The organism is Paenibacillus sp. FSL R5-0527, assembly GCF_038008055.1.
GTDB classification, from domain to species: Bacteria; Bacillota; Bacilli; order Paenibacillales; family Paenibacillaceae; genus Fontibacillus; species Fontibacillus macerans.
This window is the reverse complement of sequence record NZ_JBBOYI010000001.1, coordinates 2560143-2617813: the sequence shown is the minus strand read 5'-3', so window position 1 is coordinate 2617813 and position 57671 is coordinate 2560143. Positions and strand designations below refer to the sequence as shown.

Genomic DNA, 57671 nt, shown 5'->3' with positions numbered 1-57671 from the left:
TGAACGGATCGTTTTATTGGTTTAAACGTTACTCCGGCCGGCATAATTTCGGGTTTTAGGAGAAACGAGGGCTGTTCGGCCAGCAAGCGCCGCAACTTTTGTTTTCTCGTAGAATCGCTTAAGAAGGAGGATGGAATCTAGCAAATGGGCAAAAGGATCAGGAAAGGTGGTATGCTGTCATTTAGCCTCATGATAGCGCTTACAGGTTATTCGGGATGGGGCGCTTTCTCTCCTGCAGCAAACGCGGCGGCATCCGATTATAACTACGCCGAAGCGCTGCAAAAATCGATGTATTTCTATGAAGCCCAGCGGTCGGGCAAGCTCCCGGAAAACAACCGCGTGGAGTGGCGCGGCGATTCGGGGCTTCAGGACGGTGCGGACGTCGGCCACGACCTGACGGGAGGATGGTACGATGCCGGAGACCACGTCAAATTCGGGTTTCCCATGGCCTCTACCGCAACTATGCTTGCATGGTCGGTTTATGAGTACCGGGAAGGATACGAACAGTCCGGGCAGCTTGATGAAATTTTGGATAATATCCGCTGGGCGACGGATTATTTCATGAAAGCCCACACGGCCCCGAACGAACTGTGGGGCCAGATTGGCGACGGCAACGCGGACCACAAATGGTGGGGACCGGCGGAAGTGATGCCGATGGCGCGGCCCGCCTACAAAATCGACGCCGCTCATCCCGGCTCCGATCTGGCCGGGGAAACGGCCGCGGCGCTCGCCGCAAGTTCGATTGTTTTTCGGGACAGCGACCCGGCTTACGCGGACAAGCTGCTTGGTCACGCCAAGGAGTTATACGACTTCGCCGACCGGTACCGGGGCAAATATTCCGACAGCATTACCGGTGTCAAGGAGTTCTACAATTCCTGGAGCGGATATGCCGACGAACTGAGCTGGGGCGCGGTGTGGCTGTATTTGGCCACCAATGATCAAACGTATCTCGATAAGGCGATCGCCGCCAGCAAGGAATGGGGCACCAACCAGCAGGGCGATTGGGACTATAAATGGACGCATGGCTGGGACGACAAGCATTACGGCGCGCAGCTGCTGCTGGCCCGGATCACCGGCGATCCCAAGTTCGTCCGCTCGACGGAAAAGAACATGGAATTCTGGACGACCGGCGTTGCGGGAACCGGTGAACGCGTCGCGTATACACCGGGAGGACTGGCCCATCTCGATCAATGGGGAGCCCTGCGTTATTCGGCTAACCAGGCTTTTCTCGCCTTTGTTTACTCCGACTGGGTGAGCGATCCCGCGAAGAAAATAAACGCGCGTTCATTCGCCGAACGGCAAATTCTTTACATGCTTGGCGACAATCCGCGCCAAAGCAGCTATGTCGTCGGTTACGGCAACAATCCGCCGGAGCATCCGCATCACCGCACCGCCCACGGCTCCTGGGCCGACAATCTGAGCGTGCCGGAGAACCATCGCCATACTCTATACGGCGCACTCGTCGGGGGACCTAACAAAGACGATACCTACAAGGATTCGGTCAACGATTATGTCTCCAATGAAGTGGCCACCGATTATAACGCAGGCTTCACCGGCGCTTTGGCGAAAATGATGATCCTTCACGGCCAAGGTCAGCAGCCGCTTCCCTCCTTTCCCGCTCCGGAAGAGCGCGAGGACGAAATGTTCGTCGAGGCTTCGGTTAATGTCAGCGGCAGCAACTTCGTGGAAATCCGCGCGCTGCTGAACAACCGCTCGGCCTGGCCGGCACGCGCCAGCGAGGACATGTCTTTCCGCTACTACGTCGACCTCAGCGAGGCCATCGAGGCCGGATACGGTCCGGAGGACATCAAGGTTACGGTGGGAGGCTACAATCAGGGAGCGACGGTATCCCAGCTTCAGCCGTATGACGAGAACAATCATATTTACTACACGACGGTCGATTTCTCGGGAACCCGCATTTATCCCGGCGGTCAGTCGGATTTCCGGAAGGAAGTGCAGTTCCGCATCGCCGCGCCGGAGAATACGAATTTTTGGGACAATACCAATGACTTCTCGTTCCAGGGAATCGCGACGGGCGCAGCTTCTCCGGTCAAAACGCCGTACATTCCCGTGTTTGACGCCGGCCGCCACGTGTTCGGCGAGCTGCCCGCCGGAGGCGGAAATCCGGGAGAACCGACGGCACCGGCCGCCCCGCGCAATGTTCGCGCCGTTCCGGGCGACGGTTTCGTCCAATTGTCCTGGAACGCCGTAAACGGCGCCGAAGCGTATTTGGTGAAAAGATCGCTGGCCAGCGGCGGTCCTTACGAGACGGTAGGAACGGTGACCGCGGCCGCGTATACCGATTCCGCGGTGATCAACGATACGACCTATTATTACGTCATCACCGCGACAAACGCCGCCGGAGAGAGCCTCCCTTCAGCCCAGGTCAGCGCCAAGCCGCGCGAAGCGCAGACGCCGGCGGAAGGGGATTTGAAGGTTCAATACCGCAACAATGACGCAAATGCCGGAGACAACCAGCTGCGGCCGCACTTCCGCATCGTCAACACCGGCGATGAGGCCGTTCCGCTCAGCGAGCTTACTCTGCGCTACTATTACACGATCGACGGGGACAAGTCCCAGCAGTTCAACTGCGACTATGCCTTCATCGGCAGCGGCAACGTGAGCGGCCGGTTCGTGAAATCGGATAGCGCAGCGGACGGCAGCGATTACTACCTGGAGGTCTCCTTTACTCCCGGAGCGGGCAATCTGGCTCCCGGCGCGGACAGCGGAGAAATCCAAACCCGCGTCAACAAAACCGACTGGAGCAATTATAACGAATCCGACGATTATTCCTACAGCGGATCTCAGCAGCAGTTTGCCGACTGGGACAAAGTGACGCTTTACCGGAACGGAACGCTCGTCTGGGGCGTCGAGCCTTAAGCCCGCTATTTTGCGGAAATCTTATAGCGGCACCAAAACCAATATCCATGAAAGGATGATATAAAGATGACGCATTGGAATCGATGCAGGAAACCTGCTTCAATCCTGATGACCGTGGTGTTATCTCTAAGCGTGGGAACCGGCTTGTTCGGTTCCGGTTCGGGGCGAGCCGCTGCCGAAGCCGCTGCTGAAACTGCAGCAAAAAACGCGGCGGCAACAGTCTCTGCTCAAACCGGGGCCGCTTCCACGGAAAGAACCCGCTTCCTGCAGCTTTACGACCAGATCAAGGACCCGGCTAACGGTTATTTCTCGGCCGAAGGCATTCCCTACCACTCCGTGGAAACACTGATGAGCGAAGCGCCCAATTACGGGCATATGACGACCTCGGAGGCCTACAGCTACTGGATGTGGCTCGAAGTGCTGTACGGATACTATACGGAAGATTGGAGCAAGCTTGAAGAGGCCTGGGACAACATGGAAAAGTATATTATCCCGGTCAATGAAGGCGACGGCAAGGAAGAACAGCCGACGATGAACTATTACAACCCGAACAGCCCGGCTACCTACGCGGCGGAATATCCGCAGCCCGACCGTTATCCTTCGGAGCTCACCGGCCAATACGCAGGCGGTAAAGACCCGTTGGACGCCGAGCTGAAGAAAACTTACGGGAACAACCAGACTTACCTAATGCACTGGCTGCTCGACGTAGACAACTGGTACGGCTTCGGAAATCTGCTGAATCCAAACCATACGGCCGCCTATGTGAACACCTTCCAACGCGGCGAGCAGGAATCGGTGTGGGAAGCGATTCCCCATCCTTCACAGGACGACAAGTCGTTCGGCAAAGCCGGCGAAGGCTTCATGTCCCTGTTCACGAAGGAGAACCAAGCTCCGGCGGCGCAATGGCGCTACACCAACGCCACGGATGCCGACGCCCGGGCCGTTCAGGCCATGTACTGGGCAAAAGAGCTGGGCTATGACAACGAAGAGTATTTGGACAAAGCCAGAAAAATGGGCGACTATCTCCGCTACGGCATGTACGATAAATACTTCCAGGAAATCGGCAGCGCCGCGGACGGCAGCCCGACTCCCGGCAACGGCAAAAATGCCAGCCATTATCTGATGGCCTGGTATACGTCCTGGGGCGGCGGTCTCGGAAACAACGCCAACTGGGCTTGGCGGATCGGCGCCAGCCACGCCCACCAAGGGTATCAAAACGTGGTCGCGGCTTACGCTCTCTCCAACCCGGACGGCGGCCTGATTCCCGAATCACCGACAGCCGGACAGGATTGGGATACTTCGCTGAAGCGCCAGCTGGAATTCTACACCTGGCTGCAATCCGCCGAAGGAGCGATCGCCGGCGGCGCGACGAACAGCTGGGACGGCGCCTACAAAGCGTATCCGGCCGGAACGAGCACGTTCTACGGAATGGCTTACGACGGCGCGCCCGTCTACCACGACCCGCCGTCCAACAACTGGTTCGGCATGCAGGCATGGCCGGTGGAACGGATCGCGGAATTGTATTATATTCTCGCCGCGAACGGGGACACTTCGTCGGAAAACTTCCAAATGGCCAAACAAGTCCTCGATAAATGGATCGATTGGTCGATGGATTACGTGTTTGTGGACAGCCGTCCGGCTTCCGACGCGGACGGGTATTATCTCGATGAGCAAGGACACCGGGTGCTCGGCGGACAGGATCCGCAAATCGCTGCCGTCGAAGCGCCGGGCGAACTCTGGATTCCGGGCAATCTGGAATGGCAAGGCCAGCCGGAAACCTGGAACGGGTTCGATAATTATGACGGCAATCCAAACCTGCACGTTGTAACGAAAGACCCTGGCCAGGACTTCGGCGTAATCGGCAGCTACGTTAAGGCTTTGACTTTCTACGCAGCCGGTACGAAGGCTGAAAACGGCAAATACACCGAGCTTGGCGAACAAGCCGAAAAATTGGCCAAAAACTTGCTGGATGCTTCTTGGAACTATAATGACGGCGTCGGCATTACGAAGCCGGAGCCGCGTAAAGATTATTACCGTTACTTCACGAAGGAGATCTACTTCCCGGCGGGCTGGAGCGGCAAATACGGGCAAGGCAACACGATCCCGGGGACGAATTCGGTTCCGTCCGACCCGTCCAAAGGCGGCAACGGCGTATATATCAGTTATTCCGATCTTCTTCCGGAGATCAAAAACGATCCCGATTGGAAATTCCTTGAGGATAAATACAATACGTCCTGGAATGCGCAAACCGGAAAATGGGAAAACGGCGCGCCGGAATTCACTTACCACCGCTTCTGGTCGCAAGTCGACATGGCCACGGCTTATGCCGAATACGACCGCTTGATCAACGGCGGCGGCGGTCCGGGCGAACCGACCGCCCCGAAAGCGCCGACGAAGCTGAAGGCCGAAGCGGGCGACACCCAAGTATCGTTGTCCTGGAGCAAACCGGCCGGAGCGGACAACTTTACGGTGAAGCGCGCGACGGTAAGCGGCGGACCTTACACGGAAATCGCCACGGTCACGAATGCAGTTTACTTGGATCTTGATGTCATCAATGACCAAACGTATTATTATGTCGTCAGCGCATCCAATGAAATCGGCGTGAGCCCGGATTCCGCCGAAGTCAGCGCTACCCCGACGGAAAAGCCAAAACCGGTGGAAGGCGATCTGAAGCTGAAGTACCAAACGAACGACTCGAATCCGAACGACAATCATATCCGGGCGCAATTTAAGATCGTCAACAATGGAAAGGAAACCGTCAACCTCAGTGATGTGAAGTTCCGTTACTACTTTACGATTGACGGAGACAAACCGCAGGAGTTCCACTGCGACTACGCGGTAGTCGGCAGCGGGAACGTGAGGGGCACCTTTGTGAAGCTGAACGAAAGCGCTGAGGGCGCGGACTACTATCTGGAAGTTTCCTTCGGCCCCGGCGCGGGAACCCTTGCGCCCGGCGCGGACAGCGGCGAAATCCAGGTCCGCTTCAACAAAACGGACTGGTCCAACTACAGCGAAACGGATGACTTCTCCTACGATGCGACGAAAACATCCTATACCGAGTGGGAGCGCGTTCCGCTCTATCTCAACGGCACTCTCGTGTGGGGGCTTGAGCCGTAAGGCGTACCTCCGCACACTGTAACGATTTGCTTTCTCCTTCTCCCCCTTTGGCGCGGTCCGGACATATTGTCCGGCCGCGCCTTGTTTTTATTTACTCGGCCGGCACCGGGGGCGCAGCGTCTGCCGCGGCCAGCCGTTTCTCCGCCAAACGCCGCATAACAAAGGTTAAGAAAATCATGGCGGATACGAATACGGAACCGGCACAGACGAAAAACAAAACCTCGTATCCGGTATATTGGGAAACCCAGCCGAGAATGATCGAGCCAAGCCCGATCCCCAGATCAAACGCCGTCATAAATGACGCGCTGGCAACGCCTCTTTTATCGGGGGGAGCCAGCCTTAGATTCGCGGCTTGAAGAGCGGGCTGGGCGGAACCGAATCCGATCCCGTAAAGCGCGGCAGCGGCGATCACGCCGAACAGATTTTCGGAGAAGCCAAGCACCACAAGCGACAACACGGTAACCCCAAGCCCGGGGATGATGACGTAAGCCTCTCCGAGCCGGTCGGACAACTTGCCCGCAATCGGCCTTGCCAAAGTCAGCGCCAAAGCGTAGACCAAAAAGAAGGTGCCGGAGTTCACCTGAATGGAAGCCCCGTACAATGGCAAAAACGTCGTGATGCCGCCGTAGGCGACGGACAAAAAGAAAAGCGCCACAGTCAATGGCAGTACGGACTTTTCGAATAACACGATTTTCCTCGAAGCCGATTTCTGCGGTTCTGGAATGCGGGTTGTCAAAACAAGCAGGAACGCCCCAACCGAAAGCATCGTTGCCAGCCAAAACAAGCTGTGATACTTCCCGTCAGCCAAAACCCACAATCCGAGCGTCGGTCCGATCGCCATCGCGACCGTCATCGCCATGCCGAACCATCCCATGCCCTCGCCGCGGCGGGGTGCCGGAATAATGTCCGTGATCGAAGTACTGACGGCGGTCGTCGAAAAAGCCCAGCCGACGCCGTGCAGAACGCGCAAAACCAGCAACATGGCAATGACGCTGACCCAATTGTAAAGGCACATCGCTAGGATAAACAACAGAAGCCCCCAGATCATAAACGGCCTTCTGCCGTAACGGTCAAGCAAACCTCCAACGATCGGACGAAATACCACCGCGGTTAACGTAAACGTCCCAGCGGCAAGCCCTACCTGCGTTTCGGTACCGCCCATGTTTTTAATGAACAGCGGTAAAGTCGGCAGCAGCAAATAGAATCCCGTAAATAAAACCAACATCGCCAACGTCATCGAAATAAAGGACTTCGTCCACAATCGTTCCATACGATCCTCCCCACGCGGTATATGTCGTTAATCTTTGGCATTAGTCCTGCTCCGCAGAAACACGCTCGATCTCTTCTTTGACCCACTGAATTTCGACCTCGCCCAGCCGTTTGCGGTGATCGAACACGCGCAGCAGCTGAACGCGCTGTTTCTCGGGCTCCGGTTTTAGCGCGATCAGGCGGGACTCGAATTGCAATACGTGGTAAAGATTTTGTTCAAGAATATGCAAATATTGATTCAGGCAGGCCAGCCGTACTTCTTTACCGACGTATCGAAAATAAACCATCTTAAAACGAAACGTGCTCTGTGTATCGGAGTCCGTTGCCGGATCAAGCGGCTCCGCCATTAACTGTTGGAAACGCTCAACCCCTGAAGAGGTGATTTCGTAAATTTTTTTCGTTCGCCCTCCCTTCGTCTCCTCTTCTTCCCGCAGGTGAATCCATCCGTGCTCCATCATACGGGAGAGCAGCGGGTACAATGTTCCCGAACTGATCTTCCTGCCCATGCCAACCGCATTTTTAAGCACGTCCTGCAGCATGTAGCCGTGTTTTTCGCCGGTCATCAGCTCTCCCAAAACAAACAATTCGTACAATGTCCAAACCTCGATTCCCTAAACTATATATGTCGATTCGATACAAATTATATGTCGATTCGATATAAAATGCAAGAGGGTTAAGCGTGTAGGGCTCGATCTGCAAAAATGAAAGCCATACTCATACGAGCATGGCTTCCTTGAACCGTTGCTTATTGCACTTCCCCAGCGGATGACCCCTTTATCACGGGTTGCCGGCAGACAGCTCTTCGGCCGGAATCCACGGCAGCGGATTAGGGAAAGCGGCCCAATCCAGCGCCATTTCCTCATCGCTTAGCAGGCAGGCGTCAAGTTCCCGTTCAATCGTACTCCGGTCCATCTCAATGCCGATGAATACGAGCTCATTTATAATCGTAATTATTACGATTTAACTTTTCATAATATATCTTCTCCTGCGCCCTTTTGTCAACCGGGAGAATTGAATTTTTTGAGATTGCACACAAGTTCGGTTCTGAAATCCGGCGCTAATTAATAGTAATGATTATGATTTAGCCAAGCCGTTATCAGACATTAAATTTGAACCTGTTCGTTGAAGGAGATCGACATGAACAAAATCGCCCGGCCCCGCCGCCTGCTGCCGCTTCTGGTTCCGCTTGCTTTTGCGCTGGCCTGCCTGACGGTCCTTGGGCCGGCTCTCTTAAAGCAGGTCCCGCTGAACGAGGTCCAAACGTTCAAAACGAGCTTTATCGGCATTTTACTGGAGGCGCTGCCCTTCGTGCTGATCGGAGCGCTGCTCTCCTCGCTGCTCCATCTGTTCGTGTCCGAGGAGACCCTCAGCCGTTTTATGCCCAAAAACCCGGCGCTCGGCATCCTTTGCGCCTGCCTGCTCGGCCTGATCTTCCCCGTGTGCGAATGCGGGATGATTCCGCTCATTCGCCGGTTAATCCAGAAGGGGATGCCCGTTTATATGGCGGTCGTGTTTATCTTGTCGGGACCTATCCTGAATCCGGTCGTGTTCAGCGCCACATACATGGCTTTTCGCTTATATCCCGAAATGGTGTACGCTCGGATGGGACTGGCTTTTGCCGTGTCCGCGGCGATCGGCGCCATCGTCTATCTCACTTGGAAAGACGGCCCGCTGAAGCTCAGCTTTGCCCGCGGGACGGTTGAACATGGAGGGCATACGCCCGGGCATGGCGGGGGGAAGCTGACGGCCGTGCTCGTGCACGCCGCGGACGAAGTGTTCGAAATGGGCAAATATTTGCTGGTCGGCTGCATGTTGACGGCGGGCATCCAGGCTTTTGTCGCCAAGGAAAACCTCGCGGAAATCGGCGGCGGGCCGGTCAGCGCCTATGTATTTATGATGGGGCTTGCATTTCTGCTGTCTTTGTGCTCCACGTCCGACGCTTTTGTGGCCGCCACTTTTCTGCAGACGTTTTCCGGGGGTTCGCTGCTCGCTTTTCTCGTGTTCGGGCCGATGCTTGATTTGAAAAACGGGTTGATGCTGCTCTCCGTCTTTAAAACCAAATTCGTCCTCTACCTGGCCTTTCTCATCTGTACGATCGTGTTTACGGGGGCCGTGCTGACGGAGGCTCTGTGGCTAAGCCCCTAACAGAAAAAACAAGGAGGTATCGAGCCGCATGAACCACCCCCGCGTGATTCGGGCCCATTATTTCGCCAGATCGCTGATCCTGCTCGGGTTCGCCCTGTTCATCGCTCATCTGTCCAAAGCGGGAGCGCTGAAATATTATATCGCCCCGACCATGGAGCCATATATCCGCTACTGCCCGATCGCGTTGGTTTTGATGGCCGTCAGCCTTGCTTATCAGGCATTGTTTCAAAAAGCCGCCGTCCTCTGCGACTGCGAGCGCCCGCTGTCCGCGTCAAGCTGGAAAAACGCCGCGGTCTACGGCCTGTTCCTGCTCCCGCTGCTGCTGGGGGCACTGCTTCCCGATCAGGCGCTCGGCAGCTCCGCCGCCGCCAAAAGAGGGATGAGCCTGACCTCCCCCCTCTCTGCCGCAGAGCAACTGGAGACGACGTTTAAAGCGCCCGACCCGTATAACGCCGAATTCGCCGAACTGGCCAAGCGGCTGTACCCGGAGGAGATCATCGAGATCCGGCCGGAGATTTTCTCGGAAACGGTGGGGGCGATCGAGCTGTTCCAGGATCAATTTCGCGGAAAAAAAGTCAAACTGAGCGGGTTTGTGTACCAAGCGCCGAACGCCCATGAATTTATTCTCGGCCGCTTCCTGGTGATGTGCTGCACGGCGGACGCGGCTCCGTTCGGCGTTGTCGTGACCTCGGCCGAGCCGCTGAGGAATATTCGGGCGGATGCCTGGCTGGAAGTGGAAGGAACGATCGAGCCGCAGATTCGCCAGGGGAAAAACATCATCACCGTCGCCGCCGAACAGGTCAAGGAAATCCCCAGGCCGGACACGCCTTATGTGTACCCGAGCGGGGATTCGGTGAAGGTTTGGGAGAGCGGGCAAGACGAATAAAGGAGGAGCCGGCTAGGAGCGCTGCCTTACATTAGCGTCGGCGATCGGACGTTGGGGCTACCTTACGTAAGCGTCGATTCCGTCATCATCAGGTTCCCCGCCTCCGGTGCTCACGATCTCCACGTACACCCGGTTGGGAACGCATATGATCGTTTCGCCCGGGCGGGAGATGAAACCCATCTGCATGGAAATTTTTTTCGGGCAATCGGTGTAAACCATTTGAATTCCCTGGTTAAACACCTTTAATGTATTGTGGCCGTATTCCGTCCGGATATCGAGCGTTTGCTCCGGACCGTCCAGAGGTACGGTCGCATATGGTTTTCCATCCACCGTTATAACCGCGTCCAGCGCGGACGGATCAAAGGTTTGCCGGTTTTCCGCAGCGGCCCGGAGCAGCAGCCAAACGGAACCGACCAGCACCAGAAACGCCATCAGCAGCACGTCGCCGCGTTTGAGTTTTAACATAAGCTCATTCCATTCTCGTGGTTTAAACGTAATTGTTACGAATAAACATATATTAGAAGCACGTCTCCCATTTGTCAATGACATGTCCCGAAAGGAGCTTGCAGGTATGCACCCTAACAGTAACACGCCAGGCACGCCGGTCATCATTTTAAGCGGATTTTTGGGCAGCGGCAAAACGACGCTGCTGCTGAAATTGCTTGAGGAAGCGGGCAAACGCGGGCTTCGGCCCGGTGTATTAATGAATGAACTCGGGCGGCTCGATATCGACGGCGATCTCGTGTCCCGCGCAACCGGCACGGCCTTTCCTCTGGAAAAGCTGCTGGACGGCTGCATCTGCTGCACGAAAAAAGATGAAATCCAAGGAGCCATCGCCAGCCTGCTGCGGCAATCGCCCGACTTGCTGCTGCTGGAGCTCACCGGCGTGGCCAATCCGGAAGAAATCGTGGAGCAGCTTACCGAGCCGGAGTTGGTCCGCCGGGTCTATCTCCACCGCGTCATTACGATCGTAGATGCCGAGCATGCGCTTGAATACAACAGCATATTCGCCTCCGACAAACAGCTCGTGCGAACGCTGCGCGGTCAGATCGCCGCGGCCGATGACCTGATCATCAACAAAACCGATCTTGCCTCCTCCTCCCATTGCGCCAAAGTGGCGGAAATGGCCCGCAAGCACAATGCCGCGGCGCGGATGCATTATGCCGTCAACGCCGCCGTGCCGCTGGGCCCTTTCTTTGAGGGCGTGCAGCCGGTCCCCGGCAAAACGGCCGTTCCGTTGAAGCGCTCCCCTTTCCGGGTGATCGTGCCGGATCACGCTCATTCTCCCGGAGCTCTCCGAAGCGGGCCGGGGAGCGAACTGCGGAGCACATCCGGGAATCCTGCCGGCAACGTATCTTCGGGCGGGCTTAAGGGTGATCCCCCCGTTTCCTTCAGCAGAATCCGCACCGTCGTTCTGCCTTTGCCCGAGCCTGTAAGCCTGCCGGCAAGTAAGCTGGAACGTTTCATCAAACAATGGGGCAGCGGCGTGCTGCGGGCTAAAGGCTATCTCCGGTTTTCCCGGCAGGAGCAAACGTATCTCCTCCAATTCGCCGGCAAGCGGTTCCGTTGGGAGTCCATTGCCCACAGCGGTCCGCATTACCTCGTACTGATCGGTTATGGGCTGGAGGAAACAGCGATCCGCAAGGAATGGGCTCTGCTCGTTTAACGGTCGCCCGCGGCGCGGGCCGGAGTTCGTTAAACATCTGGCGTGGGTCCTGCATCCGTTGTCCATCGAGATAGGAAGACAGCATCCCGCAGCATCCTAACAACATCCTGCAACATCCCGCAACATCCTGCGCAGCATCCGGCATCCTCCGGTTTCCTCCGCCATCCTTACCGCACACCAAAAAACCGCTCCCATCAGTCCAAGCGACTGAAGGAGCGGCTTTTTTATGCAAGCAAACGCTCGCGGTTATTTCTGATTTTGGTTTACGACCAAATTGACGAGAATATCCAGCTGTTTCTCCAGGTTCAGCCCGTCAACCATCCAAAACTCTTTGTTGTCCAGCTTATACACATGATTGTTTTTGACCGCCGGGAGGTTTTTCCAGATCGAACCGTTCATGACCTCTTGCGCGCGTTCCGCCCCGCCGTCCGGCTCATAAACCGTTACGAACATGTGGTCCGCCGCATACTCGGGCAGCACCTCCAGCGAAATGTCCGCCCCTGTCGTCGGGAACACTTCTTTTTCGATTTTGTCAAGCGGCTTCAAGCCGAACATCTCGTACAGGTTGTAGCCGGCATCCCGCGTTTTCGGCCATACCCAGAAATTTTTCGCCCAAATCGAATACGTTCCGACGGTTTCGTCCGGGCCAATGACTTCCTGCAGCTTAGCCTTGGCTTCTTCCGCTTTTTGCTTGTAGCGGGCAATGAACGCTTCCGCCTCTTTCTCCCGGCCAATCAAGGCGCCAACCGTCTTCACCTCTTCGAGCGGATCGACGCCCTCCCAGCCTGTCGTGGCCAGAGTAACGACCGGTGCGATTTTTTTGAGCTGTTCCACAGTCTCGGCCGGCAGATAAGTAGGCACGATAATGAGGTCGGGCTGAAGCTCCAGCACCTTCTCCACGGATACATCGCCGACATTCTCGACACCTTCCAGCTCCTTCTGCAGCAAAACCGAATTTTCCAGCGCCACCGAGCCGGCGCCAACCGGATTCACTCCCAAGGCCGCCAGGTCGCCCAAATGCGTGATCGACACGATCCGCTGCGGATTCGTTGGGATTTCCACTTGCTCCCCTTTATAGTCCGTGTAGATTTTCGTCCCGGCTTGTCCTTCCGATGCTCCGGCGTTACCGCCCTGCGCATTCCCCGCGGCTCCGCCGTTCGCCCCCCCATTTGCGGGAGCTCCGCCAGCCCCATTCGTCCCGGCGTTTCCGCCTTGACCGCCGCAGGCGGCAAGCACGACAGTCATCAGCACAATTGCAGCCAAAGTAAGAAAACGATATTTAAAAGCGTGCATATTTCTAATTAATCCCCCATTCATATCTCCACTGATAATGATTATCATTATATAAAGAAACAGGGATTTAAGCAATAGGAGCCGGGGATAAACGTAACGGATACGGGCTACGCCGGATCCTGCGAGATGTAAAAATACAGTTCGTTCGCGCCCAATCCCCTGACAATGGCCCGTCAAATGCAAAAGTGCACTTCATTTCCGGTCAAAAGGCTCTTTTTTATCGAAAAGTTCCTTAGCAAATGTACTTTTGCATTTCGATAGACTATTTCGAGGAAATTTGACAAATATCGCCTGCACTTTTGCATTTGGGGACTAAAAAAAAATCATCCCCGCCACCCAAAGTGACAGGGACAATCCCACGCCTAAGTTAAAGCTTCAACTAAACGTTAAGACTAAGCGTTAACAAAACGTTAACTAAGCGGCAACTTACTTCCGTTCCACAGTAATCCAGCCTTCGGGGTCGACCTCAACCGTCGCTCCCAGCGCTTCCGCCAGGAAGCGCAGCGGCACGTAGGTCGATCCGTCCTTGTGCACGAACACCGGCCCGCTCAACTGAACGGTCTTGCCGCCCACCACCGCTTGTTTGGAGCCGATCGTCAGGACGATTTCCTCCCCGGTGAGATCGTTGACAACAACGATCCGTTTCGAGCCTTCCGTCCATTTCACTTCGGCGTCGAACTGCTCCGACAAGTAGCGAAGCGGCACGAAAGCAGTGCCCTTTTTATTGATGACTCCGTAATAATCGTTTTTCGAATCGATCACCGCATATTTATGGCCGATCTTCATTTGATCCTTAAGCAGCTTATAGAGCGGCGTCACTTCTTGGAAATTGCGCAAAATTTGCCCCGGCGTTACCTTTCCGTCCGTCGTGTCAAGCACGCCCGCGGAGGTATCCACCTGATCGATGGCCACCTGGCCGCCAATGTTCCAGACTTCGTTTTCGCTGTGAACCTTGATCGCCGAAATCGGGAGATCTTCCGAGCTGGGGAGCGCTATGTTCAGATCCATCGTTTGCTTGCGGATGTTCAGATTGCTGTCGAAATACAGGTCCAGCTTAAGCACCGTATCTTTGCCAAGCACGGTGGACAATTCCGGCGTATCGTTCAGCAGGACGGCAATATCTTTATCAAAGTTTTTGATGAACTCTTCCAGTTCTTTTTTGATTTCCGGGTAAAGTTCTTCTACAACTTGCGCTTTGGACTGCTGGTCCATCGTTGTTCCCATGTCCCCGGCACCAAACTCGTTAACGGCGTTAACAACAGGAAGTACCATATCATAAAACTCGCCGATCAGCTCTTTCAAACCTTGCTCATCCGTGGACAAGCTGACAAGGAACGGCTTGATCATGCCGACCAGCTCATCGCCGCGGATCTCGGCGTGCAGATTGGTCAGGTTTAACGATTCGCCGTTAACCTGTTCCTGCGTTTGTTTCACGGTGAGGACCGACGGATTCGGAAAATGCTTGAAAATAAGCTCCGCTGTCTTCAATGTTAAATTTTGCACGCCTTCTTCATTCATGCCCATTTCTTTGGACAGCGCGTTATCCAGCGATATGTACAGTGGCTGCTTAGCTCCTTCGATCTGGAACGCAATCCCTTTAGCGGCATCCATCGACATCAGAAACGGGATGTTTCCTCCCTGGAATCCGACCGAGCCTTTGATGGACGCATGATTTTTATCCTGCACCTTGGCGCTGTCAATATTGATAGATAAAGAATTGATCAGTTCGATAGCTGCTTTGTCCTCGGCAGACAAGTTTCCGGAAGTCGGCACCAGTTCCACCTTAAGCGTCTGCCTGGATTCGCTGGATGTCGGGTTCAGGCTGCCGGCCAGCGCCTTGCTGACATCAAAGCCGCCCACGGCCTGGCATCCGGTCAGCACCGCCAATAGCAAAATGACGGGAATGGCCAGCCATTTCATTTTTTTCATCGTTCACCCTCCTCTATATTGATCTATAAATGATCTACTCCATTATCGACGATATCCCCGGTTTTGTGAACAGCTAAATAACATATCGCTTCCAAAGAACTACCTGCGTCCGAATCGCATCAGCCCCTTTCCCGCATTAAAAATTATGTTATAATGAACTTTGTGCCTAATGCCTATGTATGAAAGCACCCAATTGAAGAAGAATCCATGCTGGCCGGATCCGGCTTACGGCATGGGAGAGGTTCGAGAACTCCCTCTATAAAAAACTATAAAACGTCCTGTCTTATGGAGGGGTTGATTTTGGCGTTCCGTTCATCAGCGCTGCAAGCGCGGAAGGGGCAGCCGAAACACCCGCCGGAACCGGGCTTGTTTTTTTGCGACCAGTTCAAGAACTCTCTTTCTTCTGCCGGCGGCCAAGGCTTGCCGCTTTCAAATCCCAAAGAAGATGGAGGGTTTTTTTATGCTTAAAAACGAAAAAGCGGTCGTCGTCTTCAGCGGCGGCCAAGACAGCACCACCTGCCTGTTCTGGGCGAAAAAGCAGTTCGGCGAAGTGGAGGCCGTGACGTTCGATTACGGCCAGCGCCACGCTCGCGAAATCGAATGCGCCAAGGACATCGCCCAAGAGCTTGACATCAAACACACGATTCTCGACATGAGCCTGCTCGGCCAGTTGACGCAAAACGCGCTGACCCGCAGCGACATCGCCATCGCGCAAAAGGACGGGGAGCTCCCCAGCACGTTCGTGGACGGGCGCAATCACCTGTTCCTCAGCTTTGCGGCCGTCCTGGCCAAAGGGATCGGCGCCAAGCATATCGTGACCGGCGTCTGCGAGACCGATTTCAGCGGGTATCCCGACTGCCGCGACGTGTTCGTCAAATCGCTGAACGTGACGCTCAATTTGGCGATGGATTACGAATTCGTGATCCACACGCCGCTGATGTGGATCGACAAGGCCGAGACGTGGAAGCTGGCCGACGAGCTAGGGGCCTTCGATTTTGTGCGCGAACGGACGCTCACCTGCTATAACGGCGTCATCGGCGACGGCTGCGGCGAATGCCCGGCCTGCAAGCTGCGCAAAGCCGGCCTGGACAAATACCTGCTGGAGCGTCAGGAGGCGGGCAAACAATGAGCCGGATGCCGGGCGAATTTCGGATCGTTGAATCGCTGCAGAAGCTGGGTCGCGACATCGGCAAGGAGCAGCTGCGCTACCACCGGCGCCGCGTTCTCGTCAGCAAGGAATTTACTTTCGACGCCGCCCACCATCTGCATGCCTATGAAGGCAAATGCAAAAATCTGCACGGCCACACGTATAAAGCCGTGTTTGGCATCAGCGCCCTGCCTAACGAGATCGGCATTACCGTTGATTTCGGCACGATTAAGGAGATCTGGAAAAACGAGATCGAAGTTTATCTCGATCACCGTTATTTGAACGAAACGCTGCCGCCGATGAATACGACGGCGGAAAACATGGTCGTATGGCTGTTCGAGAAAATGGAAGCCGCGCTTGGGTCGGAGACCTACCGGAATGTCGTGCTGGAAGGCCGGACGGAGTTCGTCCGTCTGTACGAGACGCCGACCAGCTATGCCGAAGTCAGACGGGAGTGGATGCTGGATGAATAACCCGCCGATTCCCGTGCTGGAAGTGTTCGGCCCAACCGTTCAGGGCGAGGGCATGGTCATCGGGCAAAAAACGATGTTCGTCCGCACCGCCGGCTGCGATTACCGCTGCGCCTGGTGCGACTCGGCCTTCACCTGGGACGGCAGCGCCAAAGACGCGATCCGCTTCATGACGCCGGCGGAGATCTGGGAAGAGCTGCGGGAGATCGGCGGCGATCGTTTCTCGCACGTCACGCTATCGGGCGGCAACCCCGCCCTACTGCCGCAGCTCGCCGGCCTGGTGGCACTGCTGCACGCCAAGGGCGTTGCCATCGCCGTCGAGACGCAAGGCTCGCGCTGGCAGGACTGGCTGGCCGAGATCGAGCAGGTCACGCTGTCGCCCAAGCCGCCGAGCTCGGGAATGGAGACCGATTGGGCTATTCTGGACGATATTGTGACCAAGCTGTCCCATCGCCCCCATCCCTTGGCCGTCAGCCTGAAGGTCGTCGTGTTTGACGAGGCCGATCTCGCCTACGCCAAACAAGTGCACGCCCGCTACCCGGATACGGCGATGTATGTGCAGGTCGGCAATCCCGACGTACGGCGGATGGATATCCGGGAGCATGCCGCCGATCTGCTGCGGCGCTACGAAGCGTTGATCGACAAGGTCGTCGCCTCGTCCGAATTGAATAACGTGCGCGTTCTGCCGCAGCTGCATGCCCTCGTATGGGGGAACAAACGCGGCGTATAGTTTTGGCAATTATTTTTTCTATATTGATAAAATCACTTTGCAAAGGAGGGCCATCCATGGCCGGAAGAAAACCTGAAGAAATGCAAGAAGTCACGCTGCTGGGCAACCAGGGCGTAAAATATCCGTTTGATTACGCGCCGGAAGTGCTCGAATCGTTTGACAATAAACACCCTTACCGCGACTATTTTGTAAAATTCAACTGTCCCGAATTTACGAGCCTTTGTCCGATTACCGGGCAGCCGGATTTCGCCACCATCTACATCAGCTACATTCCCGACGTGAAAATGGTGGAGAGCAAATCGCTGAAACTCTACCTGTTCAGCTTCCGCAATCACGGCGATTTCCACGAGGATTGCGTCAACATCATCATGAACGACCTGATCAAGCTGATGGATCCGAAGTACATCGAGGTATGGGGTAAATTTACCCCGCGCGGCGGCATTTCCATCGATCCGTACTGCAACTACGGACGCCCCGGCACCAAATACGAGGCGATGGCCGAACACCGCCTGCTCAATCACGACATGTACCCGGAAAAGATTGACAATCGCTAACGCCTCCCCCTCTCTTTTCTGGTATGATAAAGGTAAGTTTAAGTGTTTGTACGATTCCATAGAAAAGGGAGAGGAGAACCGTGAAGCCACACGTATTTATCGCCAGACCCGTGCCTCCGGAGGTTGAGGCCTATCTCGCCGAACACTGCCTTTTCAGCAAGTGGGACGGCGACGGACCGATTCCCCGCGAGCGGCTGCTCGCAAGCCTAGCCGAAGCGGACGGCCTGCTGACGTCCGGCACCCGGATCGACGCGGAGCTGCTGGAGCATGCTCCCCGCCTGAAGGCCGTCAGCAATATCAGCGTCGGCTATAACAACTTTGACCTGGAGGCGATGAAAGCCCGCGGCGTGATCGGAACGAACACGCCGGCGGTGCTGAACGACACGGTCGCGGACCTGATTTTTGCCTTGATGCTGGCGGTCGCCCGCCGCGTGCCGGAACTGGACCAGTACGTCAAGCAAGGGAAATGGAAACGCGGCGACGACGAAATTTTGTTCGGGCTTGATGTGCACCACAAGACGCTTGGCGTCATCGGCATGGGGGAAATCGGGGAAGCCGTCGCCCGCCGGGGCCGCTTCGGCTTCGGCATGGACGTGCTGTACCATAACCGCAGCCGCAAGCCCGGGACCGAAGCCGAACTGGACGCCGTGTACTGCTCTATGGAAGAGCTGCTGCAAACATCCGACTTCGTCGTCCTGATGACGCCGCTGACCCCGGAAACGCGGGGGCTGATCGGCGAACGCGAGCTTGCCTGGATGAAGCCCACGGCCGTGTTCGTCAACGCCTCGAGGGGGGCGACGGTCGACGAAGCCGCGCTGACCGAAGCGCTGCGGCAAAAACGCATCTACGGCGCCGGGCTCGACGTTTTCGAGCGCGAGCCGATTGCCCCGGACCATCCGCTGCTCGGCTTGCCGAACGTCGTCACCCTGCCGCATATCGGCTCCTCCACCGCGCAGACCCGCCGTCAAATGGCGTTGCTGGCCGCGGAGAACCTGGCCACGGCGCTGGCCGGCGGCACACCGCCGAACGTGGTCAAGGAGCTGCGTTCCTAAAGCCGGTGTGACGGCGTGACTACATTGCGTGCCTACGTGCTGTGACTACGCGGCGTGCTTAACACGGCGTGACTACGCGGTTTGCCTACAGCCTACACGCTGTGACTACACGGCGTGCCTACACACTATGCCTACGCGGCGTGCCTAACACGGCGTGACTTACGCGGTTTGACTACACGGCGTGCCTACACACTATGCCTACGCGGCGTGCCTAACACGGCGTGACTTACGCGGTTTGACTACACGGCGTGACTATAGGTGTGACTATAGGCACGCTTATCATGGAAAGAAGCCGCTCCCTGGCCTGGACTTGAACGTCCATGTTTCGGGAGCGGCTTTTTCTTTGGGCCAGGATGGCCGGAAGAACACCAGTGAAAAAATAAGGACAAAAAGCGCCGTTATTCCGCCGATCTCCGCCCGTTTGAGAGAGATAGCGGCAATTTATGCCGCTAATTTCCCCGGCCGCTATCGAAATGCCCGTATTTTGGGCCACCCGCAGGAAGATAAGGACAAAAAATGCCGCTAATGAGGATAAACATGCTTGGCTCCGGATAATAAGTACATAAAGTGCCGCTATTTTGAAGGCCATTTCGTCTAAACCCAGCCTACGGTTCGTTGTTCCAACAGCCAGTTGCCCGCTGGCAAGGTTCGTCGTTCCACAGCCAGCTCAGCCAGCTGCCAGCTCTCAAGCGCCGATTTCTAGTTGCCAGAGCGCAACCGCATGGTGCTTTTCTCTCCATCCTGATCATCGTATACTTTGTATCAAACCATTCAGCCCTGCTGCTTGGACGGGTTGGACGGCCTGGCCGCCGCGCCGCGGACAATCCGGTCCTTGGGCATGGCGATGACGACCAGGACGGAACAAACGGCCGGAATCAAAGCCCACATGAAGGTGTGCGCGATCGAACCGGATAAGGCGTCCGTAATTTTATCCAAAATTTCCGGCGGGATCATGGCCCGCTTGTCCGAACTCAGCGCCTCCTGGGCATTGCCGAAGGTGGCCTCTGCTTGTCCCGTTCCGGCAAAAGCCGCCGACATCTTGTCCGCCAGCAGATTGCGCTGCACGATGCCGAAGATCGTAATCCCGAGCGTCATGCCAAGCGAGCGCAGGAAGGAGTTGGTCGACGTCGCCGCGCCGCGCTGCCGCATATCGAAATGATGGACGGAGGCCATGCTGAGCACCGAAAAGGAGAAGCCGACGCCAAAGCCCGTCAAAATGCTGAAGACGGTAAGCACCAGGCGCGAGGTGTCGTTCGTCAGCGTGCTTAAGGCGAAAACGCCGCAGACGAAGCAGACGACCGAGATCGCCATAACCGCGCGGTACGACAGCCGGGAAATCAGCATTCCCCCCATCATGCTGCCGACGACCGAACCGACCATCATCGGCATCAAAATAATGCCTGAGTTCGTGGCCGAGCCGCCGAATACGCCCTGCACGAAAATCGGGATGTACACCGTCGCCACGATAAACACGCTGCCGTACAGCAAGGCGAGCAAACAGCTTGTCGCGTAAAGCCGTACTTTGAACATGCCGAACGAAATGATCGGCTCCCGCGCTTTTGTTTCCGCCAGCAAAAAGGCGACAAACAGCACGGCGAAGCCGGCAAACAAAGCGATGATCACCGCCGAGTTCCAAGCGTATTTTTCGCCGCCGAGCTCCAGCGCGAACATCAGGCAAATCACCGCGCCGACCAGGGTAACCGCCCCGCTCCAATCGATTTGCTGCTTCGTGTGCGCAAGCGATTCCCGGTAATATGCGGTGATCAGCAGCAGGGAGACGATCCCGATCGGCACATTGATGTAAAAGACCCAGTGCCATCCCAGCGAATCGGTGATAAACGCGCCGAGCAGCGGGCCGAAAATGCTGGAGGTGCCGAATACCGCCCCAAGCAGGCCGGTCATTTTGCCGCGCTGCTCCACAGGGAAAATGTCATAGATGATCGTAAATGCGATCGGCATCAGCGCCCCGCCGCCGATCCCCTGAATCGCCCGGAAGATGCTGAGCTGCATGATGCTGCCGGCCAGCCCGCACAGGATCGATCCGAGCAAAAACGTGATGATCCCGAACAGGAAAAAGCGTTTTCGCCCGTACATATCGGACAGTTTGCCGAAAATCGGCGTTCCCGCCATCACCGCCACCATATAGGCGGAGGTTACCCAGACGAACTGCTCCATGCCGCCGAGATCGGCGACGATCGTCCCCATCGCCGTCGTCACGATCGTGTTGTCCATGGCCGACATCAGGATCGCCAGCATCAGGCCGATCAGGATGAGTGGGGTTTGATTCTTTTTTTCCGCTGTCAACGTCGTCTCTCCTTTTAGCCAATTGATTCAAATTTTACATAACATAGCTTCTTCCCATTCTATTGAAATTTCCGCAAATGTAAACCATTATTCCGTTAAATTTTGCGCCTGCTCCTAACTATCCCTTTTCCATTTATTAGCCTATAATGATATTTGAAACTGCTTGCGAAAGGAAGTATTTTTTAATGAATATGAAATGGGCTGAGCTTGACCGAAAAATGCGCGAATCCGGGATCAGCACCCTGCTGATTACCGATCCGAAACATGTATACTATCTGACCGGATTCCTGAGCAATCCTCATGAACGCTTTCTTGGCGCCGTCCTTCAAGCGGGAAGCGAACCGTTTCTCATGGTGCCCGCGCTGGACGAGGAAGCGGCCCGGGCGGCGGCGGACGTCGCAGAAATCATCACCCACCAGGACACGGACGATCCATATCTCCTGCTGAAACAGCGTTTGAAGGGGACGATCGGCACGATCGGGTTCGAAAAAGAGCAGGTCTCCGTGGCCAGGTTCGAACAAATGCAGGAAACGCTCGGTTTTTCCCGGTATCTGGATGCCGGCCCGTGGCTGCGTGAGCTTCGCTTCCGCAAAAGTTCGGACGAAGTCGCTAAAATCAAGCGCGCCGTAAACCTGATCGAGCAGGTGCTGACGGAATCGGTGCGCCAGGTCAAAGAAGGGGTCAGCGAAAACGAGCTGGTTGCCGAAGTGGAGTATCAAATCCGCAAGCTCGGCGCGGACGGCCCTTCTTTCGACTCCATGGTGCTGTCCGGGGAAAAGACGGCTTTGCCGCACGGCGTTCCCGGAACGCGGCAAATTCGCCGCGGCGATCTTGTCATGTTTGACATCGGGGTTTACGCGGACGGATACGCTTCCGACATCACCCGCACGTTTGCCGTAGGGGAGTTGTCCGATGAACTGGTCAAAATATACGAAACCGTGCTGGCTGCCAACATGGCCGCCATCGAAGCCATCAAACCGGGAGTCAGCTTCGCCTCGATCGACAAAGCCGCCCGCGACGTGATCGAAGCCGCCGGTTACGGCCGCTATTTTATTCACCGGTTAGGCCACGGGCTGGGCATTGACGTCCATGAATTCCCTTCCGTCCACGGCAAAAACGAACAATTGCTGACGGAAGGCAACGTATTTACGGTAGAGCCCGGGATTTATGTGCCTGGAGTCGGCGGCGTCCGCATCGAGGACGACGTGCTCGTGACCGCCTCCGGCGTGGAAGTGTTGACCGCCTATCCGAAACAGTTGACTTATATCTGACGCTAAATGTAAGAAATCAGAGCCTTCTTCCCCTTCAAAAGGGCGAAAGCTCTGATTTTTTTCTTTTTTGCAAACATTCAGCGGATATTTTCATTTTCAAAGGGCATTTTTTCCTATAAAATAATACTTATGAACCAGTGGTTAAAAAAAGGGAATCCACGGTTCGGGCATAGGACTATAGACATAAAACACTTATTTTATGGGAGAGATTGGGGAGATTTCCGTGTTTAAAATCAACAGCTCCATCAGCCGCAAATTCATGCTTACGTTTGCAGCGCTTATCGTAGTATCTTCGCTTTTGTTTAGTGTAAGCTTTTATTACATTTCTATGGGAATCATCAGCCAAAACGTGCTGCCGCAATTTGACAAAGTGCTCCTGACCAGTACGCAGGACATTTACAAAAGGCTGGACACGAATCAGGCGATGCAACTGATGAGCGGCAAGGAAAATTCCCGGTTTGCGGTTGAATCCTATTTGACGAAAAGCGCCAAGGAGTTTCATTTAAACAACGCCTACCTGATCCAGCTTCAGGAAAACGGAGCTGCCGTCATCGCCGCCAACGAAAATTCCGGAATGAAAGCCGGCGACCCGTTGGAGATTCAAGCCGCGATGGCCGAAACCTCCGATGGCGAAATACATATCAGCGAGCTGTATTCGGACCGGTTCGGTTCGCACAAGACGGCGTTTATCGCGATCCCCGGAAGCAAAGCGGTGCTGGCCATCGGGCTGGACGCCACTTTTATCGATCAGAAGCGGGCGGAAATTTTGCAGATCTGCATCGGTATAACCGCCCTCGTGATTGGAGCCGGGCTGTTGGTCGCATATTTTGTTAGCCGGCGCATCACCAAATCGATCAAAAAGCTGGTTGCCGTTACGGAAAAAATGGCCGGCGGCGATTTCCGGCAGGCGATCGAGGTGGCTGGCCATGATGAAGTCGCTCAGCTTGCCGCAAGCTTCCGGACGATGACGAACCAGCTCAAAGAGATGTTCGCCAAAGTGCTGGACACATCGCAAACCGTCGTGAGCGGATCGGAACATTTATCCCGGTCGGTGGACACGTTTGGGGAGCTGATCACCCGCTCCAACGCAGCGACGCGGGAAATCGAATCCGGCAGTCTGACGATCGCCACGGCCGCCGCCGAGAACGCCCGGGCGATGGAAGAAATTTCGCAGGGCATCCAGCATATCGCCTCCTCTTCCGCCGAGGTCACCGAACGGATCGGACAAGCCGCCGAGGAAGCCGGCGCCGGCAATGCGTTAGCACAAACGGCCGTCGAGCAGATGCAGCTCGTCGAGGAAGCGGCCGGACGCACGCTGGAGCACATCCGCATCCTGAACGAACGGTCCGAATCGATCGCCACCGTCGTCGGCACGATTACCGAAATCACGAAACAGATTAATATTCTGGCGTTAAACGCGGCCATCGAAGCTTCGCGCGCCGGGGAGAACGGCAAAGGCTTCGCCGTCGTCGCCGAGGAAGTGCGCAAGCTGGCGGAGCAGTCCCGGGGGGCCATGGACGAAATCGGCGAATATTTGCTGAGCATCCGCGAGGAATCGGAAAATTCCGTCAGCGCAATGCAGCGCGCCAGCGAGCAGATCGTCTCCGGGACCGGCCGCGTAAAACAAGCCGGCAGAGCCTTCGGCCAACTGACGGTGCTGATCCAAAACATCAATTTGACGATCCAATCGGTGTCCTCTTCCACGCAGCAGGTTTCCGCCGGCACGGAAGAAGTTACCGCCTCGGTTGAGGAAGCGGCCAACATTACGGCCAAATCGCTGGAAAGCATGGAGCAAATCGCCCAATATTCCCAGCAGCAGCTCACCGAAATGGAAAGCCACGCCCAAACCGTGCGCTCCCTTCACGAGCAGGCGCTGTCGCTGCGCGAAGCGGTGGAAAAGTTCCGCATCTAATTGGGCGGAGATGCTCTCCTCCGTATGGGAGCTGCTCCATCCGCCGGTCAGAACGGATTAGCACTTATGCACCATTCTATACGCTTATGTCGGACAAGTCAGAAAAAACATGCTCAAGACCAAAATCAGTGCTTGACAAAATAAATGATGATGGAGATGGGGGGGGAGGTTGTCTCTCCAAAGCACTTTGCACGATCATCCCTTTAGTTCAGGAAGCATAGTCACCTGGTCAAACGGGATAATCGTGCAAAGCCTCCGGATAGCGAGTCTCGCTCCAGGCCATGGTCTGTTTCCGGCTTGACTGTCAAGCACTGATGATTAGGTTGAACCTAAAAACAGGGTCAATGATTGATGACTGAGCGTATAAAAAATGACCCATCCACTGCAAACAAGGTTAGCTGACTTCCTAGCCGCCCTTCCTGTTCGCCAGCGCCGGATCGAGCCCGGCGATTTCATAAATTTGCTCCAGCTTCAGATGCCGCCGGACATGCCCAGCGAGGCGGTCGAAGGCCGCTTCCTTGCGGGAGGCCGCCGTGAAGGTCGCGCCCAGGGGATCAAGTCCCTTCGCCGTGCGAATGCCGTCCAACCAGGCCCGCCGCCACGCGTCGTTATGAAACAGGCCGTGCAAATAAGTGCCGAACACGCGTCCATCAGAGCGTGCGGCGCCTTCGGGATGGACTTCGTCCCCGTCCGTAGGCGGCCCGTCGACGGAAGCGGCCAATTCGCGGCGGATCAGGAACATATCGGCTATAGCGGAGCCGGCGGAAGCGAAGGCAGAAGCAGAAGATGGCGAAGCGGAATCCGCCGGCAACCGAACCGTCTCCCCTTGATGGATTTCGTAGCCTTCGATAGGCAAGGCGGCCTGGCCGGGAGGATGCAGCCGTACCGGATGCCCGGTTGCCGTCGTCCCGCGGACGCGAACCGTCTTTTTGCCCGCGCGGAAGGTCGTCGCGAGCGGCAGCCAGCCCAGACCTTCCGCCGACCGCGGCGCATCCGCCTCCACCGCCTCGGGGTCGTGCAAACGCGCACCGAGCATCTGATAGCCTCCGCAGATGCCGGCCAGCTGAGCATGCTCCCGCAACTCCATATGCCGGCGGATGGCTTGATCCCATCCCTGCTCCCGCAGGAAGGACAGGTCTCCGATCGTGTCCTTTGTGCCCGGCAGGATAATCGCGTCGGGCTGCCCAAGGTCGGCGGGCTTGTCCACGTAGCGGAGGGATACGTCCGGCTCGGCGGCGAGCGGAGCGAAATCGGTGAAATTGGAAATGCGCGGATAGCGGATTACGGCGATATCGACCGCGGCTTGCTCCCCGGCGGATTCCGCCGCCGAAGGATAAGTATCCAAAACGACCGAATCTTCAGCTTCAATATCCAGGTCGGGAAGATAAGGCAGCACGCCGAGCACGGGAATGCCGGTGCGCCGCTCCAGCCAATCGAGCCCCGGCTGGAGCAGGGAAAGATCCCCGCGGAATTTGTTGATGATGAAGCCTTTGACCCGGGCCCGCTCCTCCGGCTCCAGCAGTTCCAGCGTTCCGACCAGGAACGCGAACACCCCGCCGCGATCGATGTCCCCGACCAAAATAACCGGCGCATCCGCCCATCCCGCCAGGTTCATATTAACGATGTCGCGCTGCTTCAGGTTGATTTCCGCCGGGCTGCCGGCCCCCTCCATGAGGACAATGTCGTATTGCCAGCGCAGGCGGTTCAAGGCATCCATCACAAGCGGCTTCGCCTCCGGGAGAAACTTCTCCCGGTAATCCGCCGCGCTGAGATGCCTTAGCGGCCGGCCGTGAACGACGATCTGCGAATGCATGTCCCCGGTCGGCTTGATCAGCACCGGATTCATGTCCGTGGTGGCGGCGATGCCGCAGGCCTCGGCTTGAACCCCCTGGGCCCGGCCGATTTCCCGGCCGTCCGGGGTAACGTAGGAGTTTAAAGCCATGTTTTGGGACTTGAAGGGGGCGGTGCGAAACCCGTCCTGGGCGAAAATGCGGCAGAGCGCCGTCACGATGACGCTTTTCCCGACATCCGAGGCCGTACCCTGCACCATAAGCACCGCGCCGTTCACCGTTTCTCTATTTTCCATCCGCTTCCTCTCCCTTCCGTTTTGCGCGCCAGCGATTACCGGAATATCAAAACCGCCAACAGCAGCAGCGCCGCTTCCAGACCTTCGTTCAGCGCCCCGTAAGTGTCGCCGGTTAGACCGCCGAGCTTGGCGCTCATCCAGCGGGCCGCCCGGGTTCCCGCCGCCCAGGCCAGCACCGGGTGCAGGCAGGCGTACAGCAGCAATTCCGCCAAGGCCGGTTCGATGCGGCCGCGATGGGCGGCCTCTGTTCCCGGCAGCGCCGCTGTCTGCGATAGCGCATCCGTCGCCGGCAGCACAGCCAGCAAGATGATCAGCAGCAGAGCGAGCAGCAGAGCCGCCGCGGTCAACACGATCGCCCAAGCGGTTGCTCCCCGCCCATCGCGAGCCCCCAACCCGCGGAACTGCCCGGCCAAGCCTTCCCCTTGGCGGGCGTTCGGCCACAACCGCATGGCCCGGGTCATAAACCAGCGGCTCCAAACGGGCGCCGTCAGCAGCGCGGCCCCGGTTTGCCAAACGCCGCCCTGCAGCAGGGAAGCCAGCAACGAAGCCTTCAGCATAAGCAGCAGCACACAGGCGAGCACCCCCATCGCTCCGACCCGGCTGTCCTTCATAATTTCCAGCATTTTTTCCCGGGGCCGGTAGCTGAGCAAGCCGTCGGCCGTGTCCATCCAACCGTCCAGATGCAGCCCGCCGGTGACCCAGACCCAAACGATCAGCGCCAGCACGGCGGCGGGAAGCGGCGGCAGCAGCCAAGCCGACAAAGCCGCGGCGGCCCAGACGCTAAGCCCCACGGCCGCCCCGACAAGCGGGTAATATCGGACGCTTCGCCGCAGCAGCTCGGGCGTGAAATCGAGCTCGGCCCGGACCGGAAACCGCGTCAAAAATTGAAAAGCAGCCAATATCGGCTGCCCCGGGCCGCTCCGATCGCTCTGCTTGTGCTGCTTGTTCTGCTTGTTCTGCTTGTTCTTGCTCTCATCGCTCATAGCCGGTACTCCCTGCTCTTCAACTCGATCGGAATGCCCGCCGTCACGAGAAACACCTGCCCGGAAATGGCGGCCATCCTGCGGTTCAACCTGCCCGCCAGATCGCGATACAGCCGGCCCAAAGGAAATTCCGGCACGATTCCGTTCCCCACCTCGTTGGTGACCATCACCAGCGTGCCGGGGAAAGCTTCGGCCGCGGCAGCCAGGCGTTCGATTTCCCGCTCCATGACCTTGGCCGCATCGGACCGGCCCCCTTGCTCAAGCAGCATGTTTGACAGCCATAACGTGAGGCAGTCGACGAGCACGACGGCCGCGGCGGACGAGCTGGCCTTTTCCGTTCCCTGCCGGTCTATCCCGGCCGCTTCCGCCCCGCCTGCCCGCAGCTCGTCCCCTAATGCCGTGAGCTTTTCCGCCAGCCGCAACGGCTCCTCCAGCGTCGTCCAGGCGAATCCGCCTTGCTCCCTTTGCTGCCGGTGCAGGGCGATCCGCTCGGTCATTTCTTCGTCGAAAGCTTGCCCGGTCGCGATATACAACGCGGCTTCCGCGTGCTTCATAATCCAGCGCTCGGCAAACGAGCTTTTGCCGCTGCGAGCGCCGCCCGTGACCATTACTTTCATCGCTTTACCCCCAAACTCATGTTGACTGTCACCGCGATTTCAGCCGGGCAGCGCCCCGTCCATTTTAACGGTCGCCGCCCGTGGAAATCCCGGCGCTCTCAAACGTCGCCATCTCCCGCACGATCCGGCTCGCCGCGTCCACCAAATGCAGGGCGAGCACCCCGCCGGTCCCCTCGCCGAGCCGCATGCCAAGCTCCAGCATCGGCTCGAGCTTCAGCTCCCGCAGCAGTTGGCGATGCCCCTGCTCCGCGGAAACGTGGGAAGCGATCATATACCCTGCCGCTTCCGGCGCAAGCCGGCTTGCGGCAAGCGCGGCCACGCTGGAAATAAAGCCGTCGATCACGACGGGGCAGCGGCTTTTCGCGGCGCCAAGAATGACCCCGGCGAGCCCGGCGATTTCCAGGCCGCCCACTTTGGCGAGCACGCCGAGCGGATCTCCCGGGTCCGGGCGATTGATCTCCAGGGCGCGCCGCACGACTTCGATTTTGCCGCGCAGCCGTACATCGTCAATCCCGGTCCCCCGGCCGACGCTTTGCTCCGGTGAAATCCCGGTCAAAGCGCTCATCATCGCCGCGCTGGCCGTCGTGTTGCCGATCCCCATCTCGCCCGTAACGAACAGGCGGACGCCGCGGGATGCCGCTTCCTCCACGAGCCGCGCTCCGATCAGCACGGCCACCTCCGCCTCCTCCCGGGTCATCGCCGGGCCTTTGGACATATTGGCGGTGCCGTACCGCACTTTTCGCGACACCAAAGCCGGATGCGACAGCTCCGCGTTCACGCCGATATCGACGCACACGACGTCGGCGCCAGCCTGGCGCGCCAGTACGTTCACCGCTGCTCCGCCGGCGAGGAAATTGCCCACCATCTGCGGCGTCACTTCCGCCGGAAAGGCGCTGACGCCTTCCTCGCAAACGCCGTGGTCGGCAGCCATCACAAACACCGTGCGCCGCGGGAACTCCGGCAGCGCTTCGCCCGTTATGCCGGCCAGCCTAACGGCCAATTCCTCCAGCTTGCCGAGGCTGCCGGGCGGCTTCGTCAACCGGCCCAAGCGTTCCTCGGCGGCAGCCATTGCCGCCGCATCAAGCCTGCCGATGCTCCCTGCAAGTTCCAAAATAGCGTTATGCCCCATGATCGTTCTTCCCTCCCCCGTGGTTCATCCATTCAGTTCATCCATTCAGTTCATTTATTCAGTTCATCCATTCGGTCCATCTATTCGGTTATTTGTTTGGCTCATCCGCCCGCTTTATTTGCCCGCTTCATCCGTTCGCGTATCTCAAGCCGGCCTTTCCTCCTCAGCCGCCGGTTTCGCCGCTCCCAATCCCCTTGGCATCCCCGCTTTCCGCCTTCCTTCGCTGTAGAAGCAACTGCGGCACTCCGCTGTCCGGATGCGGCACCCGGTGTGCCTTCACTTGATAAACCTTATCTACCATAGCCGCGGACAAAATGTCTTCCGGCGGCCCCTCCGCCACAACGCACCCTTCGCTCAGCACCAAGAGGCGGTCGCAAAACAAAGCGGCCAGGTTCAAATCGTGCATCACGGCCACGACCGTCAGCCCTTCCTCCCGCTGCCATCCTGAGACCAGTTCCATAAACTGCATTTGGTAGCGAAGATCCAAATACGTCGTCGGTTCATCGAGCAGCACCAGCTCCGGCTGCTGCGCCATCACCTTGCCGAGCGCGGCGCGCTGGCGTTGCCCTCCGCTAAGCGCGCTTAACGGCCGGTGCTCCAGCGCGCTCAGCTCCAGCTTATCCATAATTTCGCCGAGCAGCCGCCGGGAGCCCTCCGGTCCGTCCTTCTCCCTGCCGCGCCAGTCCTGATACGGAAAGCGCCCCATCTCAACCACGTCGCGGACGCTGTACGAAACCGGAGGCAAACCGTCCTGCTGCAGGACGGCGATTTTCCGCGATAACGCCTTGCGGCCATAGGAAGTGAGCGGACGGCCGTCCAGCGAGATCTCCCCAGCGTCCGGCCGCTCCACACCGGAAATCAGATTGAGCAGCGTCGTTTTGCCGCTGCCGTTAGGTCCGATCAGCCCCCAAAATTCGCCCTTTCGCACGCTCCAGGTCACATCGCGGATGACCGCCTGGCGGCCGTACGTTTTGGAAACTTTTTTCACCTCGATCAACGCAGTTCCCCCTCCCGCTCCTTCTTTTTCCGGTGCAGCAAATAGCCAAAGAAGGGGGCCCCGACAAAAGCGGTAACGATGCCAAGCGGGATCTCCGTCGGCGTCAGCAGGGAGCGGGCCGCAAGATCGCTCCACATCATAAATATCCCGCCGCCAAGCGCGGACAGCGGAATAATCAGACGATAATCGGGTCCGGTTATCAGGCGGATCATGTGCGGAATGACCAGGCCGACGAAGCCGATAACGCCGGACACCGACACGGCCGCCGCCGTCATCAGCGTGGCTGCCAGCAGCACGGTCAGCTTCGTCCGCTCCACGTTCAGCCCCGAATGCGCCGCCTGACGTTCGCCGAGCGCCAGCAAGTTAAGCGTTCCGGCCCGGCTCCACAGAAACACCCCGCCCACCAGCAAATACGGGAAAAGGATGGCCGTATACGACCATCCGCGCAATGACAAGCTGCCCATCGTCCAATATAAAATTTCATTGACCGTTTGCTTGGACATCGCCGTCAAAAACGACACCACTGCGCCAAGGAACGACTGCATGACGACACCGGACAAAATCAGGCTTTCAATCGGAATTTTCCCGTTTTCGCGCGCCAGCCAAATGACGATCCACAGCGTGACCGCACCCGTCAGGAAAGCGACCGCCGGCAGCGTAAACACCCCGAGCAACGAAAACTGCCAGCCGAAAAAAATAAGCACGGCCGCGCCGATCGCCGATCCCGACGAAACCCCGAGCGTAAACGGATCGGCCAGCGGATTGCGCAGCACGCCTTGAAAGCCGGCCCCGGCCACCGCAAGCGTTGCGCCGACCAGCATCCCCAACAAAACGCGGGGAAGGCGCACCTGTAGGACGATTTGCTCCGAGGCCACGCTCCAGTCCGCCGTGATCCAGCTTCCCGCGCCGGGAATCCGGTGCAGCAAAATGCGGGCGATATCGCCCAGCGGCAGCGATACCGAACCGATTCCGATGCACAACAGCAGCGTCACAGCCAGCAGCGCCAGCAGAACGGTCCCGTAACCGGCCAGCTTGCCGGTCATCATGGCTGAATCAGTTCCGGATAAATCGCTTTGGCTACCTCAATTAATCCTTGCGTCACCCGCGGACCCGGGCGGCTGAGCAAATTGTCGTCCAGCCCGGCGACGCGGTCTTCCTTGATCGCGGCAATTTGATCCCAACCGGCGCGTCCTTTGATAATGTCCGCCAGCGTGCGATTGTTTTTGTCGACGACGCTTTTGGCGTACAGGATCACGTCCGGATTCGCTTTAATGATGTTCTCCTCGTTGATTTCGCTCCAGCCCGCAATGTCGGAAGCTACATTAACGCCGCCGGCCAGGGTGATCATTTCGTCCATGAACTCGCCCTTGCCGACCGTCCAGCCCGGCGAAAATTCGATGTATACTTTTTTCTTCTGATCCTCCGTCAGCGATTTGACCGCATCGGTCACCCGGCTCAATTCCTGCTGCATTTGGCCGACGACTTCTTCAGCTTCGGCCTGATGATCGGTGATCTCGCCGATTGCCTTGATGTGCTCCATCACGCCGCTCACCGTTTTCGGATCGGACTGGAACACCTTGAACCCCAAATCGCTCAAGCTTTTGACCGTCTGTTCGTCGATCAGGCTGGCCGCCACGATCAGGTCCGGCTGCGCGGCGACGATCGCCTCTACGTTCACCTTGAAACCGCCCATTCTGGGCTTGTCCTTCACCGCTTCCGGATAATCGTCCAAATCCGAAACGCCGGCGATCTGCTGATCGAGCCCGAGCGCGAACAGCGTCTCCGTCTCCGACGGGGCCAGGGAAACGATTTTTTGCGGCGCCGACTCAAACGTAAATTCCGTTCCGCTCGAATCCTTCAGCGTCAGCGGATACACCGTCCGTTTGGCGCCCTGTTCGCCCTGTGCTCCGTTTCCGGCATTCGAACTTGCATTTTGCCCGGTTTGGCCTGCGGCGTTGCCCGCCGCTCCTTGGCCGCCCGCGCCTTTATCCTGGCCGCAGCCCGCCAATAACAGCGCCATCGCCAGCAGCGCGATCCCCCATAAATTCAGCCATTTCTTCATCAATATCTCTCCTCTGCTCTGCATTTCTTTCGGGTGTTCCAAAGGCTACTGACACGCCCGAATCTAAGCGATGCGTACGGCACCGGGATTTACCCGTTCAAACAAGAAAACCCCCAATCCCGGGCGGATGGGGGTACGTCCACAAAGCCATGCCTTCTGCGGGAAACGGATCTCCCGCCTTTTGGGCATAGTGCTCTTAGCAGAACGTTATCCTTTCCTCGAAGGACCGTCTTTAATCTCCCGTGGGCAGGTCTCCTGACTTGCAGGCTTCGACGCCGGCTCGCCTTCCCATCCTCCGTCTATAAGCGGATGACAGTGGCAATATGAGCTGCGTCCCTGTTTACAGTGGCGGGACCGTGCCGGATTTGCACCGGCTTCCCTTTTAACCGAGAAGCCGCGCGCGGCAAACGCACCGGCTTCAAGGACCTACGGGCACTGATTTTCGCTTGGTTCCAGGCTTTCTTCACTCTAGGATTATAGGTTAAAAAAATAAAACTTACAATAACCACCCTTTTATTGGAGGCTCAGCCAAAAACCGCGCTTAATACAAAATATTCAGCCGTGCCTCTTCATCCTAACCCATTCAGTCCCTGAACAACTCCAGCGAAAAATAAGGACATAAAGTGTCTTTATTTCGCCGATCCCCGCCCATTTTAGAGAAGTAGAGGCATTTTATGCTGCTATTTTCTTAGGACCGCAAGGAAATACCCCATCCTGGACCATTCAAAGGAAAATAGGTACATAAAATGCCGCTAATGGGGATGTACATGTTGGAGTTCGGATCATAAGCACTTAAAATGTCGCTATTTTGAAGGCCGATGGTTTCGGCAGCCGATAGCTCGAACGCGCCTTTATACAACCTTCATGCATATTTCATCATCGATTCATCGCGCCTTCATGACAAAGCTTCCCCGTCCCGGTAAAGTTAAGTTATCAAAGCGAAGGAAGTTGAATAATTACATTTACTAAGAGGTGATCAAATGACTAATGATAAAAAACGGTTAACCACCAGCTGGGGCGCTCCGGTCGGGGACAACCAAAACTCGATTACGGCCGGTCAGCGCGGCCCCGTCCTCATCCAGGACGTCCATTTGCTTGAGAAGCTGGCTCATTTCAACCGGGAGCGCGTACCCGAACGCGTCGTTCACGCCAAAGGCGCCGGGGCCCACGGGGTATTTGAAGTAACGAACGATGTCTCCAAATACACCAAAGCGGCGTTTCTGTCCGCAGTCGGGAAGCAGACCCCGATGTTTATCCGTTTCTCGACGGTGGCCGGTGAACTGGGCTCCGCGGATACCGTCCGCGACCCGCGCGGTTTCGCCGTGAAGTTCTACACCGAGGAAGGCAACTACGACCTGGTCGGAAACAATACGCCGGTGTTCTTTATCCGCGATGCGATCAAATTCCCGGACTTCATCCATACGCAAAAACGGCACCCGCAAACGCACCTGAAAAATCCGAACGCCGTGTGGGATTTCTGGTCCTTGTCGCCGGAGTCGCTGCATCAGGTGACGATATTGTTCTCAGACCGCGGTATTCCGGCTACATACCGTCATATGAACGGTTACGGCAGCCATACCTTTAAATGGGTGAACGCGGAAGGCGAAGCGGTGTGGGTGAAATATCATTTCAAAACGAATCAAGGCATCCAAAACCTTGACGTCAAGCTGGCCGAAAAATTGGCCGGCGAAAATCCGGATTACCATACCGAGGATCTTTTCAACGCGATCGCTCAAGGCGACTTCCCGAGCTGGACGCTGTACGTGCAAATCATGCCGATCGAAGACGCGCAAACGTACCGTTTCGATCCATTCGACGTGACCAAAGTATGGTCCCAAAAAGATTACCCGCTGATCGAGGTCGGCGTGATGACGCTGAACCGGAATCCGGAGAACTATTTTGCCGAAGTCGAGCAGGCGACATTCTCGCCGGGCAACTTCGTCCCGGGCATCGAAGCTTCGCCGGACAAAATGCTGCAGGGCCGCCTGTTTGCTTACTCTGACGCGCATCGTTACCGCGTCGGCGCCAATCATAACACACTGCCGATCAACCGCCCGATCGCCGAAGTGAACAACAACCAGCGCGACGGCTTCATGCGCGGAGACGGCAACGGCGGAGCCTCCGTTTACTATGAACCCAACAGCTACGGCGGCCCGGCGGAATCTCCGCAGCATAAAATTTCGCCGTTCGAAGTGTCGGGATATGCCGACAGCGTCGCCTACGACCATGATGACCACTATACGCAAGCCGGCGACCTGTACCGCCTGCTGAGCGAAGAAGAACGCACACGTCTGGTCGAAAACATCGTAAACGCCATGAAAGCGGTGGAAAAAGACGAGATCAAGCTGCGGCAAATCGAGCATTTCTACAAAGCCGACCCGGAATACGGAACGCGCGTTGCCGAAGGCCTCGGCTTGACCGTACCGCAAGGTAACTAAACCGCCCAAAAGTGCGTGTTAACCTCTAAAAAATAAAAGGAATGCGTACCTCCGCTTAGGACGGATACGTATTCCTTTTCACATAGATGAATAAATAACGGCAAAGACTTAACTGTATTTGTTGCCTATACCAGCTGCTGTGTGGTCAACCACACATGGCGGACAAAAGCTCCTTTACTGACGGAGCAAGAGTCCATGATTTTCAGGCCTGCGGCTTCAATCTCGGGCTCCAGCGGCTCGGAAGAAACGATCACCGCCCGCTTGCTGATCCGCCTTACGCTGGCAAGCATGAGGCTGCGCTCGGAGGCGGAAAGGACGGAGCATAAATTGTACGGCAGATCGACGATCGCCGCATCGAACGGCTCGTTAATATCGTTCAAGTCGCCGATGGCTATCAGACCCGCATCATCGTAACCGAAATGGCGCAAATTGACCCGCGCCCCGCGAACGGCCAGCGGATTGAGGTCCCGTCCGACGATATCGATGCCCATCGACAGCGCTTCGATTAGCACGTTGCCCATGCCGCAGCACGGATCGATCGTGCGCACGCCTTGCGGATCGGGCACGGCGATGTTCACTAATGCCCGGGCCACGACGGTCGTCAGACCCGTGGAGTAATTTTGCGGCTTATGTATATGCCGCTGCCAGACCGGGTCGGCCGGCCGGCAAATGCCGAACATCCAGCCATCGTCCAACGACAGCAGTCCAAATGTCACATCCTGCTGCCTCATATCGGCTTTGCCGCGGATCCTTCCGCCTAGCTGCCGCTCCAATTCGCGCTGCTGCTCATAAGTCCGTTTCAAACCGTTTTTGAGATACAGCACCTTAAAGGTGCGTCCGTCCAGTTCCAGCTCCGCCACCTGGGTGATGATTTCTTCCAGCGTCCCGGCGGCCAGCAAAACGTCCAACCGCATGGAAACAAACGGACTCCGGTTCGGTTCAATCCGCAAACGGCTGTCTATCAAAGCAAACGCCCCGGGCTCTTGTCCAAACAGGGCGCGAAGCTCCATCCGGCATAGCTCCAGCTCGTTCTCATGGCATGCAAAAGGATAGATGTACCGTAAAGGTGTTTGATTCAAATCCACTCCGTCAACTTCCCCTCTAAAAATACCTTTCCGTCCATTGTACCAGAACCGCCGGAAATCGGACGATGCCAAGCATATCCAGGCGTTTACTGCTTGCGGTTACTGCAAGCGTTTACCGCAGGCCGTTTACCGCAGGCGTTTACCTCAGGCCGTTTACTGCTGGCGCTTCGACTCCGGAGAGTCGGGGCGGTATTCGCGCACTCCCTGCATCTCGGTCAATTGTCCCCAGTAGCGCTTGGGCATATGGGACATCTGCGCCCGAGGATTAATCCTCTCCCGGATCGCCACCGTTTCGTAAAACTGCTTCCAAAGGCGGCGGTACGCTTGGTCCTGCTCCCCCGCCTCAGGCAAAATCAGCTCGTCGACGTCCACGATCTCCGCTTTCCCTGCCCCCGCTTCCTCCGCACGGTGAATGAGCGCCTGTCCGTGGGTTTTGTCGTAAATCATAAAAGACTCCTTCCGGTAGCGGTCGCAAAAATGCGCGGCCAGCAGCGGCAGCACCCGGTTCTTCGGCTCAATGACCGAGACCAGCGTCTCGCCATACACCGAAAAGCGCACGAAGCCCATCAAGGCATGGCTCTCCGTGTTCAAATGCCGCACCGCCTTGCGCAATCGGTGCACCGTGTTCTCCGTCAGCATATCCATCACCGCCCTCCCATGCTTAAAGCCCAGCCGCAGGAACCGGTAAATCAGCAAATCCTTCTGCGGATCGCAGGTGAGAAAGCCGCGGCGGACAAGCTCTTGGGCGGCCGGCGATATTTTTTGCCCGATGGCCGCGTACACCCTGTTAGCCTTCTCCGGACAGGTTTCCACCCAGCGGGTTACAAACAGAGTATACTGCGGATCAGCGTCCGAACGCAGGTCGACCAAATCCTCCTTCCGCACATAGCTCTCAAACACGCAGCTCAGCAAGCCGTCAAAGCTGCCGTCGTAAGCGTAAGCCGCATCGCTTATCCAAGCAGCCATGGGCTTAGCTCCTTCCCGGCCTGCCCCGCCAGCTCCTCGTCCGAAAACAGCGACAGCTGCTCCACCTTCGGCTTGGGCAGGAACATATCGATTTCTTTGCGGGACAGCAGCGACCTGAGGATTGTGCTTTCGTTCACTTTCAACCCCTCAAGCCGCCGGCCTGAGCAGATGATAAAATATTGGGCCCGTTTGAGCACGACGCCCAGCTTCTTTAAGCCGGAAAAATCCAGCCGCGCCGTTCTGCGCGCCGCCACGATCCGCTTGGCGCTGCGAACGCCGATGCCGGGCACGCGCAGCAGCTCTTCATAAGGGGCTTTGTTGATCTCCACGGGAAACCGTTCGATATGATTGAGCGCCCAATGGCACTTCGGGTCCATGAACAAATTGAAATTCGGGGTGTGCTCATCCAGCAGTTCCTTCGCTTCAAAACCGTAGAAACGCAGCAGCCAGTCGGCCTGGTACAGGCGGTGCTCCCGCAATAGCGGCGGCTTGCTGCCGGGCGACGGAAGCAGCGAATGCTCCGCGACCGGGGTATACGCCGAGTAATATACCCGTCTCAGCTCGTATTTCCTGTACAGCGCCTCCGTTAAGGTTAAGATCCTAAGATCGCTGTCCGGCGTCGCGCCTACGATCATCTGGGTGCTTTGTCCGCCCGGCACAAACCGGGGAGCGTGGCGGTATTTGACGAGATCGGTGCTGTTCTCCCGAATGCCCTGCCGGATCGCGGTCATCGGCCTCAGGATCGCTTCCTTGCTTTTGTCCGGGGCTAACTGGTGCAGGCTGTCCTGTGAAGGCAGTTCGATGTTCACGCTCATCCGGTCGGCCAGCAGGCCCAACCGGGAAATCAGCGCCGGATCGGCGCCGGGAATCGCCTTCACGTGAATATAACCGCCGAAATGATATTTCCGGCGCAGCAGTTCCAGCACCCGGATCAGTTGTTCCGTCGTGTAATCCGGATTCCGCATGATGCCTGAGCTGAGAAACAGACCTTCTATGTAATTGCGGCGATAAAAATTTATCGTAAGCTCCGCCAGCTCCTCCGGGGTAAACATAGCCCGGCGCGTATCGTTGGAGCGGCGGTTCACGCAGTATTTGCAATCATAAATACAGCTGTTCGTCATCAGCACCTTCAGCAGCGAAATGCATCGTCCGTCCGCGGCAAAGCTGTGGCAGATCCCCGAGCTGACGGCGTTTCCCAGCGAGCTGCCTCCACTGCCCCCGCCGCTCCCGCGCTCCGCCCCGCTGGACGAACAGGATACGTCATATTTGGCCGAGTCCGTCAAAATGGTCAGCTTGTCATACACATCCATACGCTATGGCCTCCCTTTTGACAGCATTATATTGCGAACACACGTTCTTGTCAATGATTAAGACCGCCGAAGTCCGAAGGAATTCGTTCCGGCGGCCCCTGTGAGTCCCTGTGCAGTTCCTGTGCGGTCCCTGTGCTGTTCCTTTGCAGTCCCTGTGCAGTCCCTTGCAGTTCCTGTGCAGTTCCTTTGCAGTCCCTGTGCAGTCCCTTGCAGTCCCTTGCAGTCCCTTTGCACTCCCTGTGCAGTCCCAGGCAGTTCCTGTGCGGTCCCTGTGCGGTCCTTTTAATGTACAAGCAGGTCTCTAGCGGAAATAAAGACAATTTATGGCCTTATTCTGGGATTTCACCCCTTTTACTCAAAATAGAGGTACTTTAAGTCGTTATTCGGGAATTAAACCAGGAAATATCGCCCGTTTGACGCCATATCTCAAAAATAGAGGCAAAAAAATCCCCTATTTAAACTGTGCCCCCTTTTTTCACAAAAATAAGACCCATATTTGTCGTTATCTCAGGACATACACAAATACACGGGCCATCTGTTCCCCTCGGACCCCCACAATCCTGGAAAAAAGCCGCCGCCCCGTCTAAGCTTTCGGTTTACCTTCTTCCGGCCGGCGCGGTGCCGATCACCCCGTAACGCCACAGCACCCTGCGGCCAAACCAGCCGAACAGCCGGTCGGTGGCAAATCCCATCAACCCCAGGCTGAGCAAACCGACAAAAATCCAGTCGGTACGGAAGAACAGCCGGGAGTTCCAGATCAGGTAACCGACGCCTTCGTTCGCCGCGATCATCTCCGCCCCGACGATCGCCATATACGAGGTGCCCATCGCCAATCTGACGCCGGTGAAAATATACGGCGCGGTCGCCGGCACGATCACGTGCCGGACGATTTGCCACTCCGAAGCGCCCATGCTGCGGGCCGCGCGGATTTTGTCCTCCTCCACCGCCAGCACCCCCGTCAGCGTGTTCATGATGACGATAAACAGCGTCGCGTACAAAATCAGCGCGATCTTCGACTGCTCGCCGATGCCGAACCAGACGAGAAACAGCGTGATGAAAGCGATCGGCGGAATAAAGCGGATGAAGTTCAGCAGCGGTTCGGCAAAACGGCGGATAAAATCCACCTTGCCGATCAAAATGCCGAGCGGGATGGCGATCAGGCTCCCCAGCGTCCAGCCGCTGAACACCCGGTAGAAGCTGATCCCGATATATTTCGGCAGCGAGCCGTCCCGCAGCAGCTCCAGCGCTCCCGCCGCCGTATCCGCCGGCCCGGGCACCACCTCGGGACCGTAAAGCCAGGCGCCGCCTTGCCAGGCGGCCAGGATGAACAGCCACAAGAAGAGCAGGCCGACCCATTTCTTTTTCAGCCATGTCATAAGATTCGCCCTTTCTATTCGTCAAAATGAGCTTGAATCCGCCGGTAATACTCGTAAAATTCCGCCGCGGACACGTCGCGCGGATAGGCGAGCGGAATCTCGTAGATTTGCGAAATGTTGGAAGACGGGCCCGAAGACATGATGCCCACCCGTTCCCCGAGCAGGATCGCTTCCTGAATGTCGTGCGTCACGAAGACGATCGTTTTGTTTGTCTGCCGCCAAATGCGCACCAGCTCCTTCTGCATCGTCCGGCGGGTCATGGCGTCCAAAGCCCCGAACGGTTCATCCATGAGCAAAATTTCCGGATCATTGGCCAGCACGCGGGCCAGTTGAACCCGCTGCTTCATGCCGCCGGACAGCTCCTTCGGAAATTTATCCCCGTGGCCGGCCAGCCCGACGAGCTCCAGATAACGGTCGGACACGGCCCGGCGCTCTGGCTTCGCCACCTTTTTCATCTTGAGCCCGAACTCGACGTTTTGGCGGACGGTCAGCCAGGGAAACAGCGAGGAATCGGCCTGCTGAAACACAACCGCCCGATCCCGCCCGGGCCGGTCGACATCCGCGCCGCCAACCCGCAGGCTGCCGCTCGTTTTGGAGATGAAGCCGGCGATCATGTTCAGCAGTGTCGATTTGCCGCAGCCGCTGGGCCCCAGCAGGATAAAAAACTCGCCGCCCCGGACGACGAGGTCGACATCTTTGATAATGTAGTGAACCTCCCCGCTCCCCGCCGGACGCTGATCGCTATAGCTCTTGCCCAGCCCCGCGATCGTAATCGTGCGGTTCTGCGAAACCAATGATACGGACATGCCCTTCCCCTCCTTACGGTGTAATCGTTACGCGATCCGGTAAAACCTCGCGCAGAAATTCCAGCTTAATTTTATCCTTCAGTTCAAAATCTTTTTCGATAATTCCGTTCTCCACCATATATTTTTTCTGCCTTGTCAAACTGTCATAAGCGGCCTCCGTAAAATCGACGTTCCAATTTAGCACTTCCAGGTCTTTAAGCGTAGACTCCCGTGGCTGCTTGACTTCCTTATACAAAATGTCCGCGACCTCCTGCGGATTTTCCTTGACGAACCGCAAGGCTTCATCGAGGGCGCGCAGGAAATTCGCCACCGCTTCCGGGCGCTCGCGGATCAGCGCTTCCGGCGCTACGATCTGGCTGCCGATCCGCACCTTCGTCTGCGACATGTCGGTCAGCTGGCGGACCCCTTCGGCGGCCTCGAACTTCGCCACCAGCGCCGCGCCGCTGACCCAGACCGCGTCCACCTCGCCTTTTTTCAAAGCGATATACGCTTCGTCCGAGCCGCCTTGCCCGATCAGCTTAACGTCGTCCAAGGCGAGGCCGTGTTCGGCCAAATATTCGTCCCATAAATAGGAGAGAAAAGTCCCGCGCAAAAAGCTAAGCTTCTTCCCTTTCAAATCCTCTGGTTTGCCGATGTCGTCCCGCACGAACAGCTTCCACTGCTTCGCGTTTTGTTCGGTCGAGGTGCCGGTCGAGGCGATGATCGCAAACTCCCCTTTGCTCACGGCGTTCAAAATCGGAAAATCGGCGCCCCAGGCGATGTCCGCCTGCTTGATGAACAGCGAGTTGATGCCTTCCGCCGGCGTGGCGAAAGTGACCAGCTTCGCTTCAATGCCGTGTTTTTCAAAAAAACCTTTGCTTACCGCCATGCGCAGCACCGGATTGGTCGAAATGTCGGCGATATTCAAGGTAACGGGGGCTTGCTTCTGCCGGTCTTGCCCCCCGCCGCTCCCGGCGCCCGCGGCCTGCACTGCCGCCTGGGACCCCTCCTTCGCCGAACCGCAGCCGCTTAAGACGAGCAGCAAGGCCGCAAATAGCCAAATAATCAGGCTCGGCACCGTTTTTGCCTTCGTTTTTGAGGATATGGCCATACGTGGTCGCTCCTTTCTTCTATGTGGATTCCCGTTAAGACGGATCCGCAGCCGCGCGCGGCCGTTCATCAAACCGGGCGACGCAAAGCGCGCCTTCGCCGTAGGAGACGGTCCCTTCCACGGTGACGACCGAATCCGTGCCTTTCCCCGCGGCGCCGGGCACCCGGAAGCTGGTCACGTCGAGCGGCTCGATTGCCCGTTCCTCGGGATGCGGAAGCTGCGGCACCCAAGTGTAAGGAACGCGGTAAGCGCGGTAGACCATGTTGGAGTTCCGCTTGTTTTTGTACGGGGAAATATATTCCCATACGAGCTCATGCTCCCGCGTCACCTCGAAAATCCGCCCATCCGCTCCTTCCGTTATCAGCGTGTTGCCGTTCGGCAGGCGCTGGGCGGAGCTGATGTACGGGCTGTAGAAGCGGTAGGAGTCGAGCGGCGCCTGAAATCCGGCTTCCGTCGGCGTATACTGCCAGACGATCTCAAGGGTGACCGGATCGATTTCCAGCACGCGCGAGTGGTCGCGGACGGCGTTTTTCTGGCCGGTCGGTGACGCTGGATTCGGCAGCCCGTAACCCCCCCAGCCGCCGTTGTCGAATACGAGCAGATTACCTTCGCCGGGCAGACCGCGCGGGATGAGATGGGCGTGATGCTGGCCGATGATCCACTCCAGATGGTTGACCTCGGGCGCCGAATAATCCGGTCCCAGCTTCCAGACAAGATTTCCGCTTTTTTTGTCGATGATCGCGATGATGTTGCTTTCCCGGGCGTCCCAAATGATGTTGTCGGGATGAAAGCGCTCGTCGCCCGCGTCGTAATGACGGTTGGGTCCGAGCACCGACATCGAGTTGATATGCATCCAATCCCCGGCCTCATTGCCGAAAAAGCGGGTATTCGGTTCTTCGCGCAGCACTTTTTTCGCCGCATCGTCAAAACCCAGCTCGTCAAAATGCTCGTGGCAGTTCCATTCCCAAACGATGTTGCCTTCCCAATCGACCTCGATAATGGAGTCGTCCAGCAGCAATTTATCGGAAATTTTCGGGTTGCGCACATTTTTGTGAACCAAAATCAGCGTGTTGCCCCCCTGCGTTTCGGGCTCAAGTCCCGGCACAAAATAACCTACCGGATTGCCGGCCCGCTGATAGTCGTGATGGGCTCTCGCCATCCACTGCGGCTCATGCCCGGGATCTTCGATCCATTCGTGGCGGTTGAAGCGCCAGACTATATTGCCTTCCCAATCGACCTGAACGAGATCGGCCTCATCCTGGAACCCGTGCTGCGGATCGCGTTCGGCCGTGCTTCCGAGCACATATCCTCCGGGCAGCAGCTTGTTGGGAAAACCGCGCAGCCCCTGCCACAGCCGGATTTCTCTCCCGTTCATATCGATCAGCAGCGCGCCTTGTTCGGCCGCCTGATAAATCGTGTAGCCGCCATAAGCTTTCTCCGGCTTGTAAATCGTTGCCCCTGTCGGATAAATCGTCGGATGCCCCATGTTCCCCACTCCTTCAATAAGATAAAAATCTGCTCCGGATCTGGTTCTTGTTACGGTTATTGATCTGGTCCTGGCCTTGATCGTGATTCTGATTTTGGTCGTGATCCTGGTCGTGATCCTGATTCCGATTCCGATCCCGATCCCGATCCCGATCCCGATCCAGGTCCCGGACCTGGTCATGGTCCTGAACCTGATCCCGATTCCGATCCTGGTCTTGGTCCTGACCCCGATCCCGATCCCGATCCTGGTCCTGGCTCTGGTCCTGACCCAGTTCCTGCTTCCGGCCCAACTGCAGCTCCTGGTCCGCGCGCTTACTGCCTTCGCTCGGCTTTTGTCCGGCATTGCTCTCCGCCAGCGCGTTCAGCGTACCGGAGAAATGCTCCAGATTCCCGGTCAGCTTTTGGAAAAGGCCGGCCATTTGGTTCAGCTCCTCCGGGGAGAAGCCATCGAACAGCAGCGTGATGCACGCCGCGCCGATATTGCGGTTGCGGGCCATCATTTCCCTGCCCTGCTCCGTTATATCCAGCCATACCGTTCTCCGGTCGAGCGTCTGGCGGACCCGCCGGGCGAACCCTTTCTGCTCCAGCTTGTCGCACAGCCCCGTTACGGCCCCGGAGGTGAAATCGAGTTCCTCCGCCAAATCGCCAAGCCGCTGCGGCCCTTCCCGGATCATTTTTTGCATGACCAGCAGTCCGGGAAGCGCAATCCCTTCAACTTCCACTTTGTCCCTTTCCTTCACAAACCGTCTGACCATTTTGCGGAACAGCCAGTCGGCTTCCTCCAGCAGTTCCCACTCCGCATGACAACCGGATATGCGTATCACCTCCTTCGGCAAAAATAAAAGGCCCCCAAAAGTTCCCTCAACAGGGAACCTCCGGAAGCCTTTGGCGGTCCAATCGGCTGCAGTCCGAAGCGTATCTTAGACTTCTCTTAGCGCTAAGATAATGAGCTGTGAACGATTTTTCATCATATTAAACCAATTATTCTTACCAGTCAAGTATGAATTAAAGAAAGCTGGTCTACGGCCAGGGACATACTAACCCAAGGCTATGCCACATCCTGCGAAATGCAAAAGGGCATACGAATTTCGTCGAAATTCCCCGAAATAGGCGGCTCAACTGCAAAAGTGCATTTCATTTCCGGGCAAAAGATACTTTTTGATCCGATAGCCCCAAATCAGATGCATTTTTGCATTTCAATCACGCAAAAACGGAAATTTATAATGAGTTGAAATGCACTTTTGCATTTGATTCGGTCAAGCCGCGCCATTCTTCCGAAGGAGCATGCAGAGGCAATCCGTGCTGCCTTCACCGGAAGACCTCAGACTCCGCACTCCGCAACCGATGTCGCAAGCAGCCGGTAGGAGCGCAGCCGTTTTTCGTAATCGGGAATCGGCGTCACGATCAGAAATTCCTCGTTGCCGTATTGCCGCTGCATCTCCGCCAACTGCTTTCTTACTTGCCCGGCCGTTCCGGCAAATCCGCTGAAAGGGGAGCCGCCGCGGGCACGATATGCCGCTTCCACACCGGCGGCCATGGCTTCGGCCTCCTCCCGGGTTTCGCCGCAAATCACGCTGACCGCAAGGATCGTCCTCGGCGCTGATTGAAAAAGGGATGGCTGAAAAGCATCCCGGTACGCTTTCAGCGTTTCGATGCCGTCGGTCTCGCTCATAAAGCGGCCGAACACGTACCCCGTGCCAAGCTCGGCGGCAAAGCGGGCGCTTTTGACGTTCGTGCCCAGCAGCCAAAGCTCGGGCGGCGTCTGCGGAATCGGCCGGGCCGTTACGGGGCGCTCCTCATAGCGGTATCCGTCCCGGAGCAGGGCGGCAAGATCGCCGGCCAACTGGCGGTAACGGGCCACCCGCTCCAAAAAATTGCCGCTAAGCGCCATGACGGTATGCGCTTCTCCCCCGGGTGCCCGGCCGATGCCGAGGTCGATTCTGCCCGGATAAAGGGCGGCCAGCAGCCGGAAGCATTCCGCCACCTTCAGCGGGCTGTAATGCGGCAGCAGTACGCCGCCCGAGCCGAGCCGAATCCGGCTTGTCCGCGCGCCGATATGGGACAGCAGCACCTCGGGGGAGGCGCTGGCCAGCAGCTCCATGTCATGGTGCTCCGAGGTCCAGTAGCGCACGTATCCCCATTCTTCCGCCCGCTGCGCCAGCAGCACGGCCTGCGCCAAAGCCTCCTCGGCGCTATGGCCCGGCAGCTTTGGAACCATATCCAGTACCCCAAGCTTAAAGTTGATATTCGGCACGGCCAAACCGATCCCGCCTTTCTTTTTTAAGTAATGTAAGCAGTATTGGGGATCATAGGATCATCATAGCAGGACACCGCCCACGATAGTTGCCTCGTGCAGTCACACAAGAGTTCCCCTGTCCTCAGTCGTCCCTCCACCTCTCATTGGAAAAATCCAATAGATTGGCGGAAATCGTTCACCATTTTGATCTTTCATTGGAAATATCCAATAGATTTCGCTCGAGTCACCCATTTTGCGCCTGCCGAACCTCATCTGTTGGAAATATCCAATCAAACTGTTGCTATGCCATTAGATTTCTAATTCCATTGGATATTTCCAATCAAAACATTATGGATACTTCGTTATATCCCATCGTTAGAATCGCTATTCCCAATAAAGCCGCTTGATCCCGCCCGGAGGCAGCCGGGTATCCCAAAAGCCGAGCCCGGGCTCCAGCATCGATGACAACAGCGAGATGACCCCGCCGTGGGTGACGATCAGCAGCCGTATCGTTCGGGAGTTCCGCGGCAAAACCTTGCTTGTCTCAAGCCTCACATCAACATGTTCGCTCATCGCCCCGGTACATTTCCACAATGGCTCTGCTGGTTCCCCTACGACCTCAGCATGCTCTCCCGAAACCTCCACATTTTCCTGCATCAGCTCGCCGTTCTCACGCATCTCCTCGCCCGGTTTCCCCACCGTCACGGCGTTCTCACGCATCCCCTTGGCATCTATCCGTTCCCCATCTACGTTTCCCCGTATCTGTCCAGCGTCTTCTCTGCGCAACCGTCCACCCGCGGCCAAAGCTTGCGAATATGCCGCCAGCTCCTGGCGCACGCCCTCAACCCGCGCCCGGAACGCTGGCCACGACTCGCCGCCCGGCGGCGTGACCCGCTGCGGGTCGTCGATCCAGGCCCTGTACGAGGCATCGTCCTTCAGCATCTCGTACGTCCGGCCTTCCCACGCCCCGAAATCCATTTCCCGCAAGCGGCGGTCGGCCACGCAGCGTTCTATCAGATCCGGGCGGGCGTATTCCAGCGTTTGCCGGCAGCGCGCAAGATCGCTCGAGTAAACGGCGGAGAAGTCCACCCTCGCCAGCTCCAGCCGAAGCGGTTCCAGCCCGGAAGCTTCGCCGTGGAGCAGCGCAGGATCGCTATGCCCCTGATACCGATGCTGAACGTTCCACTCGGTTAATCCGTGACGGACAAGCCACCATTCGATCCGCACTTCCCTCCCTCCTTTCGCTTTCGCCGCTGTATAGTTTCTCCCATGATTATACTCCTCAAGACCAAGCTTGGCAGCTTTAGCCGCTCCGATTTTAACCTTTCCTTATCGGCCTGGCAGCGGCAAGGCGAGCAAGGTTTATAGGGGTTGCAGGGGTTGCAGGGGTTGCAGGGGTTGCAGGGGTTGCAGGGTTGCGCCCCAAAATAGCGGCCGCGGGCAACCCAGACGGCCAGCAGATCGCACCGACAATCCCCGCCTAAACAGCCAAAAGGATGGGTCCGGGTTTCCCCGTTCCCATCCTTCCCATCGCCGCTGCTAAGCCAAATGTGAGCCGACTTAAAGGTTCGGTGTAATATGGCGTTTGTTCGCCTGCAAAAACTCCGCCGCGTATTTTTGCGCGTTTCGCGTTTCTCTCTCCACCGCTTCCGGGTCGCGGCGCAAGGATGCGCCGTTGTTCAGCAGCTCGGCCTGCAGCTCCTTAATATCCAGCTCCCGCGGCCGAATCCCCTGCTTGGCGCTCAGCCCCGCCGCGGTGCCGGCCGCCTGCCCGATCGCCATCACGCTGCCTTGCGTGCGGAAGGAGCCGTGGGCTTCGCTAGTCGCCGAGATGCATCTCCCCGCCATCAGCAGCCCGTCGACTTTGACCGGCACAAGGCAGCGGTATGGAATGTCGTAGGAGTCCTTAATGTCGATCCACGCTCCCGCGGTTTCCGGATTGCCGTACCCCGCTTTGCCCGCCATATTGTGCACATCGATCGGGAAGTAGCCTCTCGTGATAACGTCGTCGAACCTTCTGCCCTCGATCACATCGTCCGCCTGCAGTACATAGTTGCCGACGATATGCCGGGATTCGCGCACGCCGAGCTCGCTGCCGGTCATGCTTAAGAAGGCATGCTCAAAACCGGGCACATATTTGTTCATGAACTTGACGATCGATTCAACCTGTCTGCGGCCTTCGATCTCTCCCGCCGTTCTGGAATCGGCGTTTGTGCCGTCCACGTCGATCACCCGCGTGGAATTGAAATGAATGACCCCGGGGTGAACGGAATTCAACAGCAGGATCGAATCCCGCCCAATATGCAGCTCGCCGTTATCGACCGCCTGTTTTACGAACTTTTTGAAACCTTGCGCGACAAAATACTTGCTCACGAGCCTGTCCGAATATTTCCGGATCGGAATAACGTCGGATTTCCATTCGAAATCGTCCGGGTTATCGAGGATATATTGGTAAAGCTTCTCCGTGTCCACGTTGCCCATTTCGAACATCAAGGTCGACGGCTGCATTTTCCGGTCTTTAGCCCGCCCCAGCACGAACTCCGCGCCGGCTCCGCCGGCCACGTCCCCGTCCCCCGTTGCATCGACGACCACCTTGGCCTTCAAAATATTTTCGCCGGATTTGTTGACGACCTTCACGCCCGTCACCCGGCCGCCTTCCGTCAGCGTGCCGCTGAACATGGAATGCAGCAGGACGTCCGCGCCGGCTTCCCTGACCATTTCGTAAGCGATATACTTGTATCTCTCCCGGTCGAAGAAGCCCAGATAAGCCCCGCTGCCGTAAGGATCAAGCACTTTGCAATGCCCCGGGCTCGCGCCGTACTCGACCATTCGATCCATAAATTGCTGCGGAATGCCTTTGACGACCTGTTCGTCCCGAATATGAAAAGGAGATATGGGACCCAATGCCGCCGAAGTGGCCGCGCCCCCCAGAAAACCGTTCTTATCCACCAGCAGCGTGCGCGCCCCCGTCCTGCCCGCGGCAATCGCCGCGATAAAACCGGAAGGGCCGCCGCCCATGACGATGACATCATATTCTTTTTCGACCATGTTCTCTTCCTCCCATGCCTGATGTTTTATATTAAACGGAGCCTTTTCTAAGTTTGCAGAAAAGCTCCGCCCAATACCGTTCCAACCGCTTACCTTACTGCTTGCCGGCGTTGTAGTTGCCCGCAACCGCGTCCAGCGTCTCCTTGGCCGGAGCGTTCTGGAAAATAATTCTTTGCGCCGCTTTGGCCAGATCCGTGCTCAAAAGGGTATAATCCGCCGGATAGAAAACGATTTGACCGCTTTCGCTTGCCTCCTGCTTCCAGCGCAGCAGTTCCTCGTAGTTCGGCAACGCAGTTACCGCGGCATCCTCGTAAGCGGAGGACAGCACGGGCATAACGCCGGCTTCGGCCCATTTGATCTGCGATTCTTTGCTCAAATAGTATTTAATGAACTCCCACGCCTGATCGGGATGTTTGGTGTTCGCCCCGATCGCCAGCGTCTGGCCGGCGACCATGGTCGGCGCGGGTTGCCCTTTTTCGAACGGAGGCATCGGCATCGTCATGATGTTTTGGCCGATCTCGGAGCCTCTGATCGCCGAAGCGCGCATCGTTCCCGACACCGCTGTGGCGATGTTGCCGGCTTTGAGCCCGCTTGTGATGTCGTCGGCCGTCATCGAAATCGTCTGATTGTTCATCGCCCCGCTGTCCACCATGTCTTTAAGGAAATTGATCGCTTTGACGCCGGCGTCATCGTTAAACACCGCTTTGCCGTCCGCGTCGAACATCTGGCCGCCCGCCGCCCGCAAAATCGGAATAAAGGTCTCCATGAACGATGCCGCGTTCGCCCCTTCGGACATGCCGACCGCAAATCCCAGCCGGCTGCCGTCTCCCACCTGCTTCGATGCTGCGAGCAGCTCGGGCAGCGTTTCCGGAGCTTTCAGACCGGCCGCGTCGTAAAGGTCTTTCCGGTAGAATAAGGTGAATACCCTCGCCTCCCAAGGCATCGCCATAATTTCGCCGTTCAGCTTGAGCTGGTCCGCCGAATAGATATAATCGTCTTTTCCTTCCTGACCCAGCCATTCCGCCGCATATTGGGTAATGGGCTGAATCGTCTTGGCTTCGGTATGCATTTTCAACAGATCGGTGTATACGTTCAAAATATCCGGTCCGCCGCCCGAAGCGGTCGCTTGAATAACCTGGGAATCGATCTTGGAAAAGTGAACGCTTTCAACCGAAACTTTGATGTCGCTCTGACTGGCGTTAAAGCTCTCGACGATGCTTTTTAACGCCGCCGATCGCGGATCGTCCTGCTGCTCCGGGTTAAGGAACGTCCACAATCTTAGCTGGGCAGGTTTCCCGGCATCGCCGGCGGCTGAATTGCCCGGCGTGTTTGAGCCGCCCGGCGTTTCCCCGCCCCCCGAATTGCCGCAACCGGCCAGCGCTCCGATCATCACCACGGTAAAGATGAAGGTCCAAAGCTTTTTCATGTTTAATACCCCCCAGTCGTTTAGTTATGTGAAGAGGATGTCCCTCTTGACACCGCCGATTACCCTTTGACCGCCCCCGCGGACAAGCCGTCCACGAATTTGGACTGCAGACAGACAAACAATACGACTACCGGAATGACCGAGATGACCACGGCGGCCATCAGTTGTCCCCAGTTGATCCCGTACTGGGTAATGTAGTTGTACAGGCCGACGGACAGAAGCCGCAGCTCGTCCTTGGTCGTAAAAGAGAAAGCCACGAGAAAATCGTTCCATACGTAGATGGCGGACAACAGCGCGCCGGCGGCCAGGCCGGGCTGGGATACGGGAAGAATAAGCTGGTAGAAGGTGCGAAGCGGCGAGCTGCCGTCGACCTTGGCCGCTTCCTCGATCTCCTTGGGGACGGAGTCGAAGAATCCCCGCAGCACCCAAATCAGCATCGGCGTTCGCCAGGCCGTGTAAATCAGGATCATGCCGATAAAGGTGTCGTACAAACCGACCTTGACGGCGGTTAAATAAAGCGGAATCAGAATGGCAATGCCCGGAATCATCGAAGTCATGAGAATCAGGAACAGGATTATTTTTTTGCCCCGGAAATGAAATCTTGAAGCCGCATACGCCGCATGTGCGGAAATAAACAGGGAAGCCAGGATGGAAACGGCCGCGACCAGCATGCTGTTCAGATAATAGCGGGGAAAGTTGGAATGAAACAGCACGTTGGCATAGTTCTCGAAAGTAGGCTGCGCCGGAATCCATCGCGGCGGGTATTGCACGATCATCGCCTCGGACTTGAGCGAAGTGCTGACCGCCCATAAAATCGGGATAAGCGCAAAGGCGGAGCTTAGAATCAATATGAGATACACGAGGAAATCGAATCTTTTTCCGTTGGACATGAGCCTGCTTTGCATAGCCGCCCCCCCTTTTCTTGTGTTCGCTATTCTTTGTTTTTAAGCGCTTTCACATATAGCAAGCTCAAAATGATATTGAAGCCGAAAAGCAGGACACTGAACGCCGAACCCATGCCGATGTTCCAATATTCGAAACCTTCCTTGAACGCCCGCAGGCTTAACGTCTCCGTCGCGCTGAACGGTCCGCCGCCGGTAAAGACGTAAATTAATGTCACCATGTTAAAATACTCCAGGCTAAGCATGATCAACGTGACCAGAACCGTAGGTTTGATCAGCGGCAGCGTGATGTGCGTAAACGACTTCCAGCCGGTCGCTCCGTCGACGCGCCCCGCTTCGTAAAGCTCGGACGAAATCGTCTGCAGCGCGGCCAAAATAAGCACCAGCGCGATCGGGAAGGTGTTCCAAACGTTGGCGGCGATTAGCGCGAGATTGGCTCCCCCGCTGGTGCTGAGCAGATCGACCTTGGCGCCGCCGAACCGCTCGATCACATAATTCACGGGTCCATAGTTGGCGTTGATCAGCCATTTCCACAGCAGCGCCGTAACCGTTTGCGAAATGACCCAAGGCAAGATGATCGCCGTTCTGAACAAAACTCTGAACTTGATTTTCATATTTAACAGAACAGCCAGCAGCGTGCTTAGGGGAACCACGATTAGAATTGATCCGAATACGTAGACAAATGAATTTCCGATGTTTTTGAGACCGCTTTCATTTTTGAAAATGGAGAGAAAATTGCCGGCGCCCACATAAGCTCCCGTTCTTACATATTCCGTTTCGTACATGCTCCATTTCATGGCCACGGCGATCGGATAAAACGATACCAGCAAAACCAGCAGCAGCGCGGGGGCCATAAAAGCGTACGCAATCCATTTTTCGCTATTTTTCTTCCCGATCGTCTCCATTCGTCTACCTCCTGCCTTAGATTTCAAAGTATAAATGATGGAAAACGTTCCATATTATAGAACATCGTTCTTAATATTTCGTAAAAAAAAGCGGAGTCACCCCTTTCAGGCGTACAATGAGATTAAGACAGCTGTCTTTCGATTTGTTGCTTATGCTGCTTCAGCAGGCTGGCGAAAAACTCGATTTTGTCCTCGTCAAACCGCAAGGAAGGACCGGATATGCTGATCGCCGCGAACGGATACCCTCTTCTGTCCATAATGGGAACACCGACGCCCTTGATTCCGTATTCATGCTCCATGTTGTCTACCGAGTACCCCCTTTTTCTTGATTTGATCAGTTCGGCCCGCATCGCCTCTTTATTAGTGATCGTGTTTTCGGTAAATTGCGTAAAATCGTCCTGCAGCAAGCTTTCGAGTTCGTCGTCCGGCAAAAAAGCCAGCATCGCTTTTCCCGTCGCGGTGCAGTACACTGGAGCCATGACGCCCATCTTGGACGTCTCCATGATCGTGCCGGACGTGCAGGCGTAGTCCAGATAGAGCACCTGTTTATTGTGCAGAATGGCGTAATATACGATTTCGTCCGTTTCGTTGGCGATTTGCTTGATGTGCGGCTGGATGAAGTCTCTTTCGTGCAGGTTGCTGCTGATAATGTTGCTGAGCTTCAGGATATTGAGGCCCAGCTTGTATTTGTTGGTGTGCGGATTTTTGGTCAAATAACCGTGTTTTTCGAAAGTGGATACGATGTTGTGCACATTGCTCTTATACAAACCAAGCTTGTTGCAGATCTCCGTGATGCCCAGCTCCGGCTCGTCAACGGAAAAACACTCCAGCACGTCCAACGCTTTGGATAGGGACTTTACTTTGGATTCTTCCATGGCCTAAGGTCCTCTCTTTTTGTCGACGTTCTATATTAGAGAACGTCGTTCTATTTCTATATCGTCATTATGGAATGCGCTTTCATTCTTGTCAAGGGGGTTTTTCTACTTTATTTCGACAATTTTTCTGTGTACTAGCCTGTTGAAAACTCAGGCGGCGGAAACATAAGGGGAAAAAATGGCGTTATTTCGGCGATATCCCCCATGTTAAGAGAAATAGAGGAAATTTATGTCGCTATTTTCTCGAATCGCAGAGGAATGGGCATTTTTTGCAGCGTTCATGGGAAAATAAGGCCATAAAATTCCGCTAATGGTAATGAACAGGCTAGACTCCGGATAATAAGAACATAAATTTCCGTTATTTGTATGGACGTTTCTGAGACAGCCTGATTTTTACAGCTATTTGGTTCATGCTCGCTGAGCATCCTCGATTCTGGCGCCAAGAACAAATGGAAATCAGCGATACATGGTACTCACCCGCAGATGAACCACGTTATTTAAGAAGCAAGCCGCTAGATCCAGGCAATTCCCCCGCTTCGCCAAATCCACAGCGCTGTGCCCAGCAAGACGAAGACGCCGGCCACCCAAAAAAGCAGCTGAGCGGTGCGGGGGATGTCCTCGGGCGCGAGCTCGCGGGTTTTGTCGCCCATATAAGCGCGGAACGAAACGACGCCGCGGTAGCTGTTTTCGCCGCCCAGCCGCACCCCGAGCGCTCCGGCGACCGCCGCCTCCGGGCGGCCGCTGTTCGGGCTCGGATGCTTCCGTGCGTCGCGGCGCACCGTGCGCCAGGCCCGGGCCGCGTCGAGCCGGAGCGTCCAGGCGGCCGCGATCAGCAGCAGCGCCGTCAGCCGGGCGGGGATAAAGTTGGCGACGTCGTCCAGCCGGGCGGAAGCCCAGCCGAGATCGATGTACTTGTCGTTTTTGTAGCCGACCATCGAATCGAGGGTGTTGACCGCCCGGTAAGCCATCGCCAGCGGGGCCCCGCCCAGCAGCGCGAAAAACAGCGGCGACACCACGGCGTCAACGATGTTTTCCGCGACCGTTTCGACGGCGCCGCGGGTAATTTCCGGCGCATCCAGGTGCGCCGTATCGCGGCCGACGATCATGCCCAGCGATCGCCGGGCCGCGGGGAGGTCGCCGCGCAGCAGGTGGCCGTGCACGTCCATGCCGGCGTCTCGCAGGCCTTTGGCCGCGATCGTCGTCCAGATCAGCGCGGCTTCCGCCAGCGCCGCGAGCCACGGGCTGACCTGGGCCAGGAGCCGCAGCGCGGCCCAGGTCAAGGCAAAGCTGCCGCCGGCGACTAGCAGCGGCAGCAGTACCCCCGCCGCTCGGTAGCGGCGGGGAGGGACGAGGCGGCGGAGCGCCGCCTCGAGCGCGGCGACCGCCTTGCCCATCCCGACGACGGGATGGGGCAGCCAGCGCGGGTCGCCGAGCAGCCGGTCGAGCAAATACGCGACCGGCAACACCCACCACGCCGCCGTCATGGGCGCAGCTCCTGCCCTGTCCCCGGCCCTGTCCCTGCCCCTGCCCCCGTTTCCGCTTCGGCCTCCGCCGCAGCGCGCAGCGACTCGGTCACGGCGGCATACACCAGGCGGCCCACCGTGCCGCCGAGGTCCGTGGCGGTGCCGGCGTACGCGTGCAGCAGCGGCCAGCCGGCCCGCTGGCTCGCGCCGAGCACGACCGCATCGGTCGTGGTGCCGGTGGCCGCAAGACCGTTCTCGGCGTCGCGCACGCCGAGATCCGCGAGCGCGGCCGTTTTCGCCTCCGTCGCCGTGATCACGGCGTTCACCAGCGCCGCCGGCGTCAGCCGCCCGTCCACGGCCAGCATAATATTGATCGTTCCCGGCGTCCAGGAGGCCGGGAACGTCGTCCGCCGCACGCCGGCCCGCGCGGCGTTCCCCGCCCCCGCCGTCGCGCAGCAGAAGACGGCGAAATCTTCGCCGCGCTCCTCCGCCACCGCGGCGTGCCGCAGCTGCACGGCCGTCAGCAATCCGGCCGTCCCTTCCGCCGGATATCCCCACTTGCGCAGCAGCGCCGCAATATCCCGCTGCGGATCGTCGCAACGGTAAGTCCGGTCTACATAGATGTTGACCATCCGCCGTAAAGCCCCGGGCCCGCCGCCAAACACCGAGCTGCCGAGGCTGTCCAGCTCTTCCGGAGCTACCAGCAGCAGATGCCGCTCCCCAAATTGAAGGCGCAGCCCCGGCCATACCTCCGAGTTATAAACGGCTCCCGGTTCCCCCGTCACAAAAGGCATCGTCATACTTTTACTCCTCCCGTTCTCCCATTACCTGCTCCATTTCCCAAACCAGCTTGGCGCAGGCCGCGTCATCCTTGACGGCAACGCGAATATCCCGCGCGGTTAAACCCGGATACATCGCGCAGCTGCGCACCAGCACTCCGCGCCGTCCGAGCGCTTCCTGCATCCGCTTAGCGGTCCAGGGCTCCGGCAGGCGGACGAGCAAAAAGTTCGCTTCCCCCGGCCACGTCCGGCAGCCGAGCCGCCCCAGCGCCTCGCGCAGCCGTTCGCGCTGCCGCTCAACCAGCGCGATCGTCGCCCGTTCATAATCGGCATCCGCCCGCAGACAAACTTCGCCGGCCAAGAGCGCCAGCGTGTTTACGCTCCACGTCACCCGCTTGTCCCGCATCGCCGCGGCCAGCCGTGGATGCGCCGCCGTAAACCCGAGCCGCAGCCCCGGGATCGCGTAAAACTTCGTCATCGAGCGGATGACGATCAGATGAGGGTACGCCTCAAGCTCGGGAAGCAAGGTACAGCGCCGCTCCTCCGGGATAAAATCGATAAACGCTTCGTCCACCGCCACATAGGTGCCGTACGCTTCCCCCGCCTCAGCGAACCGCCGCAGCTCGTCCAAACCGTACTGCACCCCGTTGGGATTGTTCGGCTGCCCGACAAACACCATGTCCGTATCGCGGATCAGCCGCGTCAGCTCGTCCGGGTCGGCCTTGAAATCGCGCTCCTCCGTGCCGAACACCGAAACCACCTCCGCGCCATACCGCTCCGACAAGCTGCGGTATTCCGAAAAGCAGGGCTCGACGATCCCCACTTTTCCCGGAGACAGCGCGAGCAAGGCCAAGGCCATATTTTCCGCGGCCCCGTTGCCGATGACAAACGACGCCTCCGCAAGCCGATAGCGTTCCGACAGCAGCCCGACAAGACGCCGGTGCCCGGGGTCCGGGTAGCGCACCACCTCCGGCAGCGCGTCTCTGAGCGCTTCCAGCAATCCCGGCGGCGGACCGAGCGGGTTGATGTTGGCGCTGAAGTCCGTAAATCCGCCGGCCGCCGCGCCGTATTTAAGCGAGGCCGTTTCCAGATCTCCCCCGTGACCGTAAATTTCCAACACGTCCATCATTCCTCTTTTCATGTTCCGCAAATCCTTCCATTTTCACCAATGCCCTCATTATGAAGTTCCGGCCAGTCTCCGTCAATCCGCAAAAAACGCGGCCGACCGCAAAAAACGATAGGCTGAACTCCGCTGAAACGGTTCTTTGGTTTCAAGGCCGATTGGTTTACAATAGAAGTGAAGCAGTTTTCATAGATTGCGGGAAACGCTCGAACGCCGGGCCGTCCGCAGACGAAAAGTGATAGGGGGAAAGAAACCTAATGTTATTTATCGACAACGAGGGGATTACCGATGCGTCCGTAAACCTGGCCATCGAGGAATACGCCCTCAGACATCTTCCGCTGGAAGACGACAGCTATCTGCTTTTTTATATCAATGCCCCGTCGATCATCATCGGCAAACACCAGAACACGATCGAGGAAATCAACGCCGAATACGTCAAGGAAAACGGCGTGCAGGTCGTTCGCCGGCTTTCCGGGGGCGGAGCGGTATATCACGATCTGGGCAACCTCAATTTCAGCTTCATCACCAAAGATGACGGACAGTCGTTCCACAATTTCCGCAAATTTACCGAGCCTGTCGTGCAGGCGCTCAAATCGCTGGGCGTCAACGCGGAGATGACCGGGCGCAACGACCTGCAGGTCGGGGAGCAAAAGATTTCCGGCAACGCCCAATTTTCCACGCGCGGGCGGATGTTCAGCCACGGCACGCTGATGTTTAATCTGAATTTGGACAACGTGCAGGCTTCGCTTCACGCCAACCCGGAGAAATTCAAATCGAAAAGCACCAAATCCGTGCGCAGCCGGGTCGCCAACATCATTGATTTTCTGGACAAAAAAATGACGATCGAAGAGTTCCGCGCCGAGCTGCTGCGCCATATTTTCGGCATGGAGCCGGAGGCGGTACCGCAATATAAATTGACCGAAAGCGATTGGGCCAAAATCCATGAAATCTCCAACCAGCGCTACAAAAACTGGGACTGGAACTACGGATTGTCGCCGGAATGCAACGTCAAACACGCGAAAAAATTCCCGGTCGGCATCATCGATCTGCGCATGAACATCAAGGACGGGCATATTCAGGAGATCAAGATTTACGGCGATTTCTTCGGCGTCGGTGACGTCGCCGACATCGAGGACAAGCTGCGGGGCATAAAATACGCGGAAGAGGCCGTGCGAACCGCGCTGGCCGGCATCGACATCCAACATTACTTCGGCAATCTGGAATTTGACGACTTTATCGGACTGGTGTTCCTTGAGGAATAGGACGCTTTTAGCAAAATAGAAGGAGAGAAACCATGTACAAACTGATAGCGATCGACATTGACGATACTTTGATCAACGACGACAAGGAGGTGACTCCGGCCACTCAGCAGGCGCTGGAACAAGCGGTGGCAAAAGGCGTTGTCGTCACGCTGGCGACCGGCCGGGCCTACGCTTCCGCGCAGGCGATCGCCCGCCAGACAGGGCTCAATGTGCCGATCATTACGTACCAGGGTTCGCTGATCAAGAATTTGATGGACGAAAAGGTGCTCTACGAGCGGTATGTCCCGAAGGAAGCGGCCCGCAAACTGTTCGAATATTGCATCCGCCGCAATCTGCATCTGCAGACCTACATCGATGACAAGCTGTACGCCCGCGAAGAAAATCAGAAGCTGATCGACTACACGAACCTGAACCGGACCCGCTATTATATCGAACCCGATTTTGAAAAATTGGTCGAACAGCCGACGCCAAAAATGCTGATCATCGACGAGCCCGATTTTCTCGACGAGATTGCCCCGGAGCTTCGCGAGCTGCTGGGCCAAGGCGTGCATATCACGAAATCGAAGCCGAATTTCCTGGAGATCATGCACGAGGAAG

General features: G+C 57.1%; 49 protein-coding genes and 2 riboswitches (1 of these 51 only partly in view). Of the genes, 17 read left to right on the top strand and 32 right to left on the bottom strand.

All coding sequences use genetic code 11. The features are described 5' to 3' along the window. Positions 1-189 precede the first annotated feature (189 nt). Together NYE69_RS11475 and NYE69_RS11470 are read left to right on the top strand one after the other, a co-directional pair. On the top strand, positions 190-2880 hold the full coding sequence (locus NYE69_RS11475) for a glycoside hydrolase family 9 protein (RefSeq protein ID WP_445744829.1): 2691 nt from the start codon (positions 190-192) through the stop codon (positions 2878-2880). Between the two features lie 66 nt (positions 2881-2946). Continuing rightward, positions 2947-5997: a glycoside hydrolase family 48 protein gene (locus NYE69_RS11470; protein ID WP_340926296.1), complete on the top strand. Its 3051-nt coding sequence runs from the start codon at positions 2947-2949 to the stop codon at positions 5995-5997. Between the two features lie 91 nt (positions 5998-6088). Here NYE69_RS11470 and NYE69_RS11465 read toward each other — a convergent pair whose 3' ends face one another. From NYE69_RS11465 to NYE69_RS11455, 3 genes are all read right to left on the bottom strand, one after another. Further along, the gene (locus NYE69_RS11465) at positions 6089-7267 is read right to left on the bottom strand and encodes an MFS transporter (protein ID WP_340926294.1); all 1179 of its coding nucleotides are present in this window, start codon (positions 7265-7267) and stop codon (positions 6089-6091) included. 40 nt (positions 7268-7307) lie between these two features. Then, positions 7308-7859: a PadR family transcriptional regulator gene (locus tag NYE69_RS11460; protein ID WP_155620504.1), complete on the bottom strand. Its 552-nt coding sequence runs from the start codon at positions 7857-7859 to the stop codon at positions 7308-7310. A 184-nt stretch (positions 7860-8043) separates the two neighbouring features. Continuing rightward, entirely contained in the window at positions 8044-8178 is a 135-nt protein-coding gene (locus tag NYE69_RS11455) for a hypothetical protein (protein ID WP_155620503.1), read from the bottom strand. Between the two features lie 225 nt (positions 8179-8403). On the opposite strand from NYE69_RS11455, the gene NYE69_RS11450 reads away from it, so the two are divergent. Continuing rightward, complete coding sequence (locus NYE69_RS11450) at positions 8404-9411, top strand: permease (protein WP_326043656.1); 1008 nt, start codon at positions 8404-8406, stop codon at positions 9409-9411. Between the two features lie 28 nt (positions 9412-9439). Next, positions 9440-10297, top strand: coding sequence for a TIGR03943 family putative permease subunit (locus tag NYE69_RS11445; protein ID WP_340926290.1), 858 nt, complete (start codon positions 9440-9442; stop codon positions 10295-10297). Positions 10298-10354: 57 nt separating this feature from the next. On the opposite strand, the gene NYE69_RS11440 is transcribed toward NYE69_RS11445, so the two are convergent. Continuing rightward, positions 10355-10762: a NusG domain II-containing protein gene (locus tag NYE69_RS11440; RefSeq protein WP_326043654.1), complete on the bottom strand. Its 408-nt coding sequence runs from the start codon at positions 10760-10762 to the stop codon at positions 10355-10357. Between the two features lie 106 nt (positions 10763-10868). Between NYE69_RS11440 and NYE69_RS11435 the strand changes: the two genes are divergently transcribed. Next, positions 10869-11963 (top strand): CobW family GTP-binding protein, encoded by a 1095-nt coding sequence (locus NYE69_RS11435; protein ID WP_340926287.1) that lies wholly within the window; start codon positions 10869-10871, stop codon positions 11961-11963. Positions 11964-12209: 246 nt separating this feature from the next. Here the strand turns inward: NYE69_RS11435 and NYE69_RS11430 are convergent, their stop codons facing one another. Beyond that, positions 12210-13256 (bottom strand): ABC transporter substrate-binding protein, encoded by a 1047-nt coding sequence (locus NYE69_RS11430; RefSeq protein WP_340926285.1) that lies wholly within the window; start codon positions 13254-13256, stop codon positions 12210-12212. Positions 13257-13682: 426 nt separating this feature from the next. Continuing rightward, complete coding sequence (locus tag NYE69_RS11425) at positions 13683-15185, bottom strand: copper amine oxidase N-terminal domain-containing protein (RefSeq protein ID WP_340926283.1); 1503 nt, start codon at positions 15183-15185, stop codon at positions 13683-13685. A gap of 232 nt (positions 15186-15417) precedes the next feature. Next, positions 15418-15461, top strand: a riboswitch (PreQ1 riboswitch). Positions 15462-15485: 24 nt separating this feature from the next. On the opposite strand from NYE69_RS11425, the gene NYE69_RS11420 reads away from it, so the two are divergent. The 7 genes from NYE69_RS11420 (at position 15486) to NYE69_RS11390 (ending at position 19664) form a co-directional block, all read left to right on the top strand. Next, the gene (locus NYE69_RS11420; protein WP_155620497.1) at positions 15486-15653 is read left to right on the top strand and encodes a hypothetical protein; all 168 of its coding nucleotides are present in this window, start codon (positions 15486-15488) and stop codon (positions 15651-15653) included. Beyond that, a complete protein-coding gene (queC, locus tag NYE69_RS11415) occupies positions 15646-16314 on the top strand; it encodes a 7-cyano-7-deazaguanine synthase QueC (protein WP_124331724.1) in 669 nt (222 codons plus the stop codon). The genes NYE69_RS11420 and queC overlap by 8 nt, the downstream gene beginning before the upstream one ends. Beyond that, entirely contained in the window at positions 16311-16805 is a 495-nt protein-coding gene (gene queD / locus NYE69_RS11410; RefSeq protein ID WP_340926279.1) for a 6-carboxytetrahydropterin synthase QueD, read from the top strand. Before queC ends, queD begins: the two co-directional genes overlap by 4 nt. Continuing rightward, on the top strand, positions 16798-17532 hold the full coding sequence (gene queE, locus NYE69_RS11405; RefSeq protein ID WP_124331749.1) for a 7-carboxy-7-deazaguanine synthase QueE: 735 nt from the start codon (positions 16798-16800) through the stop codon (positions 17530-17532). The genes queD and queE overlap by 8 nt, the downstream gene beginning before the upstream one ends. Before the next feature lie 56 nt (positions 17533-17588). Then, complete coding sequence (gene queF, locus NYE69_RS11400) at positions 17589-18086, top strand: preQ(1) synthase (RefSeq protein WP_340926277.1); 498 nt, start codon at positions 17589-17591, stop codon at positions 18084-18086. A gap of 80 nt (positions 18087-18166) precedes the next feature. After that, on the top strand, positions 18167-19138 hold the full coding sequence (locus NYE69_RS11395) for a 2-hydroxyacid dehydrogenase (protein ID WP_340926275.1): 972 nt from the start codon (positions 18167-18169) through the stop codon (positions 19136-19138). Between the two features lie 343 nt (positions 19139-19481). Beyond that, on the top strand, positions 19482-19664 hold the full coding sequence (locus NYE69_RS11390; protein ID WP_340926273.1) for a hypothetical protein: 183 nt from the start codon (positions 19482-19484) through the stop codon (positions 19662-19664). Positions 19665-19909: 245 nt separating this feature from the next. On the opposite strand, the gene NYE69_RS11385 is transcribed toward NYE69_RS11390, so the two are convergent. After that, positions 19910-21394: an MDR family MFS transporter gene (locus NYE69_RS11385; protein WP_445744828.1), complete on the bottom strand. Its 1485-nt coding sequence runs from the start codon at positions 21392-21394 to the stop codon at positions 19910-19912. Positions 21395-21627: 233 nt separating this feature from the next. Here NYE69_RS11385 and NYE69_RS11380 point away from each other — a divergent pair, with 233 nt between their 5' ends. Beyond that, positions 21628-22713: a M24 family metallopeptidase gene (locus tag NYE69_RS11380; protein WP_340926268.1), complete on the top strand. Its 1086-nt coding sequence runs from the start codon at positions 21628-21630 to the stop codon at positions 22711-22713. Positions 22714-22936: 223 nt separating this feature from the next. Next, positions 22937-24625, top strand: a complete 1689-nt coding sequence (locus NYE69_RS11375; RefSeq protein WP_036625026.1) for a methyl-accepting chemotaxis protein — start codon at positions 22937-22939, stop codon at positions 24623-24625. A 406-nt stretch (positions 24626-25031) separates the two neighbouring features. Here NYE69_RS11375 and NYE69_RS11370 read toward each other — a convergent pair whose 3' ends face one another. The 7 genes from NYE69_RS11370 to NYE69_RS11340 form a co-directional block, all read right to left on the bottom strand. After that, the gene (locus tag NYE69_RS11370; RefSeq protein WP_340926266.1) at positions 25032-26711 is read right to left on the bottom strand and encodes a cobyric acid synthase; all 1680 of its coding nucleotides are present in this window, start codon (positions 26709-26711) and stop codon (positions 25032-25034) included. A gap of 35 nt (positions 26712-26746) precedes the next feature. Next, positions 26747-27694 carry an adenosylcobinamide-GDP ribazoletransferase gene (gene cobS, locus NYE69_RS11365; protein ID WP_340926265.1) on the bottom strand — a complete coding sequence of 316 codons (948 nt, stop codon included), beginning with the start codon at positions 27692-27694 and terminating at the stop codon, positions 26747-26749. Continuing rightward, on the bottom strand, positions 27691-28311 hold the full coding sequence (locus tag NYE69_RS11360; RefSeq protein ID WP_340926264.1) for a bifunctional adenosylcobinamide kinase/adenosylcobinamide-phosphate guanylyltransferase: 621 nt from the start codon (positions 28309-28311) through the stop codon (positions 27691-27693). The genes cobS and NYE69_RS11360 overlap by 4 nt, the downstream gene beginning before the upstream one ends. Before the next feature lie 64 nt (positions 28312-28375). After that, complete coding sequence (gene cobT, locus NYE69_RS11355; protein ID WP_340926263.1) at positions 28376-29440, bottom strand: nicotinate-nucleotide--dimethylbenzimidazole phosphoribosyltransferase; 1065 nt, start codon at positions 29438-29440, stop codon at positions 28376-28378. A gap of 163 nt (positions 29441-29603) precedes the next feature. Further along, the gene (locus NYE69_RS11350; RefSeq protein WP_340926262.1) at positions 29604-30437 is read right to left on the bottom strand and encodes an ABC transporter ATP-binding protein; all 834 of its coding nucleotides are present in this window, start codon (positions 30435-30437) and stop codon (positions 29604-29606) included. Continuing rightward, positions 30434-31480, bottom strand: coding sequence for a FecCD family ABC transporter permease (locus NYE69_RS11345; protein ID WP_340930366.1), 1047 nt, complete (start codon positions 31478-31480; stop codon positions 30434-30436). The genes NYE69_RS11350 and NYE69_RS11345 overlap by 4 nt, the downstream gene beginning before the upstream one ends. Next, positions 31480-32499: an ABC transporter substrate-binding protein gene (locus tag NYE69_RS11340; protein ID WP_340926260.1), complete on the bottom strand. Its 1020-nt coding sequence runs from the start codon at positions 32497-32499 to the stop codon at positions 31480-31482. The genes NYE69_RS11345 and NYE69_RS11340 overlap by 1 nt, the downstream gene beginning before the upstream one ends. Positions 32500-32727: 228 nt before the next feature. Beyond that, positions 32728-32944, bottom strand: a riboswitch (cobalamin riboswitch). Positions 32945-33479: 535 nt separating this feature from the next. Here NYE69_RS11340 and katA point away from each other — a divergent pair. Continuing rightward, on the top strand, positions 33480-34937 hold the full coding sequence (gene katA, locus NYE69_RS11335; RefSeq protein ID WP_340926258.1) for a catalase KatA: 1458 nt from the start codon (positions 33480-33482) through the stop codon (positions 34935-34937). A gap of 125 nt (positions 34938-35062) precedes the next feature. On the opposite strand, the gene NYE69_RS11330 is transcribed toward katA, so the two are convergent. The 18 genes from NYE69_RS11330 to cobD form a co-directional block, all read right to left on the bottom strand. Then, a complete protein-coding gene (locus tag NYE69_RS11330; RefSeq protein WP_340926257.1) occupies positions 35063-36022 on the bottom strand; it encodes a TRM11 family SAM-dependent methyltransferase in 960 nt (319 codons plus the stop codon). A 153-nt stretch (positions 36023-36175) separates the two neighbouring features. Next, positions 36176-36988 (bottom strand): TIGR03915 family putative DNA repair protein, encoded by an 813-nt coding sequence (locus NYE69_RS11325; RefSeq protein ID WP_340926256.1) that lies wholly within the window; start codon positions 36986-36988, stop codon positions 36176-36178. Next, positions 36973-38298, bottom strand: a complete 1326-nt coding sequence (locus NYE69_RS11320; protein ID WP_340926255.1) for a putative DNA modification/repair radical SAM protein — start codon at positions 38296-38298, stop codon at positions 36973-36975. The genes NYE69_RS11325 and NYE69_RS11320 overlap by 16 nt, the downstream gene beginning before the upstream one ends. A 596-nt stretch (positions 38299-38894) precedes the next feature. After that, on the bottom strand, positions 38895-39674 hold the full coding sequence (locus tag NYE69_RS11315) for an ABC transporter permease (protein WP_340926254.1): 780 nt from the start codon (positions 39672-39674) through the stop codon (positions 38895-38897). 14 nt (positions 39675-39688) lie between these two features. Beyond that, complete coding sequence (locus NYE69_RS11310; protein ID WP_328273911.1) at positions 39689-40480, bottom strand: ABC transporter ATP-binding protein; 792 nt, start codon at positions 40478-40480, stop codon at positions 39689-39691. 13 nt (positions 40481-40493) lie between these two features. Continuing rightward, complete coding sequence (locus NYE69_RS11305; protein ID WP_340926253.1) at positions 40494-41570, bottom strand: ABC transporter substrate-binding protein; 1077 nt, start codon at positions 41568-41570, stop codon at positions 40494-40496. A gap of 34 nt (positions 41571-41604) precedes the next feature. Continuing rightward, positions 41605-43056, bottom strand: coding sequence for an aryl-sulfate sulfotransferase (locus NYE69_RS11300; protein ID WP_340926251.1), 1452 nt, complete (start codon positions 43054-43056; stop codon positions 41605-41607). A gap of 13 nt (positions 43057-43069) precedes the next feature. Then, complete coding sequence (locus tag NYE69_RS11295; protein ID WP_340926250.1) at positions 43070-43891, bottom strand: MarR family winged helix-turn-helix transcriptional regulator; 822 nt, start codon at positions 43889-43891, stop codon at positions 43070-43072. Between the two features lie 485 nt (positions 43892-44376). Next, entirely contained in the window at positions 44377-45315 is a 939-nt protein-coding gene (locus NYE69_RS11290; RefSeq protein ID WP_340926249.1) for an LLM class flavin-dependent oxidoreductase, read from the bottom strand. 360 nt (positions 45316-45675) lie between these two features. Next, a complete protein-coding gene (locus tag NYE69_RS11285) occupies positions 45676-46518 on the bottom strand; it encodes a histidine phosphatase family protein (RefSeq protein ID WP_340926248.1) in 843 nt (280 codons plus the stop codon). 333 nt (positions 46519-46851) lie between these two features. Beyond that, complete coding sequence (locus tag NYE69_RS11280; RefSeq protein WP_340926247.1) at positions 46852-48339, bottom strand: FAD-dependent oxidoreductase; 1488 nt, start codon at positions 48337-48339, stop codon at positions 46852-46854. 94 nt (positions 48340-48433) lie between these two features. Further along, the gene (locus tag NYE69_RS11275; protein ID WP_340926245.1) at positions 48434-49765 is read right to left on the bottom strand and encodes an ABC transporter substrate-binding protein; all 1332 of its coding nucleotides are present in this window, start codon (positions 49763-49765) and stop codon (positions 48434-48436) included. A gap of 59 nt (positions 49766-49824) precedes the next feature. Continuing rightward, entirely contained in the window at positions 49825-50670 is an 846-nt protein-coding gene (locus NYE69_RS11270; RefSeq protein ID WP_340926244.1) for a carbohydrate ABC transporter permease, read from the bottom strand. Positions 50671-50696: 26 nt separating this feature from the next. Further along, a complete protein-coding gene (locus tag NYE69_RS11265; RefSeq protein ID WP_340926243.1) occupies positions 50697-51572 on the bottom strand; it encodes a carbohydrate ABC transporter permease in 876 nt (291 codons plus the stop codon). Between the two features lie 122 nt (positions 51573-51694). Beyond that, complete coding sequence (locus NYE69_RS11260) at positions 51695-52447, bottom strand: IclR family transcriptional regulator (RefSeq protein ID WP_340926242.1); 753 nt, start codon at positions 52445-52447, stop codon at positions 51695-51697. A 512-nt stretch (positions 52448-52959) separates the two neighbouring features. Next, positions 52960-53931, bottom strand: coding sequence for an adenosylcobinamide-phosphate synthase CbiB (gene cbiB / locus NYE69_RS11255; RefSeq protein ID WP_340926240.1), 972 nt, complete (start codon positions 53929-53931; stop codon positions 52960-52962). Then, positions 53928-54710 carry an adenosylcobinamide amidohydrolase gene (locus NYE69_RS11250; RefSeq protein ID WP_340926238.1) on the bottom strand — a complete coding sequence of 261 codons (783 nt, stop codon included), beginning with the start codon at positions 54708-54710 and terminating at the stop codon, positions 53928-53930. Before NYE69_RS11250 ends, cbiB begins: the two co-directional genes overlap by 4 nt. 4 nt (positions 54711-54714) lie before the next feature. Continuing rightward, positions 54715-55830, bottom strand: coding sequence for a threonine-phosphate decarboxylase CobD (cobD, locus tag NYE69_RS11245; RefSeq protein WP_340926237.1), 1116 nt, complete (start codon positions 55828-55830; stop codon positions 54715-54717). Between the two features lie 239 nt (positions 55831-56069). On the opposite strand from cobD, the gene NYE69_RS11240 reads away from it, so the two are divergent. Further along, positions 56070-57074 carry a lipoate--protein ligase gene (locus tag NYE69_RS11240; RefSeq protein WP_340926234.1) on the top strand — a complete coding sequence of 335 codons (1005 nt, stop codon included), beginning with the start codon at positions 56070-56072 and terminating at the stop codon, positions 57072-57074. A 32-nt stretch (positions 57075-57106) separates the two neighbouring features. Further along, positions 57107-57671, top strand: partial view of a Cof-type HAD-IIB family hydrolase gene (locus NYE69_RS11235; protein ID WP_340926232.1) — the 5' portion only. It continues 248 nt past the right edge of the window; 565 of the gene's 813 nt are visible here — the first part of the coding sequence; its start codon is at positions 57107-57109; the stop codon falls past the right edge of the window.

What these genes read in the sequence shown, in the direction of transcription:
- NYE69_RS11260 (WP_340926242.1), bottom strand. Translation starts at nt 52,447, where the DNA reads ATGGAAGAATCCAAAGTAAAGTCCCTATCCAAAGCGTTGGACGTGCTG.
- queE (WP_124331749.1), top strand. Translation starts at nt 16,798, where the DNA reads ATGAATAACCCGCCGATTCCCGTGCTGGAAGTGTTCGGCCCAACCGTT.
- NYE69_RS11450 (WP_326043656.1), top strand. Translation starts at nt 8,404, where the DNA reads ATGAACAAAATCGCCCGGCCCCGCCGCCTGCTGCCGCTTCTGGTTCCG.
- NYE69_RS11265 (WP_340926243.1), bottom strand. Translation starts at nt 51,572, where the DNA reads ATGGAGACGATCGGGAAGAAAAATAGCGAAAAATGGATTGCGTACGCT.
- queC (WP_124331724.1), top strand. Translation starts at nt 15,646, where the DNA reads ATGCTTAAAAACGAAAAAGCGGTCGTCGTCTTCAGCGGCGGCCAAGAC.
- NYE69_RS11315 (WP_340926254.1), bottom strand. Translation starts at nt 39,674, where the DNA reads ATGACATGGCTGAAAAAGAAATGGGTCGGCCTGCTCTTCTTGTGGCTG.
- NYE69_RS11305 (WP_340926253.1), bottom strand. Translation starts at nt 41,570, where the DNA reads ATGGCCATATCCTCAAAAACGAAGGCAAAAACGGTGCCGAGCCTGATT.
- NYE69_RS11430 (WP_340926285.1), bottom strand. Translation starts at nt 13,256, where the DNA reads ATGCACGCTTTTAAATATCGTTTTCTTACTTTGGCTGCAATTGTGCTG.
- queF (WP_340926277.1), top strand. Translation starts at nt 17,589, where the DNA reads ATGGCCGGAAGAAAACCTGAAGAAATGCAAGAAGTCACGCTGCTGGGC.
- NYE69_RS11325 (WP_340926256.1), bottom strand. Translation starts at nt 36,988, where the DNA reads ATGGCTGCTTGGATAAGCGATGCGGCTTACGCTTACGACGGCAGCTTT.
- queD (WP_340926279.1), top strand. Translation starts at nt 16,311, where the DNA reads ATGAGCCGGATGCCGGGCGAATTTCGGATCGTTGAATCGCTGCAGAAG.
- NYE69_RS11380 (WP_340926268.1), top strand. Translation starts at nt 21,628, where the DNA reads ATGAATATGAAATGGGCTGAGCTTGACCGAAAAATGCGCGAATCCGGG.
- NYE69_RS11465 (WP_340926294.1), bottom strand. Translation starts at nt 7,267, where the DNA reads ATGGAACGATTGTGGACGAAGTCCTTTATTTCGATGACGTTGGCGATG.
- NYE69_RS11470 (WP_340926296.1), top strand. Translation starts at nt 2,947, where the DNA reads ATGACGCATTGGAATCGATGCAGGAAACCTGCTTCAATCCTGATGACC.
- NYE69_RS11240 (WP_340926234.1), top strand. Translation starts at nt 56,070, where the DNA reads ATGTTATTTATCGACAACGAGGGGATTACCGATGCGTCCGTAAACCTG.
- cobD (WP_340926237.1), bottom strand. Translation starts at nt 55,830, where the DNA reads ATGAAAAGAGGAATGATGGACGTGTTGGAAATTTACGGTCACGGGGGA.
- NYE69_RS11280 (WP_340926247.1), bottom strand. Translation starts at nt 48,339, where the DNA reads ATGGTCGAAAAAGAATATGATGTCATCGTCATGGGCGGCGGCCCTTCC.
- NYE69_RS11445 (WP_340926290.1), top strand. Translation starts at nt 9,440, where the DNA reads ATGAACCACCCCCGCGTGATTCGGGCCCATTATTTCGCCAGATCGCTG.
- NYE69_RS11370 (WP_340926266.1), bottom strand. Translation starts at nt 26,711, where the DNA reads ATGGAAAATAGAGAAACGGTGAACGGCGCGGTGCTTATGGTGCAGGGT.
- NYE69_RS11440 (WP_326043654.1), bottom strand. Translation starts at nt 10,762, where the DNA reads ATGTTAAAACTCAAACGCGGCGACGTGCTGCTGATGGCGTTTCTGGTG.
- NYE69_RS11425 (WP_340926283.1), bottom strand. Translation starts at nt 15,185, where the DNA reads ATGAAAAAAATGAAATGGCTGGCCATTCCCGTCATTTTGCTATTGGCG.
- katA (WP_340926258.1), top strand. Translation starts at nt 33,480, where the DNA reads ATGACTAATGATAAAAAACGGTTAACCACCAGCTGGGGCGCTCCGGTC.
- NYE69_RS11275 (WP_340926245.1), bottom strand. Translation starts at nt 49,765, where the DNA reads ATGAAAAAGCTTTGGACCTTCATCTTTACCGTGGTGATGATCGGAGCG.
- NYE69_RS11475 (WP_445744829.1), top strand. Translation starts at nt 190, where the DNA reads ATGATAGCGCTTACAGGTTATTCGGGATGGGGCGCTTTCTCTCCTGCA.
- NYE69_RS11345 (WP_340930366.1), bottom strand. Translation starts at nt 31,480, where the DNA reads ATGACCGGCAAGCTGGCCGGTTACGGGACCGTTCTGCTGGCGCTGCTG.
- NYE69_RS11360 (WP_340926264.1), bottom strand. Translation starts at nt 28,311, where the DNA reads ATGAAAGTAATGGTCACGGGCGGCGCTCGCAGCGGCAAAAGCTCGTTT.
- NYE69_RS11385 (WP_445744828.1), bottom strand. Translation starts at nt 21,394, where the DNA reads ATGCTGGCGATCCTGATGTCGGCCATGGACAACACGATCGTGACGACG.
- NYE69_RS11270 (WP_340926244.1), bottom strand. Translation starts at nt 50,670, where the DNA reads ATGCAAAGCAGGCTCATGTCCAACGGAAAAAGATTCGATTTCCTCGTG.
- NYE69_RS11310 (WP_328273911.1), bottom strand. Translation starts at nt 40,480, where the DNA reads ATGTCCGTATCATTGGTTTCGCAGAACCGCACGATTACGATCGCGGGG.
- cbiB (WP_340926240.1), bottom strand. Translation starts at nt 53,931, where the DNA reads ATGACGGCGGCGTGGTGGGTGTTGCCGGTCGCGTATTTGCTCGACCGG.
- cobS (WP_340926265.1), bottom strand. Translation starts at nt 27,694, where the DNA reads ATGAGCGATGAGAGCAAGAACAAGCAGAACAAGCAGAACAAGCAGCAC.
- NYE69_RS11250 (WP_340926238.1), bottom strand. Translation starts at nt 54,710, where the DNA reads ATGACGATGCCTTTTGTGACGGGGGAACCGGGAGCCGTTTATAACTCG.
- NYE69_RS11455 (WP_155620503.1), bottom strand. Translation starts at nt 8,178, where the DNA reads ATGGACCGGAGTACGATTGAACGGGAACTTGACGCCTGCCTGCTAAGC.
- NYE69_RS11320 (WP_340926255.1), bottom strand. Translation starts at nt 38,298, where the DNA reads ATGGATGTGTATGACAAGCTGACCATTTTGACGGACTCGGCCAAATAT.
- NYE69_RS11300 (WP_340926251.1), bottom strand. Translation starts at nt 43,056, where the DNA reads ATGGGGCATCCGACGATTTATCCGACAGGGGCAACGATTTACAAGCCG.
- NYE69_RS11435 (WP_340926287.1), top strand. Translation starts at nt 10,869, where the DNA reads ATGCACCCTAACAGTAACACGCCAGGCACGCCGGTCATCATTTTAAGC.
- NYE69_RS11340 (WP_340926260.1), bottom strand. Translation starts at nt 32,499, where the DNA reads ATGAAGAAATGGCTGAATTTATGGGGGATCGCGCTGCTGGCGATGGCG.
- cobT (WP_340926263.1), bottom strand. Translation starts at nt 29,440, where the DNA reads ATGGGGCATAACGCTATTTTGGAACTTGCAGGGAGCATCGGCAGGCTT.